Origin of the sequence: Candidatus Rickettsia colombianensi (assembly GCF_003664375.1) — a bacterium.
GTDB classification, from domain to species: domain Bacteria; phylum Pseudomonadota; class Alphaproteobacteria; order Rickettsiales; family Rickettsiaceae; genus Rickettsia; species Rickettsia tamurae.
Window position 1 is genome coordinate 1 of record NZ_RAQN01000007.1, and the last position, 57,671, is coordinate 57,671.

Consider the following 57,671-nt stretch of genomic DNA (forward strand, 5'->3'; position numbering starts at 1 on the left):
GTTATGGTGGTATAGCGATTATCATTGCCAAAAATTGTAGTAAATTAGTAAAAACAATAGATTGTAAACCGCCTATTGTAGTATATATAAGTACTATACTATAACTTAAAATTACCCCATTTACATAATTTATTTCTAAGATATATTGAAAAATATAGCCGCTTACGCTTATTTGAGCAGCCAAAAACCCCACTGAAACAATGACTGAGCTAACACCGCCGATAAAACGACCGATATTACCGTAATATGTACTCATAATGTCGCCGATACTTTCAGCTCCGTAATGTTTGGCAATTAAAGGCACTATATAGATCGCAATTAATATATCTATAGGTATTGTAAGTATAAGAGCGTAAGCATAATATTCATGCCCCAAAAAAGCCTTTTCCATAATGCCGAAAGTGGTAGCTCCTCCGACAGAGCTTGCAAATATCGTAGCTATTAATAACAGCTTACTATTTTTCGCTTTACTTTCGACATTTGCATAGTTCTTAAAACTAATATGTTTAGCTCGGTAATATATACCAATGAGTAGAATAGATATTAGATATATGAATACAATAACATTATCTATAGGTATTTTAAGCATAAATTAGGTTAAGTTTTTAAATGACATTCACTATAGGTTATTATTTTTTAATATACTATAATTAATTTAAACTTCAGATGCAGCACCTAAAATGGTAGTACTATATTTTTCATAAATATCTTTATCAGGATTATATATATATATTATCTTGATGCTCTATAAACTTATTTTCTTTTTTACTTAATAGCTCCATTGGCGTATAAGTGTTATCATTATCTTGGTCTAAAGTTTTTTTACTATTTTTACAATATTCTTGTATTTTTAAAATAGCTAATATAGCAAAAATTACACAACAAATTGTTACTACTCCGTCTTTAGTGAATGATAAAAATGTTGAAGTAATTGAAGAATTACCGGACGGCATGTTTGAATCTTCTTTATCGAACATCATAAACCTGGCAGCAGTATGTATTGTTGGTCCTAAAGCATATGAAGTAAAGTTTCTTAAATTAGCTTCAAAGTTAGCATTAATAATACGATCTTCAGTAGTATTAAAGCCTATAAAAGCCGGTATATTTGAATCTTTTATTATATTTCCGATAACATCGTATAGCTCGCCGAAAATAGAAATCGTATTATTTGAGAATATTTCAAAACTATCATTAAATATAAAGCTTATTTTGTATCCGTCTTTTATTATAGAGTTAATAGTATGTTTAGCTTCTTTCGGACATTTTCTCATTAAAATTCTTGCCCAGTTATGAATTCTATAATTTGCGTTGTCTTCACATTCTTCAAAATCTATAAGGGTATTAGTAGTATTATCTTTCATAAATGCATGATAGGGTACGGAAGTAAATAGTTTGTCGCCAATATTAAACAAATAAGGTAAAGGAAAGTTTGGTTGATAACTTCCGAGTGATCTAAGTATCGTGGCTATACATTCAAATTGCGGCATAATTAACCTTTATTTATGTTCAAAACAGAGTAATCATTAATAAAAATTAATAAATCAATATTTTTATATATTAAGCTTTAATTGTATGTACAGAATATTTAGATATGTAAGTATCGCAAGTTAATAAGGTTAAGCCTTCTACTATTGCTTGGGCTATCAATAGTCTATCAAACGGGTCTTTATGATATAAAGGTAAATTTGCAATATAAGTGCTATGTGCTATAGAAATCGGTAATTTTTGAAATTCATTAGCCTCAATGGCTTTTTCTAGGTCATTTGGAGCTTCTAGTTTTCCTAAAGATTTTTTAATAGTAATCTCCCATGTATTTACACTGCTTACGAAAAATTATTAGGATTAGCTATAATTTCTGCTATTTTATGCGGCAAGGTTTTATCATTATTTAGCCACTGCAATAAAATATGTGTATCTAATAGGTATTTCATCTGAGACAATTACTTAAAAAAAATCCATAAAATCCTCTTTTACAACAACTTTACCTTCCCAATAGCCGGGTTTACGCCGTTGTTTCTTAGGATTATATTGTATAAGTTTGACGGTAGGCTTGCCTGATTTACATATCATTATTTCTTCGCCGTTTGCAGCTAATTTTATTAATTCGGATAAATGAGTTTTTGCATTGTGAATGTTAACTATTTGCATTTTAAACCTTTAATTTTTTAACTGATTTAAACTAGCTTAGTTTAAAATATATGTCAGGATTTTAAATGTTAAGTTATTAGGGCATTGTAAAATAAAGAATGATATCGTCATTGCGAGAGACTGAAAGGAGCGTGGCAATCTCAGGATTTTGGCACGAGATTGCTTCGTCAATTGCTATGCAATTTCCTCGCAATGACGGAAGAACCGATCCATGCAACAATGCCAGTTCGCAATGACAATAAAGACACAAGTTAATAATTTAACTCCTACCTGTTAAAAACGCTTGACTACGTTATATTCCTATAATATCCTATAATTTTCCATTAAATCCCAAATTAACCCAAATTATACCAATGAATGTATTTTTATCTAAGTATGTAAATGGTGTTGATAAAAAGAGTAGGGTGTCGGTGCCGGCGAATTACCGTGCGGTACTAGGGAAAGAATTATTTAACGGTGTGATTGCTTATCCGTCGATTAGGAATAATTGTATTGAAGCATGCGGTATTTCGCATATCGAGAAATTAAGGCAGATGATAGAGACACTTGATCCTTATTCCGAGGAGCGTGATGCCTTTGAGACTATGATATTCGGGGAAGCAGTGCAGCTTTCCTTTGATGGTGAGGGAAGAGTTATATTGCCGCAATCTTTAATGAAGCATGCAGGAATCGAAGAGCAAGCATGTTTTGTAGGTAAAGGGGTGATTTTTGAGATTTGGCAGCCGCAGAATTTTGAGAAATATTTAAATTCCGCTCAAAAAATTGCTCATGAAAAGCGTTTAACTCTAAAGAATGCTCATTAATGATACAATCTCATGTGTCTGTAATGCTAAATGAAATGTTAGAGGCCTTAAGCCCAAAAGACGGTGAGTCTTATTTAGATTGTACGTTTGGCGCAGGAGGATATAGCAAAGCAATATTAGAAAGCTGTGACTGTTATATCACAGCTTTGGATCGTGATCCGAACGTGATTAAAAGAGCCGAAGAAATTAAGCAAAATTACGGTGAGAGGTTTGAGTTTATAGAAACGAATTTTGCGGATAGTTTTACAAAACTTAAGAAAAAAATTTTTGATGGGATAGTGCTGGATTTAGGCGTTTCATCAATGCAGTTAGATATAGCAGATAGAGGATTTTCGTTTTTGCATGACGGACCGCTTGATATGCGTATGAGTGGGCAGGGACTTAATGCCGAGGAGTTTGTAAATACGGCAGAGGAAAAAGAGCTAGCTGACGTAATTTACAAATACGGAGATGAGAGCTTTTCACGAAGAATTGCTAGGAGAATCGTAGAATATAGAAAAACGGCGAGAATTGATAGTACGGACAGGTTAGCCAAGATTGTTAGAAGTAGTATAAGATTTAGAAAAGGCAAAATTGATCCTGCCACTAAAACCTTTCAAGCCATTAGGATTTATATAAACGATGAGCTTGGGGAGTTAGAGCGGTTTTTAGCAAATGTAAAAAATATATTAAAGAAAGACGGACGTTTAGTTGTGGTGTCTTTTCACTCTTTAGAAGACAGGATAGTTAAGAATTTCTTTAAAGAAAATTCAGAAAAGCCGGTAGCAAGGTCAAAATATGCTAAAGACGATATGGCAATTGATCCAGATAAATGGCTTAAGATTATTACTAACAAAGCTCTAGCACCGTCAGATAAAGAAGTAGGACTAAATATTAGAGCGAGATCGGCAAAACTTCGAGCAGCAAAAGCGATATATGAGTAATTAATTATGAGTATAAGAAAGTTTCACTATTTAACATTATTGATAACAATTATAGCAATATGTAGTTTGTTCAGCATAAAGGAGCGAGTCTCAACTCTTGATTATCAATTAAGTAGCGTTGTAAAACAGATAAATAGTGAGAATAATAATATTCATATTTTAAAAGCAGAGCAAACTTATCTACTTTTGCCGGCTAGATTGGAAAAACTTGCGGCAGCTTATTTAAAATTAGAAACAGTTAAATCTTATCAAATGATAAAAGATCCGTTAGGGCCAAATATCGATCAAAATATTAAATTTAATCATAATATTAGTATTTCAAAGAGTAGTAAATGGCGTTACAAAAGAATTACGAATAATAAGTATATACAGACTGTTTCGAGTAGGACGAAGCCTTAAACGTCATTGCAAGCGGACATTGTTGCGTGGACCGGTAAAACCCACTGTGTCACCTCGTGGCTTGACCACGGGGTCTATAAAAACAATAAAAAATACTAATAATTTTAGTATTTTTAACTGGATCCCGTGGTCAAGCCACGGGATGACAGAGGTGAAATTGATCCACGCAACAATGCCTCCTCTCATGACGGGATCGCTACCCACTTAAAACACCATAAATAACATATGAAACAAATTTTGGAAAAATGGAAACCTGCAATTAAAAGTCTGATAATTTGGAATGTTTGTAGTAAAAATACAAAAATCCGATTATTAATGGTTATTTGTGGCTTTTCTTTTCTTTTTTGTACTTTATCTTACCGGTTAATAATCGTTGCTACAAATGTTTACGATAAAAACCAAAATTCTTTTAAAAAAAATCATCAATTTAGAAAAGAAATAGTTGATCGAAACGATAATTTATTAGCTGTTAACCTACCCTCAGCATCATTATTTGCTAATCCACAAATAGTACTTGATCCTGAAACTTCCGTAAAAAAGCTAGCAGAAATTCTACCTGATATTAATAAGGCTAAATTACTTGCAGAACTGAAGTCAAATAAAAGCTTTATATGGGTAAAAAGAGATTTATTACCTAGTCAGCAAGAAAAGATAACTAGCCTTGGGTTACTTGGTTTTGAATTTGAAGAAGAGCAGAAACGAATTTATACATTTTCTAATTTATTGTCGCATGTTGTCGGTTATGTAGGTAGAGATTCGGTAGGGCTTAGTGGCTTAGAACTCGCTTACGATAAATATTTAACTAATTCCGATTATGAATTAAACGAACCAAAGAATCGGAAAGAACCACTTCAATTATCTATTGATATCAGATTACAAAGTATTTTAAGTGAAGAGATTGATAAAACTTTAAAGCAATTTAAGGCTATAGGAGCAGTAGGTATTATTGCTGATCCAAATAACGGCGAGATTTTAGCATTAGTAAATAAGCCTGATTTCGATCCTCATCATCCGAGTTTAGCAAAACCGGAAGAGTTGTTTAATATAGCAAGTCTCGGCATTTACGAAATGGGTTCGGTATTTAAGGCATTAACTATGGCAGTCGGTTTTGATACCGGTGCAATAAATATGAATGATGCTTATGATATAAGCTATATGAAAGTAGGAGGATTCCAGCTTAAGGATTATACGCCAAGGCAAGGGTGGCATAGTGTACCTGAGATTTTTCTATATTCTTCAAATATTGGTACAAGTCAAATTATGCTTGAAATTGGTAAAAGCAATTTTAAAAAATATCTAAAAAAATTAGGTTTATTAGATCAGTTACAAATAGAATTACCTGAACGAGGTACTCCGTTATTTCCTTCCGAGAAAAGATGGAATGAGTTAACTAGTGTTACTATGTCGTACGGCTACGGCATTTCGATTAGTCCTTTGCATTTTGTTAGAGCAATGTTACCGGTTGTTAACGGCGGTACTTTATATGATCTTACTTTATTAAAAAGAAAGGATGAAAAAGTAATAGGTACAAAAGTTTTTAGTGAAAATACCTCTACCCAAATGAAGAAATTATTTAGATCGGTAGTAAAAGAAGGTAACGGTAAAAGAGCAGAGGTCAAAGGCTATCTTATCGGTGGTAAGACCGGTACGGCAGAAAAACTTTCACAAGGTGCAGAGGGTAAAAAGAAATATCTAAAAAATAGTAGAGCTTCATCGTTTTTAGGAGTGCTACCTGCATCTAACCCGCAATATGTTATTTTTATTAGATTTGATGAACCAAAGCCCACTAAAGAAAGCTTTGGCTTTGCAACGGCGAGCTGGACGGCTGCCCCTACTGCCGGTAGAGTGTTTGAACGTATGATATCTTTATATGGTTTAGAGCCGATAGAACAAAGTGAAGAGGAAAATTAAAAATATTACTTAATAACTATAGATTTCATCATTGCGAGCAGGCATTGTTGCGTGGACCGGTAAAACCCACTGTGTCACCTAGTTCGCTTGACCACGGGGTCCATAAAAACAATAAAAAATACTAATCATTTTAGTATTTTTAACTGGATCCCGTGGTCAAGCGAACTAGGTGACACAGTGGGTTTTACCGGTCCACGCAACAATCTCATGAAATAATAACAAACTCCTGAGATTGCTTCGTCAATTACTTTGTAAGTTCCTCGCAATGACGAAAAAACTGATACATATAATAACTACAAACAAAACACATAACAAAAAACTATTTATGTTAAAGATAAAACAGGAAATATATAAAAATAGCTTACAAATAATATTGAAATTGCTGTTTGCTTTATTATGTTTTTTTATAATATTATTTCCGTTGGTGAGTTATAAAATAAATATTCAAAGCAGAATTTTTCCAGCGATGGAAATTATATTTATTTATTATTTTATGTCGTTATATTCCTTAAATATTTTTAGCATATTTTTCCTCGGTCTATTGATAGATCAAGTAAGCGGTATGCCTATCGGTACAAATTCGTTAGTTTTTTTGTCGGCATATATAATATATAAACTCTCTTCAAAAATTTTTATAGCTAAAAACTATTTAATAAATTTTGTTGTTTTTTGTGTTTATTGTTTATTTATATTGAATTTTAAATATTTACTAGTAACAATCAAGAAGCTAGAAGCAGACGGATATTTAATAATTTTCTTTCAATTTTTAACAACTATATTTTCTTATAATATAATTCGTCTTATACTTGACTCTCCTATGAATTACTTTAAAAAGTATGCTAAATAAAAAAATACTACATGGTGAGTTAATTTCACGAAGGGCCTTTATAATCGGATTAGGTAAACTCGGATTTTTATCACTGCTTGGAATAAGAATGTTTTATTTACAGCTTATTAAAAGTGAAGAATATAAGACTTTATCAGATAAGAATCGTATTAATTTTGTTGTACTTCCTCCTAGTAGAGGAAGAATTTACGATTTAGACGGCAATATTTTAGCTACTAATAAACCATGTTATCAGCTAGTAATAGATAGGAGCATTAATAATAATTATAGGGACGAATTAGAAATAATTAGTAATATTTTAAATTTATCTCCGGAAAAATATAATTATATTAAGCAAAAAATTAAAAAATCTAGTCGCCACACTCCTTTAATAATACTTGATCAGCTTGATTGGCAGCAAGTATCGATGATTGAAGAACAAAAGTATAAACTGGCTTCGATATTTATTGATATAGGATATTTAAGGTTTTATCCTTTTTCAAGCACTACTTCTCATTTAATCGGTTATCTCGGTCAGATAAATGAGCAAGAGAAGCAAGAGTTAAATATACATAGTTTAAGTGATTTTAATATTGGTAAATCCGGTATTGAAAAATATTATGATAACAAGTTACGAGGAGAATTCGGTTATAAAAAAATTGAAGTAAATGCTTACGGTAAGCAGGTAAGAGAAATAGTAGGAACCCCTACTAAATCAGGCGAAGATATGCATTTAAATATCGATGCGTCTCTTCAGGAAAATATACAGCAATATTTAAATCCTAAAGGTTCTTCGGCAATAGTTATGGATACTAGAACTGGAAACATACTAATTTGTGCTTCCACACCGGGTTTTGAATCAAATAATTTCAGTAAATTATCGGAAAATTATTGGCAAAGTTTAATGAGCGATCCTTATAAGCCTTTAATTAATAAGGTAATACAAAGCTCGTATCCCCCAGGTTCGGTTTTTAAAATAATTACCGTACTTGCAGCCCTTGAAGTAGGCATTAATCCTAATAAAACCGTTTTTTGTGACGGTAGCTCTGTTCTTGGTACTAATAGCTTTAGATGTTGGAATCATAGCGGACACGGGACGGTAGATATGATGTCTGCTTTAAAGCATTCTTGTAATATTTATATGTATGAATTAGCAAGAATAGTAGGTCCAGATAAAATTCTTGAAGTTGCAAGAGAATTTGGCCTCGGCTCAAAAACCGGTATTGATTTAGCTCCTGAAAGTAGCGGGTTTGTACCGTCAAAAGAGTGGAAAAAGAAAAAATTAAAGCTTCCTTGGTCAATAGGGGATAGTTTTAATCTAGCAATCGGACAGGGATTTCTAAGGGTGACACCAATGCAGCTTGCAAGGTTTATTACGGCTATTGCAAGTAACGGCAAGCTATATACTCCTAGAATATTAAAAAATGATCCGGAATTTTATAATGTCAATATTAAGCCCGAAAATATCAAAATAATACAAGAAAGCTTGTATAATACCGTTAATGTTGCGGGAGGTACGGCGTATTATAATAGAATTTTAGGCGAAAATAGGCAGCTCGCCGGTAAAACTGGTACTTCCCAAGTACAAGGTAAATTAAATGCTAAAGATGATTTAAGCCGTGATTCTATAGCTTGGGAAAGACGTAATCATGCCTTGTTCTTAGGCTTTGCTCCTTATCACGATCCTCGTTATTCCGTCACCGTCTTTGTTGATCATGGCGGAGGGGGTAGTAAAGCCGCCGCTCCAATAGCTAGAAAAATCATGTCGGATGTGCTGGATAAGTATTTATAGCTTTTTTCAGTATTATGTGTCGTGATGTGTTATCAATTAAATATAGGTCAAAAGATGGCAAGACTTAATTTAAGTATTCCGGACGAACTAAATAATAGTTTAGCATGGTCAGCAAAAAACTTAGACAGATCAAAAGGGTAATATAGTACGTAAGTAAAGCAATTTAATATTATCTACAGGAAATGCAAGAAGAATTGCTTTACAAAGAGTTAACGCCCCTGATTTTAAAACTTATACTACTGATGAAGTTAGGGAATAACATAAACAAGCTATACAATAACGCCTTTAGTCGCTCGCAAGGTATTGTTGCGTGGACCGGTAAAACCCACTGTGTCACCTCGTGGCTTGACCATGGGGTCTATAAAAACAATAAAAAATACTAATAATTTTAGTATTTTTAACTGGATCCCGTGGTCAAGCCACGGGGGATGACATAGGTGAAATTGATCCACGCAATAATGCCCGCTTGCAATGACGATTTGGTATCCACGCAACAATACTATCTTTATGTAATTATATCTTAACTCATATTTAAAAATACTTTATTTAGTAGTTGGTGTTATTAATAACTAGGCTCTGTGAAAGAAAATTAAATTAGTCTATTTTTTGCTGTAAATCATAAGATTTTTTTGAAATAGGAACAACTATCCTCTCAAGAATCTTATTAATTTTCTTCACAAAACCTAGGAATTATTATAGAGGTATATATGTCTAAGAAAAAGCAGGACGATCAAATAATACAAGAATTAGAAGAAAGACTAGCAAAACTTAAAGGCACTCCTCCAACACTTGAAGAATTAGAAGAAAGGTTTGCAAAGCTCCAAGATAGACCTTATATCCCCACAAAAAAATCCGGTAATGAAGTAGACGATCTAATTGAGCAGATGCAATCTGAGCTTAAACTAGAACAAAAAAGTAAAAGCCTCAATGATCAAAAAGACCAAGCAATACGTGATAGGCTAGATAAATTAAGAGAAGACAGCCCTATAACGCAAAAAAAGATACCTATAGATCTTTCTTTTAATGATACTAAATCAATAATTACCGATATTATAGATGCTCAGGCAGATATAGCTAGTTTATATGCTAATCGATCTACCGAGTTAGAAGAGAAAAAAGCATTACTTCATTTAGCTAATAATATAACTGAAGCTAGAGATATTATTAGGGATATACCCCCTATATCTAAAGAACATAAGCCTAAAATATTAGATGTTATCGCTAGTGGGTTAGGTAAATTTTATGAAGGAATAAAGAAAATAGCTTCGTCTGCAGTTAATATTATAAAAGAAATAGGTAGTAGTCTTGTTAATTCGATTAAATCACTTCCTCAAAAATCTTCCAAACAACAAATAAAACAATCTAAAATAAAATTAAAGAAGTTATATAAAACATATGTTGATTTGAAAGGAGTAAAGCCAAAGATAAAAGAAGAGTTTCTTAAAAAACATTATGAGCGAATTGATCAGCTACAAACTCCTAAGGAAATATTTGTAGAAACTGCCAAAATTACTAAATCTATAAGGATAGCCGGAAAACAAAAGATAAATAATCTTAAACAACAACAAATTATCAATAGAATGAAGAAGCAAAGTCCTACTGCTTTTATAAATAATAATTCATTTACACCCTCTAATACACCTACTAATAAAGGAAAATCTTCAAAGAGCAACCAAAGGTAAATTCTATGTCATTCCTGCGGGGTATTGTTCGTGTGGATCAAAAAATGGATTCGGTGTCATACCGTGGCTTGACCACGGTATCCAAAAACAATAAAAAATACTAAAATTATTAGTATTTTTAACTGGATTCCGCGATCAAGTCGTGGAATGACAGCGGTGGAATTGATCCATGCGGGAATGACATACTGAATGTTCGTATAGGGATCAAGGTATTTAAAGATTATCCACCCCTTTCATTCCGCTTGTCTTAGCTCTATCAAATGAAGTATCTTTAATTGTTGCTTCGGTAAAATCGGCATTTGTTAGGTCAGAGTTACTAAAGCCCGCTTGATCAATTTTAGCTGATTTAAATATGCTATCTGTTAATATTGAGTTTGAGAAATCTGTTTTAGTAAGTATTGCAGAAGAAAAATTAGCTTCTTTTAGAATAGAGTTTTTTATTACCGTATTTGTTAAATTAGTATTTTTAAAGATATTATTTGAAAAATCTACTCCATTAAATACTAAACTACTTAAGTCAAGATTTGTTAAATTTATATTTGTTAAGTTAGTTATTTTTTGCAAATCTTTTACCGAACTTATTACTATATTATTTGGTGGAATTTTACTCGAATTATCGCTATTTAAAATAATATTATTAGAAACGTTAGTATTAATAAAACCGGAATATGCTTGGTAGTTAATATTATTTATTTGTGAATTAGAAAGGACGGAGTTAATAACCGTAGTATTTGTTAGATTAGAATTTATTAGAGCGACTTGGTTAAAATTACCTAAAGTAATTTTAACATCTGAAAAATTTACCTTTTGTATTAAAGATTTAGAAAAATTTACATTATTAAATTGCCCGTTAGTTATATTTGAGTTTATTATTTCACTGCTGTTTAAGTCAGTATGAATCACTATAAATTGTTTAAAATCATTATTGCTAAAAATAATATTAGTATAACTAATATTATCTAAAGTAATATTTGAGCCTTTAGTTTTATTAATCCTTACAAAATTAGCATGACTATTTTTTATTGATAAATTATTAAATTTATTATCGTTTAGACTCATATTATTTAATATAGCATTATCGATTTTAAAATGATTTAAAACTGAACTACTAATTGTGCTATTTTGTAAATCACATTTAGTAAGGCTAATATTTTGTAATGTTGAATCTTGAAAGGAAGCGTATGAAAAGAAAGAGTTATTACTTTGTACGTTATTAAAGTTTACTTCATTAAAAATACTTTGTGTGAAGTTGGAATCCTTAATTATTACTGCTGTTAATTTAGTTTGACTTAGGTCACTAGATTCAAAATAATTATTAGTAAAATTGGTATTATTTATTACACTTTTTTCTAAGTCCGTACCGTAAAATATTGAATTTGTTATATTAGTATTTTTAAAGCTATTATTCTTTAGGTTAGCTTTTTGAAAATTAACACCGTCGATAGTATTATTGCTCCATAATACATGACTAAATTTAGAATTTTCAAAGTTGACATTTATTATAGTAGTTTTATTAAAAGCAGTATCACTAAAATTTGATTGAACGAAATTTGTATTTTGTAATGTTATATTGTTAAAAATTGAATCTTGAAAGTCGGAATTATATCCGGAAATATTTTTTATTACCGAATCTGCAAAATTACTTTCTTGAATTATAGCATTTGTAAGTATAGCTTTTTCTAAATTACTACCTGCAAAATCAGCACGTAATATTTCGCAGGAAGTTAAATCTATTCCTGATAAATCTTCATTTATTAGCTTTACTCCTATTAATTTTACTCCTTTTAAATTTGAACCGAACTTCTCTTTAAGGTTCACTTTAAGGTTTTTAGAATTTTGCGATATTATATAATTTTGAATTACCGTGCTTTGGCTATCTGTAAGTAATCCATTTGCATCACGAGTAGATTCGGAACAGTTGCTTAATAACAAATAAATAGTAATTATCGATACGACTTTAAGCATTTGCTTCCTCATATTCTTCTTCATTGATTCTATTTGTAGGAGGTATATGTAAGCTTAATAATTTTAATTTACGATGCAAAGCCGATCTTTCCATACCGACAAATGAGGATGTTTTTGAAATATTATTATTAAAACGACTCATTTGTGCCGATAGATATTGACGTTCAAAAACTTCCCTAGCTTCTCTAAGCGGCATAGATAACATATCAAAGCTATCTTCAAGTTTTGTGAGATTAGCACTATTGGCTAATATTTCCGAAGGTATCATATAAGGTTTGATAATTTCATTATTGCCTGTAGTTAACGGATTCATAATTAAAGTCCATTCAACAACGTTACGTAATTGTCTAATATTGCCTGGCCATTCATAGGATTGAAGAGCTGCAATAGTTTTATCTGCAAAGCTACGCTCTTTTAAACCTGAAAATTTTGAAAGTTGCTTAACAAAATATTTAACGAGTAGCGGTATGTCTTCTTTCCTTTCATATAATGAAGGTACTTTTAGAGAGGATACATTAAGACGATAATATAGATCTTCTAGGAATTTGCCGTTATTAACTTCATCTTGGATATTTTTAGAAGTGCCGGTAATAATTTTTATATCAACTTTAATATTTTTTCCGCAAGGTTTTGTAATAGTTTGATCTTTAAGGAATTTTAATAATTTTACCTGGATAGGAATAGGAATATTACTGACCTCATCTATATATAAAGTACCGTTATTGGCGAATTCTAAGATAGTAGGGCGTTTATTATTATTTTCCTGCTTTTCCGATTCGCCGAATAATTCTTGATTAATTTTTTCTGTAGTCATACAGGTAGGACTGAAAATAATGAATGGATTATTAACCCTTTTAGATTGTTTATGAATTAACCTTGCGGCAAGTTCTTTACCGCTACCGACTTTACCGTGAATCATTATACGACTGCTAGAGCTAGCTGCCTTTTCTATTTCCATTTTATATTTTAAAGTTACCGAACAGCCGCCTACTAATTCAGTTTTATCTATAACCTTTGATTTTAAATCTATATTTTCACGTTTTAATTTCATTACTTCACAAGCTCTTTTAAGTAAAATAACTAATTTATCATTATTAAACGGTTTTTCTATATAATCGTAAGCCCCCATTTTTATAGCATTTACCGCTGTTTCTATAGTGCCATGACCGCTAATAATTATTACCGGCATTAAAGGATAGCGTTTTTTAATTATCTCTAAAATTCCAAGCCCATCAATTTCGCTTCCTTGAAGCCAAATATCAAGTATAACTGCAGAGACCGGTTTTTCGGAAAGTATTTTAAGGGCTTGAGTACTATTAGCGGCAACCTTAGGGTTAAAATCTTCATCTTTCAAATTTGCAGCAATGAGATTTCGTATACTCTCTTCATCGTCTACTATTAAAACATCTAGTTGTGACATTACAATTTACCTTAAAAATATTAATCAAAACCTAAATATATACGTTAATGCCGAATGTAAAAGAAAGCAACATTTTTTATAACATTTTTGTCACAATAGCTATTTAATAGTGTAAAGGTTGGCTAAGATTACATAATATTAAAATTATTTAAGGAATTTTAATTAATTTTATTTGCAGTTTGTAGTGTTATAAATGATTATATATAATGAGTGGTGTGTTGATACCGAAATCGTCATTGCGAGCGACCGTAGGGAGCGTGGCAATCCAGAAAAATCATTTTACTGGATTGCTTCGTCAAAACTTACAGTTTTTCCTCGTAATGACGGAAAAACCGATTTAAAAATTATGCTTAACATCTTTTTAATTATTATTTCATTATTTATTTGCTTAATAACCTACCTATTTATCAGAAAAACGGATATTTTTACAAATTTATTGATTTTAAATAGCTTCACGACTTTAGCGAGTTTATTTATTTGCTGTTTAGGTTTATACTCAGGAAATAGTTCATATTTAGATATAGCAATTATTTATTTTCTTTTAAGCTTTATAGCCACAAACGGTTATTTAAAATATTTCATAAATGAATCGAATGAAAACAAAGCAGATTGATACGATAATCTTAGGATGTGGTTTGAGCGGCATGCTAACGGCACTTTCTTTTGCACAAAAGGGTATAAAAACTACTATATGCGAGAATAAATCGGTAAAAAGCCCGGAGTTTTTTAAAGATATAAGAACTACTGCTTTAACGCCGCATTCTAAAAATTTCTTATTCTCTATTGATATATGGGAAGAGCTTAAGAAGTTTGTGGCAGAAATGCAAGACGTATATGTAGTAGATAATAAGGCTTCAGAGATATTAGACTTACGAAATGATGATGCTGTACTTGGATATGTGGTTAAGAATAGCAATTTTAAAAAAATATTATTGTCAAAAGTAACTAATAATCCGTTGATAACCTTAATTGATAATAATGAATATCAAGAAGTTATAAGTCATAGTGATTATTCAATTATAAAATTTGATGATAAACAAATTAAATGTAATTTATTAATTATATGTGACGGAGTAAATTCAAAAGTAAGATCTCATTATTTCGCTAATGAAATTGAAAAACCTTATCAAACAGCTCTTACATTTAATATTAAGCATGAAAAGCCGCATGAAAATTGTGCTATGGAGCATTTTTTGCCGCTTGGTCCTTTTGCTTTGTTACCTTTAAAAGATCAATATAGCTCTTCCGTAATATGGTCAACTTCTGCTAGTCAAGCTGCTTTAATTGTTAATTTGCCTATAGAAGAAGTCAGGTTTTTAACTCAAAGAAATGCCGGTAATTCCTTAGGTAAAATTACTATTGATAACGAGATTAGTAGCTTCCCGTTAAAAGCCCGTATAGCAAATAGATATTTTCATAACCGTATAGTTCTTATTGCAGATACTGCCCACACAGTACATCCGCTCGCCGGACAAGGGCTTAATCAAGGTATAAAAGATATAGAGACTTTGAGCATAATCGTTAGTAATAATGGTACATTACAAGAATATCAAAAGCTAAGGCAAGACGATAATTTTATTATGTATAAGCTGACTGATGAGTTAAATAATATTTTCTCAAATTATTCCAAAAATTTAAGATGTATAAGACAAATAGGGTTTAAGGCGATAAGTAATTTTAAACCTATAAAAAACTTGATTACTAGCTATGCGATGGGAAGACGATAAGATGTTAGTTTTTGTTGTTATACAGTGGCTTGACCACGGTATCCAGTAAAAACATCAAAGAATACACGCTATAAGTTGTTTTTCTAGATACCGTGGTCAAGCCACTGTATGAGATAGGAGTGTTAATACCTAAAAAAGTTAGAGAGCATTCATGAGTAAAGAAAATTTAAGCAGTAACTATTAATACTCCTGAAGAAGGAATAAAAAATGCAGCAGAAGATAATAAGCTTAAATCTTCAATAAAGACCCCTGAAAGAGTAGAGCCTTTAGAAGCAGCACAAACAAAAGCTTCTGAGCCTTCACAGGAACGGCAATCGCAAAATAAGCCAGCAGGAAAAAGAATGCTGAAAGAGGATACGGCACTTTACGGTGCTAGAGTTGCTCGTGCCGGAATTGCTATGGGTGGGGTAGCTGTAGAAGTAGTAAAGGGAGTTAAGTTAGTAAAGTTGCCATTACCCATGATCTTACTCATATAGCAGATGGAGTAGTTAATGTCGGAGAAAAAGTAGCAAAAGCTTATGATCCGGTTGATAAACTTCAGCAAGGTGCAAAAATTCAAGAAAAAGGTCCCCCAAGTTCCGGTTTAGCTGATAAGGCATTAAATAAAATCAGGACACTACCCGGTGGTGAAACTGCAGCAAATGTTCTAGAGAAAACATATAAAACATTAGGTAGTAAAGCAGTAAGACGTGCGGCTAGAATTGACGGCGTCGCAGTATCGTTAGTCCTTAATCCCACTCCCGTTGGGGTTGGGCTTGCTGCACTTTCTTTATTAGCTGTTGCTTACAATGTTGGAAAAGAAATTTTAGAAGTAAAAGAAAATAAAGTGTTTAGATAGAAAGAAAAAAACTTTAGAAAATATTAAAGCTAATTATGTGAAGCAAGCAGAGTTAGTAGTTACTACTCAAATAGATAAAGCAAAAGATAGCCCTGAACTTAAAAATTTCTTGGATACTCAATTACCTAAAATTTACCAAGAAAAAGTTGAACCTAAAAAATTAAATACAATTAGAACTAAAGAGATTTTAAAAGCAATACGAGATACTACCTTAGAGACGGTATCTTTAGTAGCACAAGCAAGCTCTGTAGGCGGTGTTATAGGTGGTTTGGTAGCAGGTACTATGGATGGAGGAGCTAATGTAATAGGTGAAGGAGATGCTAATTTAGTGCGTATGGAGCGACACAAAGATAAAATAAATCAAATAAATAGTTTAAAAACATCAATACATCAATAGGAAATTATGAAAATAAGAAAGACTTGCTTGAAAAAGAAAGGCAAGCAAAAATAGATACCAAAGCATTAGAAGAGTTTGTACAGTCTAATAATATTGAAAATTTTAAAGGTTTAACTCAAGAAGAAATATAGCATATATTTAATGAAAATAAAAAAGAGGTAGTAGATCATCAAGAATTTGCTCCTCCGCCTGAAAAAACTAATTTTGCAAAAGTTAAATCGGTAGTAAAAAAGCAGGAGTCGGCTATTTTGTTGAATCGCAATTTGGGGATTTAAAAGAAATATACGGTAAAAAGGAAGAAACATCTCAATCTTTTATAACTCCAAATGTTAGCAATAAAGTAAAACCTGAGCAAAACAAAGCTCATGAGCAAGCAACATATGCAAGAGAATTTGTCACACGGCAAGGGGGTTTGTTATGGTGCTAGCTCACCATCATCACAATCAACACCGAATGCTTCTAAACACCATGAATCTTCAAGAGGATTTTAATTGTTAATAAAGACTTATAATTATCTTATAGATTATATCTTGCCGCAGAGATGTTTAAGCTGTTCGGAAATACTAGGGGGAGTGGTGAATTTTGTAGCGATTGTTGGAAGAAGCTAGAGTTTATAGCAAGACCCTATTGCAGTATATGTGGACAAAGATTTAGTATAAAAATCTTAGATAACTGTATTTGTAGAAATTGTTATAGCAACAAACCTAATTATGAGCTTGCTCGCAGCTTATTTAAGTTTAATGAGCATAGCAAAAAAATAGTTCATCAGTTTAAATATCAAGATAAGACGATATTTGCTAAGACCTTTGCTAAGCTTTTATATAATAGATATAGCGAGGATATAAAAGATATTGATTTAATCATACCTGTACCTATGAATAGATTTAAGAGGTTACTACGAATGTATAATCCTGCTCATATTTTAGCTATAGAAATTGCTAAAGTTACCGATAAAATGTTAAAAGCTGATATTTTAACTAAATCAAAATGGACCAAGTCTCAGACTTTTCTCTCACGAAAACAACGCAAAAATAATATAAAGGGTAGTATCAAATTTAACACAAAGTATAATATTGTAAGTAAAAAATCTTATTAGTGGATGATGTCGTTACCACTGCTGTTACTATAAATGAATGTTCTAAAATTTTACGGCAAGCAGGAGCAGCGTCGGTATATGTGATGAGTGTTGCGATGACATGATAGAGATTTGTCATACTGTGACTTGATCGTGGTATCCAGTCTTTTTTAATTGTTTTATGGATCCTGTGGTCAAGCCACGGGATGGCAGAAAATAGAAGATAACTTATGCAAAATGAAATAAAAAAAGTTTGTGTTATCGGTTCGGGAGTTATGGGTTCAGGGATTGCAGCGTTAATTGCTAATTTCTCTCATAAAGTAGTGCTGCTTGATATTATCGCTAAAGATTCCGATGATTCTAATAAAATAGTAAAAAATGCCGTAGAAAATTTGCATAAACAAAAACCGCCGCCTTTATCTTTTCCGGATAAAGCAAATTTCATTACCATCGGTAATTTAGAACATGATTTAGATTTAATTAAAGAATGTGATTTAGTTATTGAAGTTATTGTTGAGAAGTTAGAAATCAAACATCAATTATATAATAAAATTATTCCTTATATTAAAGAAGATGCAATTATTGCTTCTAATACCTCTACGTTACCGCTTAAAAGACTCAAAGAAGATTTACCTGATAATATTAAGTCTAGATTCGTTATTACGCATTTCTTTAATCCACCAAGATATATGGAGCTGCTTGAATTAATTATAGACCCGACGGTAAAGCCTGAGGTAATAGAAAGAGTATCAGAGTTCTTAACGAAAACGCTTGGTAAAACTATAGTAAAATGTAATGATACGCCTGGTTTTATTGCTAATAGAGTAGGGTGTTTTTTACTTGAATTAGTAGCTCGTAAAGCGATAAGTCAGAATCTTGATGTTGCTACTATAGATAAAATATTTACTTCATGTCTTGGATTACCGAGTACAGGAATTTTTGGTTTATATGATCTAATCGGACATGACGTAATGAAGTTAATATCAAGCTCATTACTTGCCGCTCTTCCTGCAAATGATGCTTATCACAAAATATATGTAAATACTCCTGTTCTCGATAAGATGATAGAGAAGAAGTTAATTGGACGTAAGGGTGACGGTGGGTTTTATCGCCTATCGGTATCAAACGGAAAAGATTAAAGAAGTTATCAATATAAGTGACTTATCTTATAGCCCTGTTCAAAAAATAGATATTTCATTTAATAATCTTGATGAGCTTCTTGCAAGTGATTCGGTTTATAGTAAATTTTTTACCGAAATTATCACGGAATTTTATGTTTATTTAGCAAGTCTAGTGCCGTCGGTTACGGATAATATTTATGATATCGATGCTGCTATGAAGCTTGGTTATAGTTGGAAATACGGTCCATTTGAATTATTGACTATATCGGCTAAAAACGGCTGGAATTCGGTAATTAAAAATGCCGATTTAATGTATATCCCACTTCCGCAATATTTAGCCAATAAAAAATATCAAAAAATTGATAAACAAAAATTTAATTCTCACAAAGATATTTTACAAGAAAGTCAGATAGTATTAGAAAACGATTCTGCAAAGCTAATAAATTATCGTGAGAATTTAATTTTTATTATTACTACAAAAATGAATTGTTTAAACCATAATGTGTTTTATTTACTGCAAGAAGCAGCAAGTAAAGCTGAAAATGACGGCAAAAATCTGTATATTTATCCGCAAGGAAATAATTTTTCTGCCGGTGCAGATTTAAAGCTTCTTCTTTCTTATATTGAAGACGGTAATTTTCATGATCTAGAAAATTTACTAAAGTTGGGACAGCAAACCATGCTTCACTTAAAATATTCCTCTACACATGTTATTAGCTGTGGTCTTGGTGTGGCCCTTGGAGGTGGATGTGAGCTATTACTACACTCAAGCTTTATTATAGGAAATCAAGAACTTAACGCAGGACTTGTAGAACTTGGTGTCGGTTTAATACCAGGATGGGTCGGTGTTACCGAAATGTTTGCTCGAACTAGAGGAGATAAAACTAAACTAATTAAAAATATCAGAAATATTATATAGCAGAATAAAACAAGCTCGGCAGATTACTTTAAAGCAGATTATGATGTAGAGAATATGCACGTAAATATGAACAAGCATTATATTTTAGATGAAGCTTTAAAATTAAACCTACCTAAAAAGATATTGCCTGCTCCTCATAAAATTACTTTGCCTAAAATAAATTTAGCAACTGAAATAGATACATCAAAATATAACGAGTTACAAAATAAAGTACTTAGCAAATTCCAAAATATTATTGATAAACATAATGAAACGAATGAAGAAGAGCTACTTGCCTATGAGCGGGAAATATTTTTAGAACTCGCAAAAGATCCAAAAACTATAGAGAAGTTGAAAGTGATTGTGGGGTGAAGGATTATTAAGATATTCTGAATTCTTTATTGTGGTTATGAGATCTTAAAATAATATAAACAATGGATTAAAATTCAAATGTTGCATGTAATATCTGTAAGTTATATTGATTATTATTTAGAATTAGTTTTTGATGATGGAACAAAAGGTATTATAAACCTATATCCACATCTTAAAGGCTCAATTTTTGAACCGCTTCAAGATAAAAATTTATTTAATAAGGTGACGATAGATGAAGAATTGCAAACTATTAGTTGATCTAACGGTGCAGATTTTGCTCCGGAATTTTTAAAGGCGAATTTAGATTCCGTTTGAGATTGCTAAAAATAATCTAATTCATAATGATAAGGATAATTCATGTTATACAACGCATAAATAGCATTATATATATAAATGAGATCAAATTCGTTATGGTTCTGCTCTGATAAATTGGTCACTTTGTAATATATACCAAGTTTAAACTCAGAATCTTCGCTGAGGTCTAAAGCTGTATAATAAGACTCTTGTGCTTTTAGTATAAGACTGTTTGAGGCGTAACAATCTCCTTTAATATGGTAAGGATTATTAATCGATGTCATTCCTGCAGAAGTGGGAATCCAGTAATCTTTAATGTCATCCCGCAATTTGATTGCGGGATCTCAGGATACAGTCTGTGATACAAGATCCCGTGGCCAAGCCACGGGGTGACACAGAAAAGGAGTGGATTCCCGCTTTCGCGGGAATGACATAAAACGAACCATGCAACAACGCTACTCTACAATAATACTACCTATAGTACCACGATAGTAAGTCTGAGGGTCATACATAGCTTCGCTGTAAATAGCAGGAGTTGCGAATATGCCCTTATTAACTGCTTTGATTTTATATTGATACGTCATTTTTTGATCAGAAATAGTACCGAAAATCATAACTCTATTATCACGATTAGTTATATATATCGGTTTCCATATCATTACTTCCTGCGTGCGTTCTAATATATTTACGTTGTTGTTATCCGGTAAAAGCTCGAAGCCTGCCGGTAATAAGTCAAGTATTACCATATTGCTCAAGGTTTTATTACTACCTGAACGCATGGTGATTTCCACCGTAATATTATCACCTAATTTTACTTTACTAACCTCTTTATTATTTTCATCGAGATATTTTTTGGTTATTTCTATGCCTTTAACTATCTCTTTATTTTCTGTTAATTGCTTATCATAGCCTGAAGTTAAAAGCTGATAGAAAAAGCCGTTACTTGAGGAAGTTAAGTTGATTCCTTGAACATCGTTTGCAGGAATCTCATCCAGCATTATTTTGCTACCTGCTAAAGATGTTTTTTGATGCTTTATAACTTCTTGGGTTTGGTTATTTATTGTATAATCTACCTTAATACTCGCCTCATCTACATTATTTATTTCATCGGCATAGGCAAGACTTGCCATAATTGCATAGCTTGCCGATAGACTATTATAGTTGTCTTTAGCAAAAAGAGCTATATCCTGTACAATTTTTGGGTCAAAGTTTTTTAATCTTTCAGGGAAATGCAGAGAAATTAGGTATAAATGAGTAAATCTATCTAATAATTTATCCGCTTCTTCATTCATTTGCAGCATTTTATAGCTAGCTGCTAAATAAACGCTAGTCAAATCATCCTGCCATGTATTTTTATGGTACTCGTCTAAATATTTTAAAATATTTGCAATATAGCTTGTAGTAATAACGCTATTTTTCGTCAGGATATAAACCGCATATGCCTTTTCTCTTGCTTCGTCTAAGAAGTTTATTGATCTGTTAGCCATATTCTCTAAATAGTAAATACCTTGATTAAATGTATCACTTGGAACGGCTAAATATCTAGTTGCTCCCTCGCTTAAGAAATGCATAGCATAAACGGAGATAAATGGATCGGAATCGTCGTTAAAATTGTTCCAATATCTAAATCCACCGTCGTAATTTTGACATTCCGATAAAGTTTGAAATATTTTCGATAATGATTCATCCATTTTTTTACGATTAGTTTTAAGAATCTGAACTAGCTAAATATTGGCAAAATTTTGGCTTATTAATTGTTCAGTACAGCCATAAGGATAATTATCTAGGAAATCTTTAAAACCGGAAATAATAGCAAGTGGCGATTTAGAAGCGGAAATTTGCAGTTTAGCAAATTCAGGATATAAATCCCGCAAGATTTTTAAATTAGCTTTATTGCCGGTAATGAAGCCTGTATCAACTGTTGTAACGTTAGGGCTAGCAGGGCGAATGCTCGTAGTACTAGTTAATTCGGAGCTATGTACTACTGCCATAGATATTATACCCGGTTTTAGGTGATTTATAGGAGCCACAACCTTTAAATCTGCCGAACCGAGTTTATCAGTTGATTTTAATTTAACATTAATAGTAGCTTCCTTCTTTTCGTCTATCGGTATCTCTTTAGGATAATCTAATATTTTAAGTCCTTCGCTTGTTTCAATATTTAGAAAAACCTGAGCGTTTCCTGAATCTTTTAGGTTATTAAATATTGTTACCGGTACTGTAAACTCATCATTCGGAGCTACAAATAAAGGTAAATTTGGATTGATAATAAGATCGGATTGGACTAATAAATCAGCTTTGGAAGTTCCTATAGCGTCAAGGCTTGAGGCTACCCCTATAACTCTTAAAGTGCCGTTACAATAGCTTGGTATGTCAAATGTGACTTCTCTCTCATCAAGATCTGCTTCTAAAATTCCTGACCAAAATGCTACCGGAGGCTGGCTTTTTCTTTTAAACGGATTAAGGTTTCGAGCGACATTTATAACACCGTCTCCGGCAGGAGCCGCCATATAAGCTTTCATTAATAAAGGACGCTCAGGTAATATTAGATCCATGATTTGTGATGTTCGGACTTCCAAGGCTTTATCGTTAATTAAGTAATTAAGCGGGTCGGGAATCTGATAACCGGCAAATGATAATATCCCTTTATCAACAGCAAATATTATTATTTTACCGGGATTTGTAGTACGGTAACGAATTGCTAGCTTTTCTCCCGATTTGATTTTTGCAGGAAGCGTTAATTCAATATCTTGTTTATGTTTATCAATGTTGGTAGTAAACGGTACTACTGAATAGCTAAACGGTGACATAAAGATTTCCGTAGCTTCTATGTCTCTTATAAATTGTACATTTACATATCCTTTACCCTCAAAGCTGTCAGGAATTTTTATTTCTTGAATGCTATGATTTTCATCAGCTTTAAACCATTCAAAATTATGTACTTTATCGGTCTCGATAGTAATTAACCCATAACCTGTATAAGGAGTTATAATATTTAAAAGAATAGTATCGCCGGCTTTATAATCATCTTTATCAAGCTTAACTTTTAAATTTGCTTTGTCTGTTAAATTAGCCGTAACATTTCCTTCACCTATTACCGAAAATTCAGCTTGAGCAAAGACCGTATCTTCTTTATCGGTTAAGTAAATAACGTAATCACCTGCTTCTTTAGTAGGTACGTTAAAATATAGCTTGCATCTGCTGGAATATTAACCTTGTTAGAAGATATATTAGTCTCAATAGGTACTGAACTGTAAGAATAATTACCGTTACTATCTGCTACTAAGTTATTTACATAATTAATCTTTTTTAAGTTAAGAGTTAAATCAGGTGCAGCTACTTTTTCTGCTTTATTTGATATGGTTATGAATTCTATTGCCGAGCTTGTTTTCTTCTTAATATATTTTAGATTGCTATCGCTTCTAAATCCTATAATATAAGGCAGAGGCGAAACTATAAGCGATTTGCTCACGTTTACGCTTCTTCCTGAGTCAGGCTCAAATCCTTCTGCTGAAAATGTTAGATTAAAAGTAGCGTTATAATATTTTTCAAGGTTAAGGTCACAGTTTGCCGTACCTTTAGAGTCGGTAGTAATATCTCCTAAACGTTCGTTAAAAAACTCTTTATTTCCTTTGCTACTATAAAATTTATACTCTTTAAAGCTAGGTACGAAAAACTCGGTAGGTCTAATATCAATAAAGCCGCTGACTTTTCTATTTTCTGCAGGAGTGCCGTAAAGATTTATAAGATTAACATTTGCTTTGAGGTCTTTTGGATTCGTCCATAGCTTATCTTGTGAGTTATTGAAGTTTATGTTTATTTTCATGCGGTCAGGCTGAAAATCACCAACCCTGACAGATACGCTATTAAGATAGTTATTTGTGCCTTTATCTCCTACTAAATATAAGCTTATATTATATAAGCCGGTTAAGGAATCATCAAGCGTTGAGAATAAATATTCGCCGAATCCTTCTGTATCTAGAGTTATTTTACTTTTATCTATTACTTTTCCTCTAGGGTTAGTTACTTGTATTTCTAAAGGTAAGCCGTCAAATTTTCCTTGCCAGTCGGTTTGTTTGAGCATAATACCTATGTGACCTTGTTCCTTGGTCTATAGATGCCACGATCGGAAAATAAATAAGCTTTTAACCCTTGACCAGCACTAACGGCTCCTGCTACATCAAACCGAGAATAATTAACTTGTCTATCAATTCTACTATACGGCATAAACGAAAAATCATCCTTAGTAGTTAATATATAAGCCACTGGAGTTTTTGCTTTTGTAAAATCATTTATATTTGATAAAACGGCATGCCCTTTCCTCCAATGGCATTCGGTTAAGATAAAAAATATGATATAATGACTTTCATTGTAATAACAAAGAGAGGAATATTGAGATGGAGGTAGCAAAATCATTAATTTTTTGGTCTGAAGTCAACGAAATATTTAAAAAAGTAAGTGATAAATTTGATTCTAAGTGGCAAACAAGAAAACGAGTATTAAATACACAAATATTAGTAACATTTTTATTTAAACTAGTACAAAGTTATAATAAACAAGGGTATGGTAGTAGTCTTATTCAATTTTGGGAGTCATGTTTAGATAAAAATATTATATTACCCTAAACTAAAACAGTAGCTGCATCTTCATTATGTGAGGCAAGACAAAAATTACCAGAAGATGTTTTTATAGAATTGAATCAAAATTTATTGGTTCTTTGGCACAAGATTCAAGATTTACCAAATTGAAAGGGTTATAGAATATTTACAATAGATGGATCAAGGGTAAGTTTACCAAGAGAATTAATTAATGAAGGATTTATAGTGTGTTCAGCAGATCAAGGTAATTACTATCCACCAGGTTTAATGAGTTGTCTTTATAACATACAAGAAAAGGTGGTATATGACTTTAGTTTGCAAGCACATTTGAATGAAAGATTATCTGCTCTAGAACACATTCAACAGTTAGGTAGTAAAGATATTGTAGTACTGGATAGGGGATATTTTAGTTACTTAATGCTTTATAAAATCATAGAACAAAATTGTCATGTTATTTTTAGAATACCTTTTGGTATTAGAAATAATACCAATAATGAGATTATGAATTTTATAGAAACAGATCAAGAAGATAGTACTATAGATTATATGCCATCTACAACTGTTATGCATGATCTAAAGAAGGATGGTTATAATTTAAAATTTAGACCGCTAAAGGTATGCTTAATTAAACATAAAATAAATGATACAACTTATATATATGCTACAACTCTAACAGATAAGTATATTTTTCCCAAAGAATGTTTTTATGAAATTTATCACTCTAGATGGAGTATAAAAGAACTTTATAAAATCTCAAAGAGGTTTATAGAAATAGAAGATTTTCATGCAAAATCAGCTAGAGGTATTAAACAAGAATTATACGCTTTATACGCTCATATATTATTAATCAATTTATCTAGGTTTTTTGAGTTTGAAGCAGAAAAATTAATTCCATCTAACAAAAGTGAAGATAATAAATACATAACCAATACTTTTGATCCTATCTCAATGATAAAAATCAATTTTAAAAACTGTTTACTAATCGTAACGAGGCAGTTAGAAAATCTAGTGATGACAGGGTGTATTTTAACTAATAATACATTACAAAAAATTATAAGTTCTATAGCTAAAGTACGGCAAAAGGTAAGGTTAAATAGACACTATCCTAAAATATCGCGTAAATCTATTAATAGGTGGGTTACATCTCATAGTAGACGTAAATTTGCTTAACCGAATGCCATTACCCTTTACTATCGGTTTTGCTGCTTACTAACACCTCACCGTTAAGTCCTATAATATCTGCTTTTACGCCGCCAGCCGGTTTACCGTTACTGATATAAGAAACAAATATATGATGCGTTCCAGTTTTATCGGTTTTTACTATAAAACCAAGATCGGTAACTAAAATTAATCTTTTATCTTGAGATATAATAATATTATTATCATCTTTAGCATAAACTTTTGCTAGAAATAATCCCTTGGAATAGTTGCCTGCTTCTTCTAAATTAAAATATTTACTGAATCTAAATCAGTATAATGAGGTAAATTTAAATTTTGAGAGTTAACTATTACTTCCTCTTGAAATACCTCAGAAATATTATACTCATTAAAGGTATATTCATTTATAAAAGTCGGGTTCTGGAAAATATTATATCTATTGGTTTGGCTGATTAAGTGATTAACTTCTTGCTGATTAATCTTATCGATTTTTAAATATAATTTATCTATACCAAGTGAATATACGGGAAGCTTTCTTTCGCCGTCTAATGAAAGAATAGAACCGTCGGACATTAGCTTAACTTCTTAGGATTATCGGGTATTTGTACTATTTGAGAGTAATCTGAGCCAAGTGTTAAATTATCCGATGTTTTAACACCTTTATTTACTTTAACAAGCAAAGTTCTTGAGGCAAACGTATCTACTTTAAAACTATGCATAGTAGTAATGCTTGGGACGGAAGATAAAAGCTCAAAATTTATTTTTTCACTCGATTTAAGAATATCATCGGTTATTTCTTTTGGACTTTGCCATTTATAGTGTTTTTTGCCTGCAACTCCTAAGAAAGCTGGTTTATCTTGCAGTAATAAAAATAACTCTAAATGTTTTTTTATCTCCTCACCCGAAACTGGTGTATTTGTAGTAATTATAATTATCTGTTACGGTTTTAGTTTATCATCTTTAACAATTGTAGCAGTACTATTAGTGATTTTTAAATATGAGGATAGACTTGGAATTAATACATCACAATTTTTGGGTTTCTATAGTTCATTTTTCCAGTACAGTAATATTTGTGCTATAAAATTTATCCCTTAAAAATAGCTAAAGTTCGTTTAATAATATTTCTAGGGTTTGCTATTATTTGGCCTTATCTAATTTTAAAAGTAGGTTCTCCGATTGAATTATTTTGCATACAATCGGTTTTTATTTTTTTTAGACCTGATAGTTCTACTGGTTTGCCAATTTTCTTTAAGTATTTTCCTATATTTAAACGTTTTACCTCGGTTGCTTTATCCTTTGCTATTTCGCGTGCTTTCATGCACGTAGTTACATCTTTTGGATTTGTTTATATAGTGGAATATTTTAACAATTGGGGGTTATTAATTATTATGTTACCTACCGGTTTAGCTTTTCTATTCGGGATAACTCATTTTGAAACATTAGAAAAAACGAATGAAAATTATTTTGAAAAAGATTATCTTCCTGAGCTAGAAATTGCTTAATAGATAAATGTTGAAAGCATAAATCAACTATTTTTTGTTTTATCGCTGGTATTTTTAAATATTCAGCTAGAATTACAAAATTTATTAAAGTTTCTTCAATAATCTTTTTTGCTTTCTCAGGTGATTTAGCACCTAAAGTTTGGATATTATGGATTCTATCAAATAATTTTATGAGAGTTGTATCATATCTTTTTTGCTGAATTAATAAATTGAGGCTTTCTTCTGCACTAATTTTCCCGTAAGGTTTGATTCTAGTTAAACCCTCTACATGGTTTGCAACTTCTAGCCCAAAAATTGTAGTTATTACTTCTTCGGTAAGTTCTGTATCCTCAATGGTATCGTGAAGCAAAGCAGCATTTATCATGTTAGAAGTAAAAAGCTTAGGGCTTCTTCAGCTACAAATACCGCAAGCATAATCGCCACCTCAATCGGGTGAGAATAATACGGATCGCCTGATTGACGCATTTGTGAGCCGTGATATTTACGAGCATAGAAAATGCTTTTTTAACTTCCTCTATATCGACGGGGTTTTTTACTTTAGTGTTTAAATATTCAAGTTTATCAAGTAGTTTCTTAGCATAAACGCAAACTTCGAACTTTTCTTTCCAAGAGCTTATATCTTCCATAAAAAGTTATTTTTTATTAGACTTCTTGCATAACTTGTTTCTAAAGGTAATTTGTACGTCAATCCGATGCTCGAATCCTCACGTACTATAGTGTACACTGTGGTTCTGTGCTTCGTGTTTCCTTCAAATTCCTCTTTATTAACTACGTTATGCAAGAAGTCTATTGTTATTAATAATAGTTGATTATAATTAAAGCAAAAATTGAAAAATTGCAATAATAAATAATTTTTAACTTTAAATATATTAGTAACTTGTTGGTTATTTTATATTTAAGCAACTTCATTCTGTTTTATTATTTGCTTTTTTTCTATTAAGCTTTTTCTCTGCATTCCCCGCTTTTGCAGGGATGACATCGAGGGCTTTTTAAAAATTGTACGGTACTATACATGGTGGTACCACTACCCAATTAAAGGCATTTCATCATTGGAAGTGGAACCACCAACTGCAACTAAAAAAGTTACAGTTTATTAAGTTATATTACTTTTTATTTAGATTACATTTGAGAATATTTAATTTATGTGTTAACTTATATAAATATCTTATGATTTATTTTAAAAATAAATACTCATCTAGCTTAGCTTCCTAGTAAAGTATAAAGTCAGAATAAATTATTATTTTTGTTGTCAGATTATGATTTAATTATAATTGTAATGGCAATAACATTTATAGTTATGTTTGGCTTATTAGTGCTTAATATGGAGTCTTATTATGAAAGATCAATTTACGTTGCTAATTAGAACATATTTTCCATTCACTGCAAAATTAAAAATTTCCTACAATTCTCAAACCATATCTAACTTAATTACTTAAATATAATTAGAAGAGATTATCAGTATAATCTCATAAAAAGAAAATATAAGTTGAAAAAAATGTTAAAAATTGATTAATGATTCTAGAATAGCAATACAGAATTAGAAAAATATTATTAATTTAAAACAAGAGTTTAATATGAGAGAAGTGGCACAAGAGTTAAAGAAAAGAGAAAATTTAAAACGTCCTATAGAAAAAACAACTACATCCCTCGATAATATTAATAAAGAAGAGTCTAATAAAAGACAAAAAATTGACCTCAGTCGAAATGATTTATTGTTGCAGAAAATTAAGAATAATGATCCTGAAATTGTTCGTGTAGAACTACCTTATGAAAAAGATAGTAGTTTTTTATCAATTATAATTAAAACTTTAGAGAAAAATACTGTAGTAAAAGAAATTGATTTATATGGCAGCAACCTTAGTGACGATGATATAAAAAATCTAAGCAAAATTGTAAGGTTAAATAAAATATCACATTTAAACCTGAATTCTACTTCTTTAGATAGTGAAAAAATAAAAATTCTTATCGATGCTTTAGCAGATAATACCTCCCTTGAATATTTATCTTTAAATTCTATTTCGCTGAAAATAGAAGATTTAAGAATATTAATAGATGCTATTAAAAACCACCCTAATTTAAGTTCTTTAGCATTAGGTATTAGTGAAGTAGGAAATAAAGGAGCAGCAATTATTAGTGAGTTGTTTCATTCAAAACTACCGTTAAAATCCTTAGATATAGGACAAATTAATATTACTGCCGAAGGGATAGACGTTATCGCAAATAATATTAGCAGTGCAAAATTAATGTCATAAAATTACTTCATGCTTTAATGGCTAATCAATATATTAAAGAATTAATATTAAATGAAACAAGAATCTCCGAAAAAAGTGCAGAAGTCATTGGAAGCTTTTTAACCTCAACCCCCATTGATACTTTAGATTTAAAAAAATAACTTAGGGGATGAAAATATATAGCATCTGCTTTAAAATTAAATCCATGGTTAAAAACTCTAAATCTTAATAACAATAATTTAACCCATAATAATATAAAAGAACTTACTACTGCATTAACCGAAAATAAAGCGTTAGAAACTTTACTAATAAGCAATAATATTGAAATAGGAGATCTAGGTTTTGAAGCAATAGCGAACATGCTACAAAAAAACAATTCTCTAAAAAATTAGCTCTTATGAATATTAAATTAGGAGATCTAGGAGCCGCCTATCTTGCTACAGTATTTCTTTATCACAAAGATCACCTACAACATATAAAGGAATTAGATCTAAGAGATCATAACATAACCAATTTGGGTGCGGAAAGCTTAAAAAGCATTCCAGGTAACATGACGATTTTAGTAGACGGTAATGATATTGATAATTCAATATTTGAGGAAAGCGTTGAGGCTTTAGGAGAAAATAAATAATAAATAATTAAAATTATAAAATAATATTTATATGGCAAATCTAACAAATGCACAGAAAGAAAGGTTAACGGTAGAGTTTGTTAAATATGTAGATAGCCAGACAGTAGAGGATATCATAAGAGATAAAAAATCGAGAGAGGCTTTATTAAAAAGTATTATATTAAACGAATCTATATCTGCTTTAAAAATCCTTACTGAACACTATAAGAAAATACACAAAAATATATAGTGAAGCACTTGATGAAAGTTTTGAAAAATTAGCAGTTCTAGCGGTTTTGGTAGGTAAAACAGAAAAGATTATTCCAAAAGAACTTGTTCCTTATATGGCATTTCATGTTGGATTTGCTGAAGAGAATCCTACCCACGGACTATTAAATGACAACAACAACTCAAATCTGCAGAATTTTGCATATGTTTTCCGTACTCGACTTAACTCAAAGATTATAAAAGAAAATGATACTCCTTTACAAAATAGACGCTTTGATGCCTTAGGTAGGTTAATTCAATATAATAGCCAATGTAGTGCCGTATGTTTTGACGGTAAGCAAATTTTAGTAGCTTTCAACGAATTACATAATTCTAGTGTTAACACAAAGAAAGTTGAACAAATTGAGACACATACCACAAAAGTTTTTAAATATTTACAAGATTATGCTACTTACACAGCTTTACCTAAAGAAGAGCAAAAAAATTTTCTACAACAACAAAATCTATCTACTCAACGAAAAGAGCTACTTCTAGATGCTGCACAATATTATTATAAAAATAATAGTGACCATAAGGATATATTACCACGCATTTTGCAAGAGCTAGAAAAATATCCGAATAATAATCAAGAGGTTTAACAAAAAGTCTGTAATGTAACCAGTGCAAGTCCAAAAGTAGTTAAGGCAGTAGCTAGAGCTAGAAGAGATTTGATGAAATTAGAAGATGAATTAAACCCTGATACTATTGATGCAAGTAAAAAATTTGCTCCCTCAATTATTGAAGCTATAAAACAACCATATAAAATTGTATTAGATGGTCCATTTAGCGATAAAGCTCATGCTGAAATGAGAATAATACAGTATATAAAAGAACAATTTCAAGATTGTGATAATCAATTAAGTGAAGAAATATACATAGGATTGTCTAAACTTTGTTGTATTAGTTGTGATTTAGTTATAAATAAAGAAACGAAAAATGTAGATTTTCATTTTACTGATAAGAATAAACAAAAACACTTAATACCGCTTAATATTACTACTAGAGGAGGAAATGGAGTAGGATATGAATGGGCTTTAATGGATGCTATAAGAAAAAATCCTGACTGGTTAGAAGATTTTCTAGGTAAAACAGCATATGAAAAATATAACGCTTTATCAGAACAGGAGAAGAAAATAGCAATTAACAGTATAGTAAGATATATAGGAAAAGGGGAATTAAAGATTAAGGACACCCCGCTTAAAATAAACCCGAAGAAAGAACATAGAAAAGATAAAGAAAATGAACCTTTGAAAAAACAGAGACAAAAGAAATTGACTGCTGACGCTTCTTCTAGTGAAGGCAGATAATTGCTGCTACAGTTTATGGATCCACCTTTCCTGCAGTACAAATACAGCCTATCATTTTCTACAATACAACCAAATGTACCTACTACACTTGATGCAGCATTGGAGGAAATAAAAAAATTGCAAGCTGAAAAAACGATGCAGTGAAACAACTTAAAAATCAAAACTTAGTTTTTGAAAAAACAAAAGCAGACCTTGTTTATGCACAAGAAAATACCATAAAAATCTTTCAGCAGATGGGTTATACCGGGAGCTATTAAGACATCCTGATGTATCGGTAGAATTTCTTCAACTTCTTATTTCAGAAAAACAACAGTTAAATAAGAAAAAGAATGACACACCTGATCTACACAATGATCCTAATCCAGAAGATAAAAAAATGCTTATAATCAAAGAATTAGTAAGCCAAATAGTCTTTCTTATCTTTATCAACATCCTGATTTAAAAGCAATCGCTTCTCAATTGATCGATACAACGAAAGTAAATTTTAAAGTTTTTGTTGAGGATCAAAATAGTGACAAGGATAAAAATTATGACCTAAACATAAAAAATATTCAAAAAGAATTCCCAATATTAGACAAGCCTATAGTCGGTATTTATAATATACCTGGAAGGAGAGGACATTGGACAAGTTTTGCTATTTTTAAAGACGAAAATGATCAAGTAGTACTGTTATATAAAGATTCTATGGGTGGAAAGTGTCCTCCAGATATCATAAACGCAGCGGAGAAATATTCAGGAGGACAAACGGTAACAATACAGGAAAATACTATTCAAGAGCAAGGGATAGAAATTAAAAATAATGTAGCAGTGATTGATCGTAATTATGGTATATATGCTTTAAAAAATATTGAAATAATGTATAAAAATATTATATCAATCACTTTAAAGAATACAAATTTTCATCTCGTGAAGAATCAGATAAAGCTAGACAAAATGAGTTTGCTGAAAAGTGTGTCACGAATTACTTAATCAGGAGTTAAAAAATATTGTAAAATCATATATTCATCAGAGGCATCAATCCGAACTTAAATCAATTAATAATTTATTGAATAAGACACTGCAATCTCTTCCAACTCTAGAAATTGCAGGATGTGAAATATTGGATTATAACTCTGAATTTTCAATTGCTAATCATAATGAACCTAAGTTATATTTAGAAATCAGTAATATACAACAAGAAGCGGAGAAGTATAAATATGAATATTGTATATCTATTCCTAAGAATTATGCAGAAACTGCAGAAAAATTTCTACAGAATTCTAATTTTAACCTAGAAAAAAAAGAAGATATTACTGGAGGAGGACGTTATACAGTTACTTCTAATGAAATTGAGAAAATACCTAATTGGTCTGAGGAAGATTTTAAGGAGGTTAAGAAAGCTTTTGAAAATGATAACTTAAAAAAATAAGATAATTAATGAGATGCTACCGACAGCACTCTATGTTGATTCCAATTCTCTAGGAGAAATAAAAGAAATAATTAACACCGAAGAAAAGAAAAAAGAGCAGTTAAAAGCCGATACAAAACTTAGCCAAGATATGGCGACTCCTAGTGATAATATATTTAATCAGGATACACAAATTTTACCACAAAAACTTTCAACTTCATCACATAATAGTAGTAACAGTGAGGAGGAACTAGTCATAAATCACAGAAATTGGGTAGATAGTAAGAACTCAAATATATATGATAACATTATGGCAGTTCCTTCAGAAACTCTAAGTCCTACTTCTTCTCGCTTTCGATCACTTAGCAGCAGAATTCAATCATCATTATTACAATCACCTCAAGACACCCCAAGCTCTATTGCTACTATATTTTTTGATCGCCTAAATTACTGTCACTAAAATCCAGTTTTTCTAAATGCAGACTTGTTTTTAGAGCCTTAGAAATAACCTTTATACCCTTATCGCTTAGTTGGCTACCTGAAAAATTAACAGTAGTAGTTGTTTTAATGCTTTTTAATTTATCAGCTATTAGCTCTGCTAATTCATCACTTATTTCTTGATAACAAATATTAAGAGAAGCAGGATTGCAGAAAATTTGTTCTTCATATTTCTTTTCTGCATTTGTTTTATTTTTCTTGACTGCATAAATCATTGCCTTCGGCGTTTAAGCTTTCTGCTTTTTTTCTACTATAGTTTTATTTCTTTGCAAATATCCGTTAATTGTGTCCAACGTTGCCTTATTTATATAACCCCAAAAAATACCTGTGTTGTTATACCTAAGATTAAGCTCTGTAATAGTAGAATTATCTTTTAGCATTAAGGCTAATTTCTTTGCTCCTTGCTCGCCTATTTTGTTCCATCTAAGATCAAGCGACGTTAAAGAGTTATTAACTTTTAAGCTTGCCGCTAAGTCTCTTGCTCTAGCCTCGCCTATGTCGTTATAAGAAAGATTAAGCGTTGTATCACCCTTTCTTAAACTATTTGCTTGTCTAGTAAATCCTCTTTTTTCTAGAAATTCTATTAATTCTTTCATATCTCTACCCTTATTAAATTCTATAAATTTTAATATTTTGTTAAAAATGAGCTTATAGACAGAATCATAATAAGGAGCTTTAAGAAAGCAATAGAAATTTAACTAAAAGTATGAATAAATAAATTAGGATTAATTTAAGGGATTTATGAGTATATAGAGGATTAGAGGAAATAATAAGAGGTGTTAATAAATGATAATAATTATAATCTATAATGTTGCCGATGTGTCGCTAAACCTTGCAGCTTAACACCGCCTTTAGTACGCATCCATCTTAATATCTCATCGACAGCTGCTAAATATTCAACTCGGTTAAGCTTCTGCCACAAGGTTGATGCTTGGAATTTTCCCCCTCCACAGTTAAAGATAAATGAAATTAAGGAGGCTTGTTGGTTAATTAAATTATTAATATTTCTTTTTATAAGGTGATAAATTTACTATTTAGAAGAAAGAGAAAAGCTACTTAGTTTAGAGATTTGGTGAAAGACACTTAATATTTCAGTTAAACGGCAAAAAGCTTGATTTTATACTGTGTCCGCCGTTTGATACGTTTGTAGAAATACTGAAAAATGAAGAATGGCGCACCCGAGAGGAGTCGAACCCCTAACCTTATGATCCGTAGTCATATACTCTATCCAATTGAGCTACGGGTGCTAAGCTTGAAGTACTTATTTCTAAGCCTTATTTCTTGTTGCTAACATACGAAGGAGCATATATAAAAGCATAGCATTTGTCAAGAAACATAGAGTGTTCTTATATTTTTCTAAATAATAAAATATAAGAAATTACAATTAATAATTGAATTATCATATTATATATTGTGTATAGAGGTTCATAAATTAACATGAGAAAAAAATGAATAAAATAAAATTAATCATAATTTACTTACTTTGTATTAATATTACTGCACAAGCAGACAATATATCGGAAAGTGCTAAAGAAAATTAGAGGTAATTAACTCTTGAAATGTTGAGGAACAGTGGCAAAAAGGTAATGTAATAAATTGTAAGTCGGGAGAAACTTTATTAGAAGAAACGGCAAAATATAACAACTCTCCTAAGTTAAAGCGTTTGACTCATTGTAGTTGTTTTGCGTATGCTGTTAGTGCAGCCTTTGGGCTTTCAAATAAGTCTCTACTTCCTCATCCTGAAAGCGATAAAGAATTTATACCTACTTTATCAAATAAGCAAGCTGAGTGGCTTGAAACAGACGGAATAAAGAACGGGTGGAATTGTGTTAAAGCAGGAAATCGTGATGATAGTTTTATTCAAGCACAAAAATTTGCTAATCAAGGATATTTTGTTGTATCCGTATAAAAATGCTAACCCAACAAGAGCAGGGCATATTGCCGTTGTAGTACCAAGTAGTAAGGATATAGAGAAAATAAAAAATGAAGGACCGGACACGGCTCAAGCCGGTAATATTAATTTTTCCTGTAGCTCTTTGAAAAAGGGTTTTAGGAATAAAAAAGATGCATTTAAAAACAACGAAATAAAATTTTATTATTATAAAATATAACAGATATCAGTAAGGTAACCGGACAGTTTTTATTCTATGTCATTCCCGTGGGGCATTGCCTGTGTGGATCGATTTCTCATTGTCATACCGTGGCCAAGCCACGGTATGACACAGTGGATTTTACTGGTCCGCGCAACAATGCCTCGTGGGAATGACACCGATTTATGCAACAACGCCCCTGTTTTGCAGGAATGACATAATCAGCTTTTTTAGTTATTAGCTATTTTAGAGATTTATGCAACAGCATCTACCCATGAAATTTCCATGCTACCAGTTAGAGCCACTTGAGGAGATTCGCTGTAGCTTGGTAAGTTATCATACACAAGATGAGCTAAGCCGGCTATTCCGTTTACTATCCCTGCTGTATTTTCATAAGCAAATTTTGCTGCTTCTATTCCTGTATAGGTCGTATTTTTTAATAACTCAAATGTGTTCTCCGGCGAATATGCAAGAGCTGCTCCAACACAAATCCCCATGCAGCCGTTGATATTGCTGCTTTTACAAATGTAGGCATAGCCCATCCAAAAGCGTGTCCTGTCATTACTTTACCGGCTACCACTTCATAAGCACAAGCGCCCATAAAAGCACTACCAAGTACTTTATAACCGTAACCGACTGCTGTAGCAGCAGACGTTGTACAACCTACAGCAGCTGCCTTAGCATTAGCAAAATACTCAAATGTTGCTTCAGAAACTTTTACTCCTGCATATGTAGTCGAATTATTTACTACTTTTTCAGGTGATATGTTATTAGAAACTGTATTTTTTGAAAATAGATAGCTAAACATAATTTTTCCCCTTTAAAAATTTTGATTAAATTTAATTATTACTTAAAAAAGTAATAATCAATATATTCTAACTGAATATTATAATGCGTTATTGATAGTTCCTTTTTTGTCTTAAGTGCATTATACACTAATAGACTGTCACATGTCAAGAGGGAATATTAACTATTTCTTAAAAAATGAATAAATTTTTACTACAGTACCTAACAACCATATTCTATCATTGACAGTCTATCTCATATGTGGTTATGTCGATACTATTCTAAAAAATATTATATGTAATGATGTTATTTAAAATAAATCCTGAATGGTTATTAAGTTTTAGAAGTGAAATGTTAACTAGCTGGTTTAAAATATTTCCTTTTTTTGCTAGTGATTATTTTTATATTACAATTATTGCGATTGCCTACTGGTTAAATCCAAGAAATAGATTATTTTTGGATTTAGGCTGGCTTATATCATTTGCAACGTTATTGAATGTTATTATTAAAAAGGCTTTTTCTATTCCTCGCCCGCCTAGTACATTACATATGTTACCTATTAATGATGGATCATTTGGTTTCCCTAGTGGAGATGTACAGGTGGCTACTGTTTTCTTTATGATAATATTTTTATCATTTAATTCAAAAACGTTAAAAATAATATCTATCGCAATGATTATTAATATTATGCTTTCACGCCTATATCTTGGAGTACATAGTATATATGATGTTATAGGCGGTATGATTTTTGGAGTGTTAATTGTTTTAGTTTATAGAAGTAATTTTATACAAGCACAAATAAGTAGATGGGAAAATAGGGCTAAATCTTATTATTGTATATTGGCTTTTGTGATAGGTATATGTTTCTTTTTATGGAAAGACAGTCCTTTCCCCTTACTGCTTTTATTACCAATAGGAACTTTAGTGGGTTATGGTATCGTATATATTTGCTTTAAATATAATTCTGATTTGATCTTAAATAATGCTCAAAAAACTATAGGTATAATTATTAGTTTCATTCTGTTATTCTTTTGTTATAAAACTTTTCCTATAATAAAAAATTCAACAATATTATTTAATTTTACACTTTTGCTTAAATTTGCTTTATTACCTGTTTTGATTTATATTTTACTTCCTATGATGCAAAGAGAACTAAAAAATAGATTAGATTAAATTAAATTTCTTTCACAAAATCCAATGTACAGATTTATAACTATCCGCAGGATAGTCTAATATATCAAGTATTGACAAAGTACTTACATTATTTATAATAAATATAACATTGAAAATAGTTGTATTATGAGTATCAAACTAGATCCTTACAAACAAGATATTGAAGATAATTTTGAAAAGCAGCAAAAAATTGATGATCCAGCTCTCATTGCATTATTTCAAAAGTCTGCAAAAGCACATCTTAATAAAAAGCGGTCTGTTACTATTAGAATTGCAGAACATGACATAGAAGCAATAAAAATTAAAGCTTCTAAGCATGGTTTGCCTTATCAAACCTATCTTAATATGTTAATTCATTCAGATGCTACTAAATTGTAAATACCAATGATCAAATTTAGATATAATCATGAAAAGAACGCTAAGTTATTGCATGAGCGTAATATAGGCTTTGAAGAAATAATACAGTCGATTGCTGATGGTAATTTATTAGATATTAAATTACATCATAATCAAGAGAAATATAAAGGTCAAAAAATTTTATATGTTAAAATGATTGAGCAAGTATATGCAGTACTTTATATAAAAGGTGATAAAGATGCTATTTTCCTTAACACTTTATTTCCTAGCAGAAAAGCAAAAAAGGAATTTTTAAAAAAATAAGAAATAATATATGAGTTTTATAGAAGAATTTATAAACAAAGGATATTTCTATCAATGTACCGATTTGGATCGGTTAACTGCTATAACGAAAGAGACAAAAATAGCTGCGTATATAGGCTTTGACTGTACTGCTACATCACTCCACATCGGTAGTTTAATGCAGATAATGATTCTGCGATTGCTTCAGCAGTATGGACATAAGCCTATTGTAATTATCGGCGGCGGTACGAGTAAAATCGGTGATCCTTCAGGTAAAGATGAAGCACGTAAAGCTTTGACTAAAGATGATATAAAAAGAAATGCCGAAGGTATAAAAAAGTCACTGTCAAAGTTTATCAAATTCGGTGACGGTAAAAGTGATGCTATTATGCTGGATAACGCAGAGTGGTTAGATTCGCTCAATTATTTAGATTTCCTACGGGATTTTGGTAGCTATTTCTCGGTAAACCGCATGCTGACTATGGATTCAGTAAGGTTAAGGCTTGAGCGTGAGCAGCATTTAAGCTTCTTAGAATTTAACTATATGTTGCTACAAGCCTATGATTTTTACTATTTAAGCAAGCATTATAATTGCAGTTTGCAGCTTGGCGGTAGCGATCAATGGGGCAATATCGTAATGGGAGCGGATTTAATTCGTAAAATAAGCGGTAAAGAAGTATTTGGTATGACGACGCCGCTACTTACGACTAGCTCAGGTGCTAAAATGGGTAAAACTGCAGCAGGGGCGGTATGGCTTAATGAAGATTTGTTAAGCCCGTATGATTATTACCAATATTGGCGTAACTGTGAAGATGCCGACGTAATTAGATTTGCTAAATTATATAGTGAGCTAACTTCTGAAAAGCTTAATAAATTTGAGAGTTTAGCGGCTGAAGATATTAATGCAGCTAAAAAACAGCTTGCTTATGAGCTAACTAAGCTTTGTCATTTGGAACAAGCGGCAAAATCAGCTCTAGAAACTGCAGTAAAGATATTTGAAGAAGGACAAATCGATGAGAATTTACCTACCGTTGTTTTAGAGCAGGAAGTATTACAAGCAGGTATTAGTGCATATGAATTATTTCATGAAGCAGGGCTTGCTACTTCTAAATCGGAAGCACGCAAGCTTATAAGAGGGAAGGGAGCTAAAATAAATGATGAATTAGTTGCAGATGAGAATATGATAATTAATACTAATTTCTTATTCGATAAAAATGTTATAAAACTCTCTGCCGGTAAGAAAAGACATATATTGGTTAGGATTTGAATATTTTTCTAGATTACCATGCTCCATTCAGTTGCAGCATTATTGTATGGCTCAAATATATTACGTCTAATTGAAACTGCAACTTTCAATTAGACAAATTGTATATTTTCTATCTCATGAACCATTATAACATAAGTTAAATTTAAAAAGTAATGACTAAAATAAGGCTTGATGAATATTTGCTACAAAAAGGTTTTGTAACAGATATTACCATAGCACGAAGCTTGATTATCCAAGGTAAAGTACATAATAAGCATGAGCAGTTAATTAAGCCTGGGATACAGGTTAATATAAATGACACCGACATTAAGGTAAAGTTACCGAAGCATAATTATGTTTCAAGAGGGGCATTAAAATTAATTGCCGCTTTGGATTATTTTAAAATTGATCCTGAAAATTTCGTTTGTATTGATATAGGTAGTAGCACCGGCGGTTTTACAGAAGTATTACTTAAGCGTAAAGCAAAATTAATTTTTGCCGTAGATGTCGGTTATGGCGAACTTCATCCTAAATTACGCGACAATCCACAAATTAAAGTGCTTGAGAAGACTAACGCACGATATTTAACCGATAAGCAAATAACTACCCCTCCTGATTTAATTGTCTGTGATGCCAGCTTTATTAGTTTAACTACTATATTACCGACTGCACTAAATTTAGTTAAAGAAGATTGCATGCTTATTGCTTTAATAAAACCGCAGTTTGAGGTCGAAAAGCATGAAGTAGAGCAGGGAGGAATTATTAAAAATTCTCTCTTACATCAAAAAGTATGTGATAACATCAAAGATTGGCTTGAAAAAGAGCATAATTTTAAAATATTTGGTATAATAGAAAGTCCTATACTAGGTGCTAAGGGGAATAAGGAGTTTTTAATATGCGGAAAAAGAAAAACGGTTATTTTGCTATAGCTTATCCTTAATTTGAATTGTTTTAGTAATCATTGCATCTTCTAATGTATAATTATTCAATGTTTTTATAAATGCTTCACTTGCTTCTTTAATAAAATGTTTAAATTGGCATGAATTTGTAATTCTGCAGCTATTAGTATTTTTATTGAAACATTCTACTATATCCATATTAGGTTCTAATTTTTCTATTATATCTCCCAACTTCATAGAAGAAGGGCTAAATGCTAGCTTAATTCCCCCTCCTTTTCCTTTACTACTATTAATATATCCTAATTGTGCTAATCTATGAATCACTTTTACCAAATGATTAAGGGAAATATTATAGTACTCTGATATCTCTTTTACACTACAAATTCTTTCCGGTTTTGAAGCAAGATATATAAGGCTACGTAATCCGTAGTCGGTAAAACTTGTTAACTGCATAAAAATTTTATTTATTTTTACCTTGAATATACAAAAAAACGTCTATATAAGTCTAGTTACTATAATATGTATTTTAAATGTATATTTTAGTAAAAAGTTATGTTATTAAAAAAGGAGTAATCATGTCTAGAACAACTATAGTGAGAGAAATAAGAAAAGCTGCTGAGCTATTTAAGAATTTTGATATTACTAAATCTTTAAATTTTTATGGAAATTTAGCAACTAAATATGACATTGGTAAATGAATTTTTTAATAGTAATAGTTTTAATACTGAAAAACCTGAGAAAGGAATACAGCCAAATGCAATGAAAAATTTTTTAAATCTTACCGGCAGTAGTATTCTAAAGGTTTTAAGTTCATATAGCGAAACAGATGAAGTAGATCTTTTAGAAGTGATCCAACCAGCATTAGAGAATGATCATAAATTTAAAAAGGCAGTATCAAAAATTGTTGGTATACATGTAGGACGTAATATTTTCCTTCAGAGTTATATCAACCTGTTGCTGAAGAGCTTATATCAAATGTAGATGAGGGTAACACGCTGGTAACGGAAATATTAAATATTATAGTAGGAAAGCATTTTGTAAGTGCTGAAAAGAAGCAATATAATGAATTAAAAGAAAAGTATAATATAGAGAGTTTTGAAAGTCATAAAATAAAAATCGAAATAGAAAGTGCTGATAGAAATACGGCAAAAATAAAATTTTATAGACAAAATGAACAAAAAGTAATACCGCACAAACATGGGCAGGTCATTACTGTTAAAGTAGGAGAAAAATACAGTGAATTTACAGTTATAAAAACCGGTCATGATGAAGAAGGTTATTATTATGAATGCCTAATAAAGAAAAATCCTAATGGAACTATAACAAACTATCTATTTGATTCTGAAAATCAGCTAGTAAAAGTACACCCTTCGTATATTGAATCGGATATAGAAAACAATAAAGATCTCGTTCTTATCAGCGGCGGGTCAGGAAAAAGCCATTCTATTTCTAGAATTAATAGTATAACAAATGAAGAAAATGTTAAGCTTCCCGCCGTTATTCACATTATTCACTCTACTAAAAATAAAAACAGTGACACATTTCAATTAGATGCAGCTGTAAAAAAATTAACTGATATTGCAACAATATGCGATACTGAAATTCGCTATGATAAATTTTATACTCAAGATAGTTATGATAATATTAATGAGAACGATAATATACATTATCATACCGGTAGAATAGCTGAAGAATTTTTATGAGGCATTTTAAAAGGTGAAACCTATGAAATTTGCGGTCCTCATTCTTTTAACAATCATGTGCAGCATATATTAGAAGAGAAAATGGGGGTTATGTATACTCAGATTCATGTAGAAGAATTTTGTTCATCAGGAGGAGACTATGATCCATCTCTAAGCGGACAAGAGGGATTATCGAGTATTTGCCCATTTATGAATATGTAGTTTTACAAAAATATAAAGTTAAATATTGCTTATATATTCTAATTAGTGTATTTTCATTACGGTAAGCATTATAAAAATTATAGATAGGTGGGTTTATCCCACCTTTTTTGTTATAAATATCAAATATGCAAACTATTGAACAACAAATAACAAATGTAATAGAAGAATCCTTGACGGATATGGGTTTTGAGTTAGTTCTTGTTAAGTTTAAAGGTGTTAACCCTAAAGTAGTCGAGATATTGATTGATAGCTTAAATGGCGAAAAAATATCTGTGGAAGATTGTACTAAAGCAAGTAGGACTATCTCCGCTATTCTAGATGTTGAAGATTTAATAGAAGATGTATATTCTTTAGAGGTAGCATCAAGCGGTCTTGAACGTCCGTTAGTAAAGTTTGAAAATTATAATAGATTTTTAGGAAGAGAAGTTAAAATCAAACTTAAGGAGTTATTGAACGGCAAAACTCGTTATCAGGGTAAAATAATTAAAGCCGAAAATAATAAAATATATTTAAAATGTGAAGAACAAGAAGTACTAATTGATTATGATTTAATTAAAAATGCTAATCTAGTTTTAACTGAAGAAGTATTTAAAAAATTACTAGGTTCTGTGAAAGTTTCTAATTGATTAGCTATTTTGAGGTATTTTTAAAAAATAACCAAAATTAAATCTTTTTAGAAATTGTACGCAAGAACCTAAAGCAATAAGAATAATGTATGTCTAATATAGGTAATGTAGAAATTTTACAAATTATAGATTCTGTAGCCCGTGAGAAAGGAATATCAAAAGAAATTTTGATTTCAACGGTTGAACAAGCGGTACAAGTAGCAGGACGAAAAAAATACGGTAATGAATATAATATTAAAGCTCAGATAAATAGGAAAACCGGTGAGATAAATCTTTTAAGGATCTTAAAAATAGTAGAAAATGTAGAAGATTACTTAACGCAAATCTCACTTGAAGAAGCTTTAATAAAGAATCCGGAAGCTAAAATTGGTGATGAAATATATGAATATTTACCGCCGATTGATCATGCTAGAGTATCGGCTCAAGCTGCAAAACAAGTTATAACTCAACGTGTTATAGAAGCTGAACGTGAAAAACAATATCATGACTTTAAAGATAGAACAGGCGAAATTATAAACGGGATAGTTAAGAGAATAGAATACGGTGATATAATAGTTGACTTGAGTCGTGCTGAAGCAATAATAAAAAAAGATCAATTAATTAAGGGTGAGAATTTTAAACCTAATGATCGTATAAAAGCATATGTACAGGATGTAAGGCAAGAAACAAAAGGACCTCAGATTTTCTTGTCTAGAGTAGATAACCAGATGCTGGTTAAGCTATTTAAGTTAGAAGTACCTGAAATTCTTGAAGATATTATTCAAATAAAATCAGTAGCACGTGATCCCGGTTCAAAAGCAAAAATAGCGGTATTTGCTTCGGATAGTAGTATGGATCCTGTAGGCTCATGCGTAGGTATTAGAGGTAATAGAGTAAAAGCCGTAACAAATGAATTAAACGGAGAGAAAATTGATATAGTATTATGGAGTAATGATCTTGCACAGTTTATAGTTAATGCTCTTGCACCGCTTGCACCTGGGGAAATCACAAAAATTTTGATTGATGAGGATAGGCATAAGGTAGAAGTAGTAGTTTCGCAAGAAAATCAAAGTATTGCAATAGGTAGAAGAGGGCAGAATGTTCGTTTAGCTTCTAAGCTTACAGGTTGGAATATCGATATAATGACCGAAGAGCAAGAATCAAAAAGAAGAAATGAAGAATTCTTAACTTCTACGGAATTATTTATGGAAGCTTTAGATGTTGAAGAAGTTATAGGTCAGCTTTTATCAGTAACGGGATTTAATTCAGTAGAACAAATTGCTAGTAGTGAGATTAGTACTTTAACAAGAATCGAAGGCTTTGAGGAAGAACTTGCCGTAGAGATCAAAAATCGAGCTATTAATTACGTCGACCTTAAGAATGAAAAGATTATCAAAAAGCTAGAGGATCTAGGAGTTGAGCAAGAATTAATAGATATATTAGAATTACCGCTTGAATTAATATTAAAATTTGCCGAATATGGTATAAAGACCATAGAAGATTTAGGAGAGATGAGCGTAAATGAATTTAAAAATTTAGCTCCAAATTCTAATATAACGGACGAAAATATTAAATTGCTGATTAAAACTGCTAGACAGCACGGTGAATTAAAGGATAGTTAGTAGGTTGGGTGTATTTCCTAGCTAAAAGCAATTTAGAGCCACGCAGCCTACGGCTGCTCGCAATGATGAAAAAAACTGATCCACGTAACAATATTTCTACGGGAATGACATAATAAGTAGTAGACGGAAAAAACAGAAACACAAAGGTTTTAAATATGACGGATAACCAGGAAATCAAACCCAAAAAGTTGACACTTGGCAATTCAAAATTATCACTTAATAAGTCTTTTGACTCTCTTACAGGAGCTCAAAGCTTTGTTAATGCTAAATCTAAAACGCTAGTAGAAGTTAGAAAAAGTTCTACCGGTAGTACTACCCTTTCATTAAATAAAGAAAGAAATAGCTTAGATCAAACTGTTATTGATGCTAATAAGGAAGAATTTAATAGACGTTTATCTATTCTTAAAAAAGCTGCTGAGCAATCTAAATTAAATGACCCTTCGCAAATAAGCACTTTAAGTAAAATTGCAAGTATTAACCAGTCTGTTAACTCAAAAATAGAACCGCTAGAAACTGATAAAGAAATTGAACAAAAACAGCAAAATACCGAAGAAAATAAAGTAGAAGTTAGTGCTAAAATCGTTCAAGATGATGAAGATACACCGTCACAAATACCTAAAAAGAAAGAAGAAACTTTTGTAAAGTCTCCTTTAGTAGGAATGCGAACACGTTACGGTATAGAATCAGAGAAAGAATTAGATAAAACAGCAGACAGTAAAGTAGTCGCACCAAAAATTAAGCTAGAAGAGCCAAAAAAATTCAAAAAAGCCGATCTTTTCAATATGCTTAGCGACGACGAAAGCGGCAGCGGTAGAACTAGAAGTCTTGCTTCTATAAAAAGAGCTAGAGAAAAAGAAAAGCGTAAATTAGTATCACAAGCACCTGAGAAAGTATATAGAGAAGTGACGATACCGGAAGTTATCGGAGTCGGCGATCTTGCAAATGCTATGTCTGAAAGAGTGGCTGATGTAATTAAAGAATTAATGAAACTCGGTATTCTTGCAAATGCTAGCCAAACAATAGATGCCGATACGGCAGAACTAGTTGCAACAAATTTAGGGCATACGGTAAAAAGAGTCCAAGAATCAGATGTTGAAAATGTTTTAATTAGTGATGATAAGGTTGAAGATTTAAGAACGCGTGCTCCGGTTGTGACGGTAATGGGGCATGTCGATCATGGTAAAACCTCATTGCTTGACGCTCTTAAATCTACGGATATTGCTGCAGGTGAGCTAGGCGGCATTACCCAACATATCGGGGCTTATAGAGTAACTCTTGCAGATGGTAGAGCGATTACTTTTATTGATACTCCGGGGCATGAAGCTTTTTCGGAAATGCGGTCAAGAGGTGCTAAAGTAACGGATATAGTTATTATAGTGGTCGCAGCAGATGATGGAATCAAAACGCAAACGGTTGAGGCAATTAATCATGCGAAAGCAGCGGGCGTGCCTATAATTGTAGCTATTAATAAGATTGATAAGCCTGATATTGATATTGAGCGTGTAAAGAACGAATTATATGTCCACGAAATTATCGGCGAAGAGGCAGGTGGCGACGTTATGGTTATTCCTATCTCGGCACTAAAGAAAATTAACTTAGATAAACTTGAAGAAGCAATTTTATTAATTGCAGAAATGCAGGATTTAAAGGCAAGCCCTTTCGGTTCAGCTGCCGGTGTTGTAATCGAGTCAAAAATTGAAAAAGGAAGAGGAACGCTAACCACTATATTAGTTCAGCGAGGTACTTTAAGAAATGGTGATATTATAATAGCCGGTTCTTCTTACGGCAAAGTTAAAAAGATAACCAATGATAAGGGACTAGAAATAGCGGAAGCAACTCCGTCTGTTCCTGTAGAAATTCAGGGTTTAAACGAAATACCTTTTGCCGGCGATAAATTTAACGTAGTACAAAATGAGAAACAAGCAAAAGATATAGCTGAATATAGAATGCGTCTTGCTAAAGAAAAGAAAATATCTATTGCACCGCGTTCAAGTTTAGAAGATTTATTTTTAAAAGCTTCCGGTAATAGTAAAATTAAGGAGTTACCTTTAATTATTAAAGGTGATGTTCAAGGGTCGGTTGAAGCTATTTCAGGTAGCTTATTAAAATTACCGAGTGATGAAATAAAACTTCATATACTTCATAGCGGCGTAGGTCCGATAACGGAATCCGATGTATCTCTTGCCCATGCTTCTTCGGCTATTATTGTCGGCTTTAACGTTAGAGTAGGGGCAAATGCTTTAACTGTTGCAGAAAAAGAAAAAGTCGATATTAGATATTATAGTATAATATATAATTTAATTGATGACGTAAAAGCCATTATGAGCGGTATGCTTGATCCGATCGTTAGAGAGCAGTATATCGGAAGCGTAGAAATTAGACAAATATTCAATATTACCAAAGTCGGTAAAATCGCCGGTAGCTATGTAACTAAAGGGATTATTAAGAAAGGAGCGGGCGTACGCTTATTACGTGATAATGTAGTCATTCATGAAGGAAAACTCAAAACTTTAAAACGCTTTAAAGATGAAGTTAAAGAGGTTAGAGAAGGATATGAGTGTGGTATAGCATTTGAAAATTACGAAGATATTAGAGAAGGAGACACAGTTGAAGTTTTTGAGCTAATTCAAGAACAAAGACAATTATAATATACTCGTTGAACTTCAAAAATTGGCTACATTATCACAAGTACCCCGGCGTTGTTGTATGGATACTACTAAATCGTCATTGTGAGCAGTCGTAGACTGTGTGGCAATCTCATGAAATAATAACAAACTCCTGAGATTATTTCATAATTTCCTCGCAATGACGAAAAGTTAGAACCACGCAACAACGCCCTGCTTTCGCGGGAATGACATTTAGTAGAATATCCCTCTTGGATAAATTAATCAATTTTAAGTAAAATATAATAAAAAGTTAATAATTATTAGCTTTTATCTTGACCTCCTCATAATTTCTATTATAATGCAATGCTGATTATTATAATAAGAAATGAGGTATGGCAATAACATCAATTTTTAATAAGTTACAAAATTTAATCACACATAATATTTCTCCAAAGCCTGCCTCCTATCTTGCTAACGATGAATTTGAGTTTATAACTTATCCAAAGCAAACTACTAATCAAGAAGGAAATACTGATTTTTAAATTCTAAAACAACCTCACAAGAAGTAGTAAAAGATCAGCCAGATACTCTAGGCATCTCTCAAACTGATATTATGAATGAAGCTGATAATATAATTAGTACACCTACAAGCATAACTAACATACCTGAAAGTAAAGGTTTTTTCAGTACATTTAGTTCATCATTAAAAACAGTTTATGATTTTGGAGTAAAGAGTTTTAATATTATAAAAAATACATCTAGTATTTTTTCTTCTAAAGTTGTTGAAACTTTTAATTTTGTGAGTAATAAAGTTTTTTCTTATTTAAATAATAACGCTGAAGAAACATTTAATCTCTTAGATCAACTTGAAACTCTTTCTGATAATGAATTAGTAGAAGAAATTTTAAGCACGCCTGAAAATGAATTAGATGAAGTTTTTGAAAAGATGACATATAAAAAATTGGCAAAATTAATTAATAATATTTCTGATGAGCAAGCACAAAAATTAGTTAATTATATTATGCCTTGGTATCTTGAAAAAGTAATAGATTTAATTACACGAGATAAGTTGGATAAATTATTTAATGAAAACCCTAATAATCTTTCTTTAGAAGAACTTACAGAGCAGGAACTAAAAAAATTATCAAATGAGAATATTTCTGATGAATGGCTTGAAAATATAATTGTTTTAGTAGGAGAAGAAAAACTTGCAGAAAATTTTGATATTATTCCAAATAAAAATTTAGTAAGAATCGTTAGTAGTATTCCAAATAATAAATTAGCAAAGATAATTAATAACGCCTCAGATGAAAGTCTAGTAAGAATCATTGATATTATTGACTTGGATAATCATGATTTATCGAAATCATTAGTTGGGCAAATAATAACCTTAATACATGACAAGAAGTGTGCAAAGCAAGAATCAGGTGAAGTATCTGATAGTGATTCCGGATTCTCTGATTGTGAAGATGAAATAGAAGTATCAGACAATCAAGTAGAACACTCTAATAGTGATTTTACTATGAAGTTATCAGGTGAATTATCTTATAATTATTTTGAGTCTTTAATTATGAAGGATGATGTAGTATACGTATAATACAGCTCTTATGTCATTTCGTTCGATCACAGGAATCCAGTAAATGGATTCCTACTTTTAACTAGGAATGACATAATTGATTGCTATTTTAGCATCAGGAGGGCGTATGTATAGCGGTTCGATAGAGCTGTTTAACTTTATATCGCTCGACAATTTATTAACAATATATCTACAAATAACCCAGGCTTTAACTCGTGCAAAACGTGGCAAGGTTATTATACTCGGTAAATGCATAATTTGGTGATATATAAATTCAAGCCCGCTACCGCAACAAACTATATTCCCTTTCTCATTTGTAAGCAGTTTTATAGCATACTCGAAATCTATCAATAACGGCTCTTCTATTTTTCCTGATTTATGAAAAACTTGCATATAAAGCTGTGAGCGATAAGCGTTTAAAAAGACATATATTTTATCATAATCTTTAACTTGAGTTATGGCTCTAAAGTAGGCATATTCAAAATTGCTAACCGCTAATGCTTTAATATTTTCCTTGGCAAATAATATACCTTTAGCACTAGCAAGTCCTATTCTAATGCCGGTAAAGCTACCGGGTCCGTTAGTTACCGCTAAATAATCTAAATCATCATATGAACATTTAGCTGCTTTCATCACGTCTTCCATCATCGGCATTAGATTTTCTGCTTGCATAGAAGGGCGTAATTCTTCTATATATGCAAGGATATTCTCATTTTCGGATATTGCTACCGATGCAGTATTATTGGCTGTGTCAAATGCTAGTATTTTCATAGATTATTATTTGAATAAGTCACTATGTGTACTGGTACGTTCTAATCTTAAAACTTCATCATCCAAATAATAAAGTAACAGCCAATCAGGATCTATATGACAATCCCAAATATTTTCCATATTAATAATTTTATGTAGCAATATTTGGTAGGGAGTAATAAATGATGTGCGATACCGGCTTTAATATTTTCTACTAATAAATCTGTAACTTTAATTAGCTTTTTAATGTCTTTACCACGTTTATACATAAGTAGTAATTCTTTCTCAAAACGTTTAGTAGAAGTTTGCAGAATCATATTAAATTAAGTTTTTTATACATTTCTTTATATGAAGAATATTTATTAATATTTAAACCTTTTGCTGATTTTTCTAATATTTTTATTGATTCTGTATTTAATTCTTTTTTCTGTTCTATTTTACGGTATATCGTCTTACAAAATTCATAATAGTATCATTTTTATGTGCAGTATGAACTTTAAGAAAATGATGTAATTCGTTTGGTATATCTATGCTTAGTCTAGTCATATGATATACTTATTTAAGTAATTACTTAAATAAGTATATCATTAAATTAAGAAAAATAAAAGTAAAAATATAGAATCTCTAAGAATTATTTATAGTAAATCAAGTAGTATTAGGTGCAATTTCTACAGCATCCTTTAATTTTTTAAAAACATATCTCATACCGAATTAGCGGTATTCGTTATATCTTTAAAAAAATAAAATATTTCCTATAAATTGCACCTAATACTACTTGATTTACTATAAAATATACTCCATAAAAGCTTGGCGTGCTTCAGCCTGTCTATTATTATGAAATAAATACCTATAAAAAAAATAGTTTGTTAGAGTTATAGCTTGTTTTTTTTCTTCTAATGTAATCTCGTTATTTTCTGATAGTAAAAATCTTGGTAAAATCAATAATTTATCTTTATAAGGTTTCCCTACTTTATATGATAATGCTCTACCTGATTTAGGTGATATATAGGTTAAATCAGTTGTAACATGACTCACGCCGCACTTGGTAAGATCAAGCTTATAACCCGTCTCGGCAAGTAAAGCTAGCTCAAAATTAATATAATCACGAAAACAAAAATTCTTTGATAAATTATCTAAATAGTTAATTAGAAATAAAAAAAAATTAGAATGTTCTTCTCTTTCATGAAATAACTCTTTGATTAAAGATATAACGGAATTAAAGGCATATAATTTAGCTTTATTTATTATAAAATAACCGGTGTAAGATTTGATGAGTTCACATTTAGCCATGCCGATATGTTCGTGTAGTCTTGCCTGCCAAAGAAAATCTACAATATTCCCTTCCTGATATATAAATTTGTTTTTTTTAGAAGATTCTTTTACAACCCCCGAATATAAACCATGATTTTTAGTAAAAACCGTAATAATAAATGTATTTTCTTTTAAAGGTTTGTTAGCAATTATTACCCCTATATCTTTGATATTCATGGTTTTTATTATTAAATTTTCGTCATTGCGAGGAAAATTACGGAATAATTGACGAAGCAATCCAGTTAAAAATGCTAATTTTTAGTATTTTTTTTAATTATTTTCTGGATTGCTGCGCTCCTTTCAGTCGCTCGCAATGACGACTCGGTATCCGTGCAACAAAGCCGGAAATTTACAATAGTAATTGTACGTACGCAATCTCGGAAAAATGCCTGAGATTGCCACGCTCACTAGCGTTCGCTCGCAATGACGGTTTGATATCCGCACAACAACCCCCTAGCTTCCTCAGAATCCCCTGTATATGCTATATTCTTATACCCTAGTTTGATTGCAGTAAATAAAGCGGCGTGATCCTCTCCTACATTTACGGTAAGATCTAAAACTTTTTCCGGAAATTCTTTACTTAAAGTTTTAAACATGTAATCAATTGCTAGCATACCGTAATATTTTACGCTAGAGGCATGATTTGTTAATATTAGCTGCTCTTCTACACTAGATAAAAAATTACGTGCTTCTTCCAAATTTCTTATTTCATAAACTATACTCATTTAATTATCTCTTTTAGGTCCTTTAAATGTGAGACGGAAGATATAAAGTCGTACGTTAAATTTTCAAGTTTAGAGCAGATAATCTTATTAAATCCAAGTTTTATGGCTTCTTTTATTCTTGTTTCTGCTTTTGCGGTTTTTCTTATTTCACCCGATAAGCTTATTTCGCCGAAAAAGACGCTATGTTCGGGTACAGGTTTGCCGGTTGCAGCAGATATTAAGCTCGTTGCTACTGCTAAATCAGAAGCAGGATCGGCAATTTTAAGTCCCCCCGCAATGCTTAAATATACCTCATAATTAGCAAGGTTAAGTCCTATCCTACTACTAAGCACGGCAAGTATCATTGATAACCTATTAGCATCCCAGCCCACCGCAGAGCGTCTAGGAGTTACCATATTTGAGAGTACTATAAGGGCTTGTACTTCCATAAGTAACGGTCTTGAACCTTCGATTCCTGCAAAAATAGACGTACCTATAACGTTCTGCTCTCGCTTCATTAAAAATAGTTCAGACGGATTTGTTACTTCAATAAGCCCGCTGCCGCTCATCTCAAATACTCCTATTTCGCCTACACCGCCAAAGCGATTTTTATATGAGCGTAAAATACGGAAATGATTATTATGATCTCCTTCAAAATATAGCACGGTATCAACTAAATGTTCAAGTATCTTAGGACCTGCTAGTTGTCCGTCTTTAGTTACATGACAGCTTAATAAAATAATTATATTATTTTGTTTGGCATAATTAACGAGTTCATTTGCACATGTACGAATTTGCGAAACAGTACCTGGAGGTGAGGATAATTCTTTTGTGGTAATTGTTTGAATAGAATCAATCACTACTAAATCAATATTATTCTTATTTGCTTCTATACTTGCAATAATATCTTCCAAATTAGTAGCTGCTAAAATATCGGTATTATAGTTAGTTAGGTTTAGCCTTATGGCTCTTAATTTTATTTGGTCTAACGATTCTTCGCCCGTTATATATAAGCAATTCATCTTTGATGCAAAGTTACTTGCTGCTAGTTGTAGTAACAAAGTAGATTTGCCTATGCCAGGGTCTCCTCCTATTAATATAGCAGAACCAAGCACTAAACCGCCGCCTAGTACTCTATTTAATTCACCTATAGGGGTAGGGATGCGTAACTGCTCGGCTACGTGACCTGAAAGTTTATCGAAATCTTGTTTGCTACCTGTTTTAACAATTGCTTTATTTGAACTTACTATCTCTTCAACAATACTACCCCATACACCGCAATCAAAGCACTGCCCCGACCATTTAGGACTAGTATTTCCACAGTTAGAACATGTATAATGCTTTTTGTCTTTGGTCATGTTTTTATTCGATGATGAAGTATATATGCATCATTGCAAGCGACTACAAGGAGCGTGGCAATCTCATAAAGTAGGATTCCTGAGATTGCTTCGTCGAAACTTACAGTTTTTCCTCACAAGGCATTGTTGCGTGGACCGGTAAAACCCACTGTGTCAAGCCACGGGGTGACAGAGGTGAAATTGATCCACGCAACAATGCCTCCTTGCAATGACGTTTCTTTAAAACCAATAGCTTACTCTTACCATATAGTTTTTCACGTAAAATTTCAATATTTTCATCTAACACATAGTCATCTAGTTTAGCCATCTCAATAACTATGATAGTACCGTCTTTAAACCAGTTATTGTTTATAAGCGACTTCATTACTTTAGGCACTATATCTTTATAATAAGGGGGGTCGATAAGTACAAGATCAAAAGCTTTATTGGCTTTCGGTAGATTTAAAGCATTAATATTAACGAAATTAACATTATTTTCAATGTTTAGAGATTTAGCAAATCCTTCTGCTATTTTTAATGAGGATGTATCAATATCAATTAAGGTAGCAAAACCTGCTCCTCTTGATAGGCTCTCAAAAGCAAGGCTACCACTACCGGCAAATAAATCAAGTATGTGGGTATTTTCGTTAAATAATTTATTACCGGTAAACTCACCGGAGGTTAATATACTAAATATTGCCTCTTTGAGCTTACCGGTGGAAGGTCGATATTTGATATTTTTAGCGGTAGGTATAATTTGGTTTCTATATTTACCGGATATTATTTTTAACACTTATTTAGTTATATGCTCTTTTGTTGACCTTGATTTTTTTGTTCGACTTTTATTTTTTCAGCAAATCCTTTGCCTTTAGTGTTAGGCTTAAACTTTGCTACGAATGTATTAGATTTTGTTTGTTGTTTTTCTACAGTTTTATCTTTCTTTTCTTTTATTTCTACTTTTTGCGTTTCTTGGTTTAAATTAGTTTGTGCTTGTTTTAAAATATCTTGTTCTTTAGCTTTATCAATATTATTATTTACATTATTTAAATTTTCTTCCCTTTCTTTAGATTTTTCTGTCTCAGCTTTTTGTCTTGCTTGTTGTTTTTCTGTTACTAATTCATCAATATTTTCAGGAGGCGGTGAGATATATTTATCTATACTGCTAGTCAAATTTTCAAATGATTTCTGAAGATTGCGTAAAAGTTTTTGAGTAAGTTTATAAGTTCCGGTAGCGACTAGCCCTCCAGCTAAAATACCTGCTCCTAGAATGACAGTTTTAGTAGCAAGGGCCGTGCCGGTGACTAATAACACAGGCATTGCTACGAAAGGTGCAGCTGCTACTGCAAGCCCCGCTACTACGGCAAGCCCTACTAAAAATTTTTTACTTACTAAGAAATTTGTTACGCTGCTAATTTTTGATGTAGTAATTTTAGCAATTTTTGTACAAGACTGTCCTACTCCGGTTTTCAGAAACCAACCGCTTTTCTCTCTTGCATGAATTTTATCTTGTAATTTAGCATGTTCGTTAACATTGACAGATGTTTTTTTACCGTCTTTATCTTGATGATCTAAATTCCCTTTAGCCTCACCTTTAGCCTCACCTTTAGTATCATGCATCTTTGTAGCATCGTCGATTTTTGCTTTATCAAAATCTGCTCCTTCTTTATTAATTTCAGCTAGATTTGCTGCTTTTAGATTCGCTTGTTTTAGATTTGCTTCTTTAAATATAGCCTCGGCTGCTTCCATTGCTTGCATATCAGCATTTTCCAGTACTGCTTTAGTGAAATTGGCTTTAGTAAGATCGGCACGCTGCATAATTGCATTTTTAAAGTTAGCTTCCTTAGCATTAATATTTTTAGCAATAGCATCTGAAATATTTAATCCTTCGGCTTCTGCTTTTTCTAAAGTAGCATTACTTAACTTAGCAAATTGTGCGGTTGCATTAGTAAGCGTAGCGTTTGTAAGATCGGCATATTCAAGCTTTGCTTTATCAAGCTTTGCTTTTGTTAAATCAGCGTTCTTAAGTTTAACACGCTGCATTATAGCTTCTCTTAAGTCAGCCTCTTTTAAAGATAATATATTCTCAAATTCAGCATCGCTAAAATAGGCATTCCTTGCAGTTATGCCTTGCATGTTACATTGCTCTTTAAATTTTGCTTCTAATGCATGTGTTTTATTCATAAAAGCATTTTCAAGATCAGTAGAAACGATATTTACTTGATCTAGAAGTGCATTATTTAAAACTACTCCCTGCATTTGAACTCTTTGCATATCTGCATAAGCAAGCGATATACCGGTAAGATTAGAATTTTTCCATTCTGAATCTTTAATAATTAACTTTTCGGCATCGGCATTAACCATCATAACTGCATTAAATTTGCTATTTGTTACCTCTGCTTCAGATAAATCTACTTTAGGCATGTAAGCTCTCGACATATCACTATTTTCAATTTTGCTATTTTTAAGATCAGCAAAAAGAAATCCTGTGTTACGAGCTGTAACATTTTGAAAAACGGCATTTTGTAAATTAGCTCCTTCAAAATTAGTAAAATCTAAATTACAATTTGAGATTTTAATATTTTCTAAATTAGCTGAAGCAAATAATGTATTCTTCAGGTTAAGATTAGTAAGGGTTTTACCTGATAAATCGATTTCTGAAAGATCAGGGATTACATGTGTATCTTTTGAAAGATTTTTTTGTTTTCTAACAAAATCGGTAAGAGATAATTTTGTGTTAGATTGTTTCGCTGCTTCAGCTAAATATAGATCAAATTCTTGAGAAGTTAATTTTATATATTCTTTCGGTATATCTCGTTCTTTGGCAGTCGAACCTATAACATATGAAGAATCTAGTTTTATTTGTATTTTTTCGTCTTTTAACTGCTCAAAAATATCTACAAGACCGTTACCGCAGAACATTCTAAGATTATCTAAAGCATATACTTCAGTTTCTAATTTATTTACTTCATGCTGTAGCTTATTGATTTTTTCTAGTTCGTTTTGTCGGTTTTGAGCAATAGTTTCTGCGCTATTCCAAAAAGCATTTAAAAGATTAGTAGCAATCCCAGGATTATCTAAGTTTTGCTTTAGAGTTTCTAACTCTTCTTGCTTAGTTTTTAACTCTCTTGATTTAACTGTATGTAAAGTTTCTTCGTCTTCTGTAGCTAGAATATATTTCTTTTTCTTCGTAACTTCATCTACAACTATTTCTTTAATACGTTCTTTTTCTAAATCTTTATCTATATATTTATTTAATCTTTCAAGATTTGAAAAAGATAGTTTTATATCGCGTATTGTATCTTTTAGATTAGGAATTTTGCCCTCATCATTATCTTCATAATTAAAATCTGTATAATGAAGATTTGCTCCCCTAAAGTCGGTACCGATAAATGTACAATCATTAAATTTTACATTTGTTAAGTCTGAATCACATAATATGGTATTTGTTAAGTCACAATTATTAAATACGGCATCTGTTAGTATTGTACCTTGGAAATTAGCATTTGCTAAATCTGCGTTAATTTCCATATTTTCTAAACTGGTAATGATAATTTTATCATTATCTTCAGCGAAATATTTATTTTTGATAAAATCATTTAGTGAGACATTAGGGTTATTTTTTATATAACCAAGATAATCGTTTAAGTCTTTTTCTTCACATTTATATATATTAAGATTTGTCATATGTTTTCTTAGTTAAAATACATTAATAATAACACATTACTAAATTATTTTTCCAGTATTTTATTATTTATTTCTTTATAATCTCCGGGTTTTAGATTACCTATTGTAAAACTACCATATTGAATCCTAATTAACTTGTTAACTTTTAGTCCAAAATACTTGAATATTCTTCTAATTTCACGATTTTTCCCTTCAAATAAAACTACTTCAAACCAAGAATTACTCTTATTTTGCTTAAGTAATTTTATTGAATGAGGATTATAAAATATCCCGTCAATTTCTAAATTTTTATAATTGCTTTTTAGTAGAATATCAGACTTCCCATATGCCCTAACATGATATACTCGCTTTAACCTACTTGAGGGTAGCTCAAACTGACGAGCTAAATCGCCACTATTAGTTAGTAATAACAAACCTTCGCTATTTAAATCCAGCCTACCTATTGAAATAACACGAGGTAAACCGGTTAGCTGTTCAAACACCATTTTACGAGATAAGGGATCTTTGTGAGTAGTAATTAAACCGACAGGCTTGTAATAAATCCAAAGTCTTGGTGTTTGCGATTGATTGATTAATATGCCTGATACTTC

At 31.5% G+C, this 57,671-nt stretch carries 58 protein-coding genes, 1 tRNA gene and 13 pseudogenes (1 of these 72 running past the window's edge); 43 read left to right on the forward strand and 29 right to left on the reverse strand.

The window, feature by feature from the left end; all coding sequences use genetic code 11:
- Positions 1–7 precede the first annotated feature (7 nt).
- The 4 genes and pseudogenes from D6968_RS01480 to D6968_RS01495 form a co-directional block, all read right to left on the reverse strand.
- Positions 8–589: pseudogene (locus D6968_RS01480) on the reverse strand (sodium:solute symporter family transporter); the annotation flags it as partial.
- 130 nt (positions 590–719) lie between these two features.
- The gene (locus D6968_RS01485) at positions 720–1,487 is read right to left on the reverse strand and encodes a hypothetical protein (protein ID WP_121542926.1); all 768 of its coding nucleotides are present in this window, start codon (positions 1,485–1,487) and stop codon (positions 720–722) included.
- A gap of 70 nt (positions 1,488–1,557) precedes the next feature.
- Positions 1,558–1,803, reverse strand: a complete 246-nt coding sequence (locus tag D6968_RS06600; RefSeq protein WP_218564469.1) for a type II toxin-antitoxin system VapC family toxin — start codon at positions 1,801–1,803, stop codon at positions 1,558–1,560.
- Between the two features lie 141 nt (positions 1,804–1,944).
- Positions 1,945–2,148 carry a type II toxin-antitoxin system Phd/YefM family antitoxin gene (locus D6968_RS01495; RefSeq protein ID WP_121542928.1) on the reverse strand — a complete coding sequence of 68 codons (204 nt, stop codon included), beginning with the start codon at positions 2,146–2,148 and terminating at the stop codon, positions 1,945–1,947.
- Between the two features lie 353 nt (positions 2,149–2,501).
- Between D6968_RS01495 and mraZ the strand changes: the two genes are divergently transcribed.
- The 8 genes and pseudogenes from mraZ to mrdA all read left to right on the forward strand — a co-directional run bounded on the left by mraZ (position 2,502) and on the right by mrdA (position 8,802).
- A complete protein-coding gene (gene mraZ / locus D6968_RS01500; protein ID WP_121542930.1) occupies positions 2,502–2,951 on the forward strand; it encodes a division/cell wall cluster transcriptional repressor MraZ in 450 nt (149 codons plus the stop codon).
- Positions 2,951–3,874 carry a 16S rRNA (cytosine(1402)-N(4))-methyltransferase RsmH gene (gene rsmH / locus D6968_RS01505; protein ID WP_121542932.1) on the forward strand — a complete coding sequence of 308 codons (924 nt, stop codon included), beginning with the start codon at positions 2,951–2,953 and terminating at the stop codon, positions 3,872–3,874. Before mraZ ends, rsmH begins: the two co-directional genes overlap by 1 nt.
- A gap of 6 nt (positions 3,875–3,880) precedes the next feature.
- Complete coding sequence (gene ftsL, locus D6968_RS01510) at positions 3,881–4,273, forward strand: cell division protein FtsL (RefSeq protein WP_121542934.1); 393 nt, start codon at positions 3,881–3,883, stop codon at positions 4,271–4,273.
- 10 nt (positions 4,274–4,283) lie between these two features.
- Positions 4,284–4,451: pseudogene (locus tag D6968_RS06605) on the forward strand (tRNA lysidine(34) synthetase TilS); the annotation flags it as partial.
- A 47-nt stretch (positions 4,452–4,498) separates the two neighbouring features.
- Positions 4,499–6,184: a peptidoglycan D,D-transpeptidase FtsI family protein gene (locus D6968_RS01520; protein WP_121542938.1), complete on the forward strand. Its 1,686-nt coding sequence runs from the start codon at positions 4,499–4,501 to the stop codon at positions 6,182–6,184.
- 87 nt (positions 6,185–6,271) lie between these two features.
- Positions 6,272–6,400, forward strand: coding sequence for a hypothetical protein (locus tag D6968_RS06195; protein WP_281269430.1), 129 nt, complete (start codon positions 6,272–6,274; stop codon positions 6,398–6,400).
- A 109-nt stretch (positions 6,401–6,509) separates the two neighbouring features.
- Positions 6,510–7,031, forward strand: a complete 522-nt coding sequence (locus D6968_RS01525) for a hypothetical protein (protein ID WP_121543118.1) — start codon at positions 6,510–6,512, stop codon at positions 7,029–7,031.
- A complete protein-coding gene (mrdA, locus tag D6968_RS01530; protein WP_121542940.1) occupies positions 7,021–8,802 on the forward strand; it encodes a penicillin-binding protein 2 in 1,782 nt (593 codons plus the stop codon). Before D6968_RS01525 ends, mrdA begins: the two co-directional genes overlap by 11 nt.
- A 269-nt stretch (positions 8,803–9,071) precedes the next feature.
- Here the strand turns inward: mrdA and D6968_RS05080 are convergent, their stop codons facing one another.
- Entirely contained in the window at positions 9,072–9,299 is a 228-nt protein-coding gene (locus D6968_RS05080; protein WP_177717157.1) for a hypothetical protein, read from the reverse strand.
- 210 nt (positions 9,300–9,509) lie between these two features.
- On the opposite strand from D6968_RS05080, the gene D6968_RS01540 reads away from it, so the two are divergent.
- Positions 9,510–10,484: an AAA family ATPase gene (locus D6968_RS01540; RefSeq protein WP_121542942.1), complete on the forward strand. Its 975-nt coding sequence runs from the start codon at positions 9,510–9,512 to the stop codon at positions 10,482–10,484.
- Positions 10,485–10,697: 213 nt separating this feature from the next.
- On the opposite strand, the gene D6968_RS01550 is transcribed toward D6968_RS01540, so the two are convergent.
- Positions 10,698–12,449, reverse strand: a complete 1,752-nt coding sequence (locus D6968_RS01550; protein WP_121542944.1) for a pentapeptide repeat-containing protein — start codon at positions 12,447–12,449, stop codon at positions 10,698–10,700.
- Positions 12,442–13,869, reverse strand: a complete 1,428-nt coding sequence (locus D6968_RS01555; protein WP_121542946.1) for a sigma-54-dependent transcriptional regulator — start codon at positions 13,867–13,869, stop codon at positions 12,442–12,444. The genes D6968_RS01550 and D6968_RS01555 overlap by 8 nt, the downstream gene beginning before the upstream one ends.
- A 346-nt stretch (positions 13,870–14,215) precedes the next feature.
- Here D6968_RS01555 and D6968_RS01560 point away from each other — a divergent pair, with 346 nt between their 5' ends.
- The 10 genes and pseudogenes from D6968_RS01560 (at position 14,216) to D6968_RS01615 (ending at position 20,555) form a co-directional block, all read left to right on the forward strand.
- Positions 14,216–14,482: a monovalent cation/H+ antiporter complex subunit F gene (locus tag D6968_RS01560; protein WP_008580390.1), complete on the forward strand. Its 267-nt coding sequence runs from the start codon at positions 14,216–14,218 to the stop codon at positions 14,480–14,482.
- Positions 14,454–15,596: a 2-octaprenyl-6-methoxyphenyl hydroxylase gene (ubiH, locus tag D6968_RS01565; RefSeq protein ID WP_121542948.1), complete on the forward strand. Its 1,143-nt coding sequence runs from the start codon at positions 14,454–14,456 to the stop codon at positions 15,594–15,596. The genes D6968_RS01560 and ubiH overlap by 29 nt, the downstream gene beginning before the upstream one ends.
- A 151-nt stretch (positions 15,597–15,747) precedes the next feature.
- Positions 15,748–16,007: pseudogene (locus D6968_RS01575) on the forward strand (hypothetical protein).
- A 142-nt stretch (positions 16,008–16,149) separates the two neighbouring features.
- Positions 16,150–16,444 (forward strand): annotated as a pseudogene (locus D6968_RS06420) (hypothetical protein); the annotation flags it as partial.
- 27 nt (positions 16,445–16,471) lie between these two features.
- Complete coding sequence (locus D6968_RS01585) at positions 16,472–16,831, forward strand: hypothetical protein (protein WP_121542952.1); 360 nt, start codon at positions 16,472–16,474, stop codon at positions 16,829–16,831.
- Positions 16,832–17,196: 365 nt separating this feature from the next.
- Positions 17,197–17,322: a hypothetical protein gene (locus D6968_RS06205; RefSeq protein WP_281269432.1), complete on the forward strand. Its 126-nt coding sequence runs from the start codon at positions 17,197–17,199 to the stop codon at positions 17,320–17,322.
- A gap of 50 nt (positions 17,323–17,372) precedes the next feature.
- Complete coding sequence (locus tag D6968_RS05690) at positions 17,373–17,927, forward strand: ComF family protein (protein ID WP_245969040.1); 555 nt, start codon at positions 17,373–17,375, stop codon at positions 17,925–17,927.
- Entirely contained in the window at positions 17,927–18,031 is a 105-nt protein-coding gene (locus D6968_RS05695; protein ID WP_245969042.1) for an amidophosphoribosyltransferase, read from the forward strand. The genes D6968_RS05690 and D6968_RS05695 overlap by 1 nt, the downstream gene beginning before the upstream one ends.
- 105 nt (positions 18,032–18,136) lie before the next feature.
- A pseudogene (locus D6968_RS06425) lies at positions 18,137–20,297 on the forward strand (3-hydroxyacyl-CoA dehydrogenase/enoyl-CoA hydratase family protein).
- A gap of 78 nt (positions 20,298–20,375) precedes the next feature.
- On the forward strand, positions 20,376–20,555 hold the full coding sequence (locus D6968_RS01615; protein ID WP_121542954.1) for a DUF2442 domain-containing protein: 180 nt from the start codon (positions 20,376–20,378) through the stop codon (positions 20,553–20,555).
- A gap of 62 nt (positions 20,556–20,617) precedes the next feature.
- On the opposite strand, the gene D6968_RS01620 is transcribed toward D6968_RS01615, so the two are convergent.
- Together D6968_RS01620 and D6968_RS01625 are read right to left on the reverse strand one after the other, a co-directional pair.
- Complete coding sequence (locus D6968_RS01620) at positions 20,618–20,875, reverse strand: hypothetical protein (RefSeq protein WP_121542956.1); 258 nt, start codon at positions 20,873–20,875, stop codon at positions 20,618–20,620.
- A gap of 171 nt (positions 20,876–21,046) precedes the next feature.
- Positions 21,047–24,911, reverse strand: a pseudogene (locus D6968_RS01625) (alpha-2-macroglobulin family protein); the annotation flags it as partial.
- A 77-nt stretch (positions 24,912–24,988) separates the two neighbouring features.
- Here D6968_RS01625 and D6968_RS01630 point away from each other — a divergent pair.
- Both D6968_RS01630 and D6968_RS01635 read left to right on the forward strand, forming a co-directional pair.
- The gene (locus D6968_RS01630) at positions 24,989–25,216 is read left to right on the forward strand and encodes a hypothetical protein (protein ID WP_121542527.1); all 228 of its coding nucleotides are present in this window, start codon (positions 24,989–24,991) and stop codon (positions 25,214–25,216) included.
- A gap of 135 nt (positions 25,217–25,351) precedes the next feature.
- Positions 25,352–26,359, forward strand: a complete 1,008-nt coding sequence (locus D6968_RS01635) for a transposase (RefSeq protein ID WP_121542958.1) — start codon at positions 25,352–25,354, stop codon at positions 26,357–26,359.
- 13 nt (positions 26,360–26,372) lie between these two features.
- On the opposite strand, the pseudogene D6968_RS01640 reads toward D6968_RS01635, so the two are convergent.
- From D6968_RS01640 to D6968_RS01650, 4 genes and pseudogenes are all read right to left on the reverse strand, one after another.
- Positions 26,373–27,372 (reverse strand): annotated as a pseudogene (locus D6968_RS01640) (alpha-2-macroglobulin family protein); the annotation flags it as partial.
- 122 nt (positions 27,373–27,494) lie between these two features.
- Entirely contained in the window at positions 27,495–27,665 is a 171-nt protein-coding gene (locus D6968_RS05090; RefSeq protein WP_177717164.1) for a hypothetical protein, read from the reverse strand.
- 77 nt (positions 27,666–27,742) lie between these two features.
- Positions 27,743–28,475: pseudogene (locus D6968_RS01645) on the reverse strand (HD domain-containing protein).
- 14 nt (positions 28,476–28,489) lie between these two features.
- Positions 28,490–28,690: pseudogene (locus D6968_RS01650) on the reverse strand (palindromic element RPE1 domain-containing protein); the annotation flags it as partial.
- An 814-nt stretch (positions 28,691–29,504) separates the two neighbouring features.
- Here D6968_RS01650 and D6968_RS01655 point away from each other — a divergent pair.
- Positions 29,505–30,241: pseudogene (locus D6968_RS01655) on the forward strand (leucine-rich repeat domain-containing protein).
- On the opposite strand, the gene D6968_RS01660 reads toward D6968_RS01655, so the two are convergent.
- A complete protein-coding gene (locus D6968_RS01660; protein ID WP_245969125.1) occupies positions 30,127–30,441 on the reverse strand; it encodes a hypothetical protein in 315 nt (104 codons plus the stop codon). The pseudogene D6968_RS01655 and the gene D6968_RS01660 sit on opposite strands and share 115 nt — an antisense overlap.
- Positions 30,442–30,477: 36 nt before the next feature.
- Between D6968_RS01660 and D6968_RS01665 the strand changes: the two genes are divergently transcribed.
- From D6968_RS01665 to D6968_RS01700, 7 genes are all read left to right on the forward strand, one after another.
- Complete coding sequence (locus tag D6968_RS01665) at positions 30,478–30,711, forward strand: hypothetical protein (RefSeq protein WP_121542962.1); 234 nt, start codon at positions 30,478–30,480, stop codon at positions 30,709–30,711.
- Positions 30,712–30,742: 31 nt separating this feature from the next.
- A complete protein-coding gene (locus D6968_RS01670; RefSeq protein WP_121542964.1) occupies positions 30,743–30,940 on the forward strand; it encodes a hypothetical protein in 198 nt (65 codons plus the stop codon).
- A 46-nt stretch (positions 30,941–30,986) separates the two neighbouring features.
- Entirely contained in the window at positions 30,987–31,556 is a 570-nt protein-coding gene (locus D6968_RS05420; RefSeq protein ID WP_245969050.1) for a hypothetical protein, read from the forward strand.
- 207 nt (positions 31,557–31,763) lie between these two features.
- Positions 31,764–32,264 carry a hypothetical protein gene (locus tag D6968_RS01685; RefSeq protein ID WP_121543124.1) on the forward strand — a complete coding sequence of 167 codons (501 nt, stop codon included), beginning with the start codon at positions 31,764–31,766 and terminating at the stop codon, positions 32,262–32,264.
- Between the two features lie 459 nt (positions 32,265–32,723).
- Positions 32,724–33,233, forward strand: coding sequence for a hypothetical protein (locus D6968_RS01690; RefSeq protein ID WP_121542966.1), 510 nt, complete (start codon positions 32,724–32,726; stop codon positions 33,231–33,233).
- 76 nt (positions 33,234–33,309) lie between these two features.
- Entirely contained in the window at positions 33,310–33,672 is a 363-nt protein-coding gene (locus D6968_RS01695; protein WP_141110519.1) for a hypothetical protein, read from the forward strand.
- Positions 33,673–33,685: 13 nt separating this feature from the next.
- Positions 33,686–34,111, forward strand: coding sequence for a hypothetical protein (locus D6968_RS01700; RefSeq protein WP_121542970.1), 426 nt, complete (start codon positions 33,686–33,688; stop codon positions 34,109–34,111).
- Here the strand turns inward: D6968_RS01700 and D6968_RS01705 are convergent.
- The 4 genes from D6968_RS01705 to D6968_RS01725 all read right to left on the reverse strand — a co-directional run bounded on the left by D6968_RS01705 (position 34,077) and on the right by D6968_RS01725 (position 35,396).
- Positions 34,077–34,364, reverse strand: a complete 288-nt coding sequence (locus tag D6968_RS01705; RefSeq protein WP_121542972.1) for a hypothetical protein — start codon at positions 34,362–34,364, stop codon at positions 34,077–34,079. The genes D6968_RS01700 and D6968_RS01705 overlap by 35 nt on opposite strands.
- 12 nt (positions 34,365–34,376) lie before the next feature.
- Positions 34,377–34,745 carry a hypothetical protein gene (locus D6968_RS01710; RefSeq protein WP_121542974.1) on the reverse strand — a complete coding sequence of 123 codons (369 nt, stop codon included), beginning with the start codon at positions 34,743–34,745 and terminating at the stop codon, positions 34,377–34,379.
- 200 nt (positions 34,746–34,945) lie between these two features.
- Positions 34,946–35,176, reverse strand: coding sequence for a lysozyme (locus D6968_RS01715; RefSeq protein WP_342767341.1), 231 nt, complete (start codon positions 35,174–35,176; stop codon positions 34,946–34,948).
- 143 nt (positions 35,177–35,319) lie between these two features.
- A tRNA-Arg gene (locus tag D6968_RS01725) sits at positions 35,320–35,396 on the reverse strand.
- 416 nt (positions 35,397–35,812) lie between these two features.
- On the opposite strand from D6968_RS01725, the gene D6968_RS05715 reads away from it, so the two are divergent.
- Both D6968_RS05715 and D6968_RS05720 read left to right on the forward strand, forming a co-directional pair.
- Positions 35,813–36,058, forward strand: coding sequence for a hypothetical protein (locus D6968_RS05715; protein ID WP_245969052.1), 246 nt, complete (start codon positions 35,813–35,815; stop codon positions 36,056–36,058).
- Complete coding sequence (locus D6968_RS05720) at positions 36,042–36,260, forward strand: hypothetical protein (RefSeq protein ID WP_245969059.1); 219 nt, start codon at positions 36,042–36,044, stop codon at positions 36,258–36,260. The genes D6968_RS05715 and D6968_RS05720 overlap by 17 nt, the downstream gene beginning before the upstream one ends.
- Positions 36,261–36,493: 233 nt before the next feature.
- Here D6968_RS05720 and D6968_RS01735 read toward each other — a convergent pair.
- Positions 36,494–36,774 (reverse strand): annotated as a pseudogene (locus D6968_RS01735) (hypothetical protein).
- Between the two features lie 551 nt (positions 36,775–37,325).
- Here D6968_RS01735 and D6968_RS01740 point away from each other — a divergent pair.
- The 5 genes from D6968_RS01740 (at position 37,326) to D6968_RS01760 (ending at position 41,012) form a co-directional block, all read left to right on the forward strand.
- Positions 37,326–38,198 carry a phosphatase PAP2 family protein gene (locus tag D6968_RS01740; protein ID WP_245969060.1) on the forward strand — a complete coding sequence of 291 codons (873 nt, stop codon included), beginning with the start codon at positions 37,326–37,328 and terminating at the stop codon, positions 38,196–38,198.
- 126 nt (positions 38,199–38,324) lie between these two features.
- Complete coding sequence (locus D6968_RS01745) at positions 38,325–38,576, forward strand: CopG family antitoxin (RefSeq protein ID WP_121542980.1); 252 nt, start codon at positions 38,325–38,327, stop codon at positions 38,574–38,576.
- A 6-nt stretch (positions 38,577–38,582) separates the two neighbouring features.
- Positions 38,583–38,858: a hypothetical protein gene (locus tag D6968_RS01750; protein WP_121542982.1), complete on the forward strand. Its 276-nt coding sequence runs from the start codon at positions 38,583–38,585 to the stop codon at positions 38,856–38,858.
- Between the two features lie 10 nt (positions 38,859–38,868).
- Positions 38,869–40,104: a tyrosine--tRNA ligase gene (tyrS, locus tag D6968_RS01755; protein ID WP_121542984.1), complete on the forward strand. Its 1,236-nt coding sequence runs from the start codon at positions 38,869–38,871 to the stop codon at positions 40,102–40,104.
- A 152-nt stretch (positions 40,105–40,256) separates the two neighbouring features.
- Positions 40,257–41,012, forward strand: coding sequence for a TlyA family RNA methyltransferase (locus tag D6968_RS01760; protein WP_121542986.1), 756 nt, complete (start codon positions 40,257–40,259; stop codon positions 41,010–41,012).
- Here the strand turns inward: D6968_RS01760 and D6968_RS01765 are convergent.
- Positions 41,007–41,435 (reverse strand): Rrf2 family transcriptional regulator, encoded by a 429-nt coding sequence (locus D6968_RS01765; protein WP_008579452.1) that lies wholly within the window; start codon positions 41,433–41,435, stop codon positions 41,007–41,009. The two genes, D6968_RS01760 and D6968_RS01765, sit on opposite strands and share 6 nt — an antisense overlap.
- 122 nt (positions 41,436–41,557) lie before the next feature.
- Here D6968_RS01765 and D6968_RS06210 point away from each other — a divergent pair, with 122 nt between their 5' ends.
- The 7 genes and pseudogenes from D6968_RS06210 (at position 41,558) to D6968_RS01795 (ending at position 49,316) form a co-directional block, all read left to right on the forward strand.
- Positions 41,558–41,680 (forward strand): hypothetical protein, encoded by a 123-nt coding sequence (locus D6968_RS06210; protein ID WP_281269433.1) that lies wholly within the window; start codon positions 41,558–41,560, stop codon positions 41,678–41,680.
- Positions 41,664–41,963 (forward strand): hypothetical protein, encoded by a 300-nt coding sequence (locus D6968_RS01770; protein ID WP_121542988.1) that lies wholly within the window; start codon positions 41,664–41,666, stop codon positions 41,961–41,963. The genes D6968_RS06210 and D6968_RS01770 overlap by 17 nt, the downstream gene beginning before the upstream one ends.
- 518 nt (positions 41,964–42,481) lie before the next feature.
- A pseudogene (locus tag D6968_RS06430) lies at positions 42,482–42,797 on the forward strand (ferredoxin reductase domain-containing protein).
- 214 nt (positions 42,798–43,011) lie between these two features.
- Positions 43,012–43,512 carry a ribosome maturation factor RimP gene (gene rimP / locus D6968_RS01780; RefSeq protein WP_121542990.1) on the forward strand — a complete coding sequence of 167 codons (501 nt, stop codon included), beginning with the start codon at positions 43,012–43,014 and terminating at the stop codon, positions 43,510–43,512.
- An 89-nt stretch (positions 43,513–43,601) separates the two neighbouring features.
- Positions 43,602–45,113 (forward strand): transcription termination factor NusA, encoded by a 1,512-nt coding sequence (nusA, locus tag D6968_RS01785; RefSeq protein WP_121542992.1) that lies wholly within the window; start codon positions 43,602–43,604, stop codon positions 45,111–45,113.
- Between the two features lie 155 nt (positions 45,114–45,268).
- Entirely contained in the window at positions 45,269–47,761 is a 2,493-nt protein-coding gene (gene infB, locus D6968_RS01790; RefSeq protein WP_121542994.1) for a translation initiation factor IF-2, read from the forward strand.
- Positions 47,762–48,111: 350 nt separating this feature from the next.
- Positions 48,112–49,316: pseudogene (locus D6968_RS01795) on the forward strand (hypothetical protein).
- Between the two features lie 57 nt (positions 49,317–49,373).
- On the opposite strand, the gene tsaB reads toward D6968_RS01795, so the two are convergent.
- The 9 genes from tsaB to D6968_RS01840 form a co-directional block, all read right to left on the reverse strand.
- Positions 49,374–50,066: a tRNA (adenosine(37)-N6)-threonylcarbamoyltransferase complex dimerization subunit type 1 TsaB gene (gene tsaB / locus D6968_RS01800; protein ID WP_121542996.1), complete on the reverse strand. Its 693-nt coding sequence runs from the start codon at positions 50,064–50,066 to the stop codon at positions 49,374–49,376.
- Positions 50,067–50,072: 6 nt separating this feature from the next.
- A complete protein-coding gene (locus tag D6968_RS01805; RefSeq protein ID WP_121542998.1) occupies positions 50,073–50,186 on the reverse strand; it encodes a type II toxin-antitoxin system mRNA interferase toxin, RelE/StbE family in 114 nt (37 codons plus the stop codon).
- The gene (locus tag D6968_RS01810) at positions 50,159–50,362 is read right to left on the reverse strand and encodes a type II toxin-antitoxin system RelE/ParE family toxin (protein WP_023508108.1); all 204 of its coding nucleotides are present in this window, start codon (positions 50,360–50,362) and stop codon (positions 50,159–50,161) included. Before D6968_RS01810 ends, D6968_RS01805 begins: the two co-directional genes overlap by 28 nt.
- 466 nt (positions 50,363–50,828) lie before the next feature.
- The gene (gene recO / locus D6968_RS01815; protein WP_121543000.1) at positions 50,829–51,533 is read right to left on the reverse strand and encodes a DNA repair protein RecO; all 705 of its coding nucleotides are present in this window, start codon (positions 51,531–51,533) and stop codon (positions 50,829–50,831) included.
- A gap of 230 nt (positions 51,534–51,763) precedes the next feature.
- Positions 51,764–52,081, reverse strand: a complete 318-nt coding sequence (locus D6968_RS01820) for a hypothetical protein (protein ID WP_121543002.1) — start codon at positions 52,079–52,081, stop codon at positions 51,764–51,766.
- A complete protein-coding gene (gene radA, locus D6968_RS01825; RefSeq protein ID WP_121543004.1) occupies positions 52,078–53,418 on the reverse strand; it encodes a DNA repair protein RadA in 1,341 nt (446 codons plus the stop codon). The genes D6968_RS01820 and radA overlap by 4 nt, the downstream gene beginning before the upstream one ends.
- Before the next feature lie 100 nt (positions 53,419–53,518).
- Complete coding sequence (gene rsmD / locus D6968_RS01830; RefSeq protein ID WP_032138752.1) at positions 53,519–54,190, reverse strand: 16S rRNA (guanine(966)-N(2))-methyltransferase RsmD; 672 nt, start codon at positions 54,188–54,190, stop codon at positions 53,519–53,521.
- 8 nt (positions 54,191–54,198) lie between these two features.
- The gene (locus D6968_RS01835; protein WP_121543006.1) at positions 54,199–57,081 is read right to left on the reverse strand and encodes a pentapeptide repeat-containing protein; all 2,883 of its coding nucleotides are present in this window, start codon (positions 57,079–57,081) and stop codon (positions 54,199–54,201) included.
- Between the two features lie 44 nt (positions 57,082–57,125).
- On the reverse strand, positions 57,126–57,671 hold the 3' portion of the coding sequence (locus tag D6968_RS01840; RefSeq protein WP_121543008.1) for a pseudouridine synthase. Its footprint extends 144 nt past the window's final position; the window shows 546 of its 690 coding nt (coding positions 145–690); its start codon lies off the right edge, out of view — the gene reads right to left on this strand; its stop codon occupies positions 57,126–57,128.

Excerpts from the sequence above, each read along its gene's own strand:
- D6968_RS01485 (WP_121542926.1), bottom strand. The coding sequence starts at position 1,487 with ATGCCGCAATTTGAATGTATAGCCACGATACTTAGATCACTCGGAAGT.
- D6968_RS01495 (WP_121542928.1), bottom strand. The coding sequence starts at position 2,148 with ATGCAAATAGTTAACATTCACAATGCAAAAACTCATTTATCCGAATTA.
- mraZ (WP_121542930.1), top strand. The coding sequence starts at position 2,502 with ATGAATGTATTTTTATCTAAGTATGTAAATGGTGTTGATAAAAAGAGT.
- rsmH (WP_121542932.1), top strand. The coding sequence starts at position 2,951 with ATGATACAATCTCATGTGTCTGTAATGCTAAATGAAATGTTAGAGGCC.
- ftsL (WP_121542934.1), top strand. The coding sequence starts at position 3,881 with ATGAGTATAAGAAAGTTTCACTATTTAACATTATTGATAACAATTATA.
- D6968_RS01520 (WP_121542938.1), top strand. The coding sequence starts at position 4,499 with ATGAAACAAATTTTGGAAAAATGGAAACCTGCAATTAAAAGTCTGATA.
- D6968_RS01525 (WP_121543118.1), top strand. The coding sequence starts at position 6,510 with ATGTTAAAGATAAAACAGGAAATATATAAAAATAGCTTACAAATAATA.
- mrdA (WP_121542940.1), top strand. The coding sequence starts at position 7,021 with ATGCTAAATAAAAAAATACTACATGGTGAGTTAATTTCACGAAGGGCC.
- D6968_RS01540 (WP_121542942.1), top strand. The coding sequence starts at position 9,510 with ATGTCTAAGAAAAAGCAGGACGATCAAATAATACAAGAATTAGAAGAA.
- D6968_RS01550 (WP_121542944.1), bottom strand. The coding sequence starts at position 12,449 with ATGCTTAAAGTCGTATCGATAATTACTATTTATTTGTTATTAAGCAAC.
- D6968_RS01555 (WP_121542946.1), bottom strand. The coding sequence starts at position 13,869 with ATGTCACAACTAGATGTTTTAATAGTAGACGATGAAGAGAGTATACGA.
- D6968_RS01560 (WP_008580390.1), top strand. The coding sequence starts at position 14,216 with ATGCTTAACATCTTTTTAATTATTATTTCATTATTTATTTGCTTAATA.
- ubiH (WP_121542948.1), top strand. The coding sequence starts at position 14,454 with ATGAATCGAATGAAAACAAAGCAGATTGATACGATAATCTTAGGATGT.
- D6968_RS06205 (WP_281269432.1), top strand. The coding sequence starts at position 17,197 with ATGAGCAAGCAACATATGCAAGAGAATTTGTCACACGGCAAGGGGGTT.
- D6968_RS05690 (WP_245969040.1), top strand. The coding sequence starts at position 17,373 with ATGTTTAAGCTGTTCGGAAATACTAGGGGGAGTGGTGAATTTTGTAGC.
- D6968_RS01615 (WP_121542954.1), top strand. The coding sequence starts at position 20,376 with ATGTTGCATGTAATATCTGTAAGTTATATTGATTATTATTTAGAATTA.
- D6968_RS01620 (WP_121542956.1), bottom strand. The coding sequence starts at position 20,875 with ATGACATCGATTAATAATCCTTACCATATTAAAGGAGATTGTTACGCC.
- D6968_RS01630 (WP_121542527.1), top strand. The coding sequence starts at position 24,989 with ATGGAGGTAGCAAAATCATTAATTTTTTGGTCTGAAGTCAACGAAATA.
- D6968_RS05090 (WP_177717164.1), bottom strand. The coding sequence starts at position 27,665 with ATGAAAGCACGCGAAATAGCAAAGGATAAAGCAACCGAGGTAAAACGT.
- D6968_RS01660 (WP_245969125.1), bottom strand. The coding sequence starts at position 30,441 with ATGTTCGCTATTGCTTCAAAACCTAGATCTCCTATTTCAATATTATTG.
- D6968_RS01665 (WP_121542962.1), top strand. The coding sequence starts at position 30,478 with ATGAATATTAAATTAGGAGATCTAGGAGCCGCCTATCTTGCTACAGTA.
- D6968_RS01670 (WP_121542964.1), top strand. The coding sequence starts at position 30,743 with ATGGCAAATCTAACAAATGCACAGAAAGAAAGGTTAACGGTAGAGTTT.
- D6968_RS01685 (WP_121543124.1), top strand. The coding sequence starts at position 31,764 with ATGAGAATAATACAGTATATAAAAGAACAATTTCAAGATTGTGATAAT.
- D6968_RS01700 (WP_121542970.1), top strand. The coding sequence starts at position 33,686 with ATGCTACCGACAGCACTCTATGTTGATTCCAATTCTCTAGGAGAAATA.
- D6968_RS01705 (WP_121542972.1), bottom strand. The coding sequence starts at position 34,364 with ATGATTTATGCAGTCAAGAAAAATAAAACAAATGCAGAAAAGAAATAT.
- D6968_RS01710 (WP_121542974.1), bottom strand. The coding sequence starts at position 34,745 with ATGAAAGAATTAATAGAATTTCTAGAAAAAAGAGGATTTACTAGACAA.
- D6968_RS01740 (WP_245969060.1), top strand. The coding sequence starts at position 37,326 with ATGATGTTATTTAAAATAAATCCTGAATGGTTATTAAGTTTTAGAAGT.
- D6968_RS01745 (WP_121542980.1), top strand. The coding sequence starts at position 38,325 with ATGAGTATCAAACTAGATCCTTACAAACAAGATATTGAAGATAATTTT.
- D6968_RS01750 (WP_121542982.1), top strand. The coding sequence starts at position 38,583 with ATGATCAAATTTAGATATAATCATGAAAAGAACGCTAAGTTATTGCAT.
- tyrS (WP_121542984.1), top strand. The coding sequence starts at position 38,869 with ATGAGTTTTATAGAAGAATTTATAAACAAAGGATATTTCTATCAATGT.
- D6968_RS01760 (WP_121542986.1), top strand. The coding sequence starts at position 40,257 with ATGACTAAAATAAGGCTTGATGAATATTTGCTACAAAAAGGTTTTGTA.
- D6968_RS01765 (WP_008579452.1), bottom strand. The coding sequence starts at position 41,435 with ATGCAGTTAACAAGTTTTACCGACTACGGATTACGTAGCCTTATATAT.
- D6968_RS06210 (WP_281269433.1), top strand. The coding sequence starts at position 41,558 with ATGTCTAGAACAACTATAGTGAGAGAAATAAGAAAAGCTGCTGAGCTA.
- D6968_RS01770 (WP_121542988.1), top strand. The coding sequence starts at position 41,664 with ATGACATTGGTAAATGAATTTTTTAATAGTAATAGTTTTAATACTGAA.
- rimP (WP_121542990.1), top strand. The coding sequence starts at position 43,012 with ATGCAAACTATTGAACAACAAATAACAAATGTAATAGAAGAATCCTTG.
- nusA (WP_121542992.1), top strand. The coding sequence starts at position 43,602 with ATGTCTAATATAGGTAATGTAGAAATTTTACAAATTATAGATTCTGTA.
- infB (WP_121542994.1), top strand. The coding sequence starts at position 45,269 with ATGACGGATAACCAGGAAATCAAACCCAAAAAGTTGACACTTGGCAAT.
- tsaB (WP_121542996.1), bottom strand. The coding sequence starts at position 50,066 with ATGAAAATACTAGCATTTGACACAGCCAATAATACTGCATCGGTAGCA.
- D6968_RS01805 (WP_121542998.1), bottom strand. The coding sequence starts at position 50,186 with ATGGAAAATATTTGGGATTGTCATATAGATCCTGATTGGCTGTTACTT.
- D6968_RS01810 (WP_023508108.1), bottom strand. The coding sequence starts at position 50,362 with ATGATTCTGCAAACTTCTACTAAACGTTTTGAGAAAGAATTACTACTT.
- recO (WP_121543000.1), bottom strand. The coding sequence starts at position 51,533 with ATGAATATCAAAGATATAGGGGTAATAATTGCTAACAAACCTTTAAAA.
- D6968_RS01820 (WP_121543002.1), bottom strand. The coding sequence starts at position 52,081 with ATGAGTATAGTTTATGAAATAAGAAATTTGGAAGAAGCACGTAATTTT.
- radA (WP_121543004.1), bottom strand. The coding sequence starts at position 53,418 with ATGACCAAAGACAAAAAGCATTATACATGTTCTAACTGTGGAAATACT.
- D6968_RS01835 (WP_121543006.1), bottom strand. The coding sequence starts at position 57,081 with ATGACAAATCTTAATATATATAAATGTGAAGAAAAAGACTTAAACGAT.